57 protein-coding genes, 1 tRNA gene and 1 pseudogene (2 of these 59 cut by a window edge) are annotated in these 57,519 nt (G+C 51.2%); 32 read left to right on the top strand and 27 right to left on the bottom strand.

The features are described from left to right. The 9 genes from rpsI to nanQ all read left to right on the top strand — a co-directional run. Positions 1-343 carry the 3' portion of a 30S ribosomal protein S9 gene (rpsI, locus tag C1192_RS13910; protein ID WP_000829818.1) on the top strand. It extends 50 nt beyond the left edge of the window, so only the last 343 of its 393 coding nucleotides appear in the window; its start codon lies beyond the left edge, outside the window; the stop codon is at positions 341-343. A gap of 394 nt (positions 344-737) precedes the next feature. Next, entirely contained in the window at positions 738-1,376 is a 639-nt protein-coding gene (gene sspA, locus C1192_RS13895; RefSeq protein WP_000257293.1) for a stringent starvation protein SspA, read from the top strand. 5 nt (positions 1,377-1,381) lie between these two features. Then, positions 1,382-1,879, top strand: coding sequence for a ClpXP protease specificity-enhancing factor (gene sspB / locus C1192_RS13890; RefSeq protein WP_000366123.1), 498 nt, complete (start codon positions 1,382-1,384; stop codon positions 1,877-1,879). A 116-nt stretch (positions 1,880-1,995) separates the two neighbouring features. Then, a complete protein-coding gene (gene nanR / locus C1192_RS13885; protein WP_000990909.1) occupies positions 1,996-2,778 on the top strand; it encodes a transcriptional regulator NanR in 783 nt (260 codons plus the stop codon). Positions 2,779-2,901: 123 nt separating this feature from the next. Further along, the gene (gene nanA, locus C1192_RS13880; RefSeq protein WP_038354555.1) at positions 2,902-3,795 is read left to right on the top strand and encodes an N-acetylneuraminate lyase; all 894 of its coding nucleotides are present in this window, start codon (positions 2,902-2,904) and stop codon (positions 3,793-3,795) included. A gap of 108 nt (positions 3,796-3,903) precedes the next feature. Continuing rightward, complete coding sequence (gene nanT, locus C1192_RS13875; RefSeq protein ID WP_038354554.1) at positions 3,904-5,394, top strand: sialic acid transporter NanT; 1,491 nt, start codon at positions 3,904-3,906, stop codon at positions 5,392-5,394. A 46-nt stretch (positions 5,395-5,440) separates the two neighbouring features. Beyond that, a complete protein-coding gene (locus C1192_RS13870; protein ID WP_038354553.1) occupies positions 5,441-6,130 on the top strand; it encodes an N-acetylmannosamine-6-phosphate 2-epimerase in 690 nt (229 codons plus the stop codon). Continuing rightward, positions 6,127-7,002, top strand: a complete 876-nt coding sequence (gene nanK / locus C1192_RS13865) for an N-acetylmannosamine kinase (RefSeq protein WP_038354552.1) — start codon at positions 6,127-6,129, stop codon at positions 7,000-7,002. Before C1192_RS13870 ends, nanK begins: the two co-directional genes overlap by 4 nt. Next, positions 6,999-7,460, top strand: coding sequence for an N-acetylneuraminate anomerase (gene nanQ / locus C1192_RS13860; RefSeq protein ID WP_001517178.1), 462 nt, complete (start codon positions 6,999-7,001; stop codon positions 7,458-7,460). Before nanK ends, nanQ begins: the two co-directional genes overlap by 4 nt. Positions 7,461-7,543: 83 nt before the next feature. On the opposite strand, the gene C1192_RS13855 is transcribed toward nanQ, so the two are convergent. From C1192_RS13855 to gltB, 9 genes are all read right to left on the bottom strand, one after another. Then, the gene (locus C1192_RS13855) at positions 7,544-8,410 is read right to left on the bottom strand and encodes a StfH/YfcO family fimbrial adhesin (RefSeq protein WP_038354561.1); all 867 of its coding nucleotides are present in this window, start codon (positions 8,408-8,410) and stop codon (positions 7,544-7,546) included. A 1-nt stretch (position 8,411) separates the two neighbouring features. After that, positions 8,412-8,927, bottom strand: a complete 516-nt coding sequence (locus C1192_RS13850; RefSeq protein ID WP_038354560.1) for a fimbrial protein — start codon at positions 8,925-8,927, stop codon at positions 8,412-8,414. Between the two features lie 17 nt (positions 8,928-8,944). After that, on the bottom strand, positions 8,945-9,418 hold the full coding sequence (locus tag C1192_RS13845) for a fimbrial protein (RefSeq protein WP_038354551.1): 474 nt from the start codon (positions 9,416-9,418) through the stop codon (positions 8,945-8,947). Then, a complete protein-coding gene (locus C1192_RS13840; protein WP_001517174.1) occupies positions 9,415-9,921 on the bottom strand; it encodes a fimbrial protein in 507 nt (168 codons plus the stop codon). The genes C1192_RS13845 and C1192_RS13840 overlap by 4 nt, the downstream gene beginning before the upstream one ends. Before the next feature lie 12 nt (positions 9,922-9,933). Continuing rightward, the gene (locus C1192_RS13835) at positions 9,934-10,677 is read right to left on the bottom strand and encodes a fimbria/pilus periplasmic chaperone (RefSeq protein WP_029329883.1); all 744 of its coding nucleotides are present in this window, start codon (positions 10,675-10,677) and stop codon (positions 9,934-9,936) included. A 49-nt stretch (positions 10,678-10,726) separates the two neighbouring features. Next, positions 10,727-13,354: an outer membrane usher protein gene (locus C1192_RS13830; RefSeq protein WP_038354550.1), complete on the bottom strand. Its 2,628-nt coding sequence runs from the start codon at positions 13,352-13,354 to the stop codon at positions 10,727-10,729. Between the two features lie 101 nt (positions 13,355-13,455). Beyond that, positions 13,456-14,019, bottom strand: coding sequence for a fimbrial protein (locus C1192_RS13825; RefSeq protein ID WP_000737522.1), 564 nt, complete (start codon positions 14,017-14,019; stop codon positions 13,456-13,458). Positions 14,020-14,729: 710 nt separating this feature from the next. Next, a complete protein-coding gene (gltD, locus tag C1192_RS13820; RefSeq protein ID WP_000081688.1) occupies positions 14,730-16,148 on the bottom strand; it encodes a glutamate synthase subunit GltD in 1,419 nt (472 codons plus the stop codon). Positions 16,149-16,160: 12 nt separating this feature from the next. After that, positions 16,161-20,621 carry a glutamate synthase large subunit gene (gltB, locus tag C1192_RS13815; protein WP_052462995.1) on the bottom strand — a complete coding sequence of 1,487 codons (4,461 nt, stop codon included), beginning with the start codon at positions 20,619-20,621 and terminating at the stop codon, positions 16,161-16,163. Between the two features lie 676 nt (positions 20,622-21,297). On the opposite strand from gltB, the gene mnmL reads away from it, so the two are divergent. From mnmL to mtgA, 4 genes are all read left to right on the top strand, one after another. Beyond that, the gene (gene mnmL, locus C1192_RS13805; RefSeq protein ID WP_038354558.1) at positions 21,298-22,227 is read left to right on the top strand and encodes a tRNA modification radical SAM protein MnmL/YtqA; all 930 of its coding nucleotides are present in this window, start codon (positions 21,298-21,300) and stop codon (positions 22,225-22,227) included. 95 nt (positions 22,228-22,322) lie between these two features. Continuing rightward, positions 22,323-24,659: an aerobic respiration two-component sensor histidine kinase ArcB gene (arcB, locus tag C1192_RS13800; RefSeq protein WP_000809746.1), complete on the top strand. Its 2,337-nt coding sequence runs from the start codon at positions 22,323-22,325 to the stop codon at positions 24,657-24,659. Positions 24,660-24,888: 229 nt separating this feature from the next. Beyond that, positions 24,889-25,542, top strand: a complete 654-nt coding sequence (elbB, locus tag C1192_RS13795) for an isoprenoid biosynthesis glyoxalase ElbB (RefSeq protein ID WP_001517169.1) — start codon at positions 24,889-24,891, stop codon at positions 25,540-25,542. Next, positions 25,539-26,267: a monofunctional biosynthetic peptidoglycan transglycosylase gene (gene mtgA, locus C1192_RS13790; protein WP_016249249.1), complete on the top strand. Its 729-nt coding sequence runs from the start codon at positions 25,539-25,541 to the stop codon at positions 26,265-26,267. Before elbB ends, mtgA begins: the two co-directional genes overlap by 4 nt. On the opposite strand, the gene yrbL is transcribed toward mtgA, so the two are convergent. The 12 genes from yrbL to C1192_RS13730 all read right to left on the bottom strand — a co-directional run bounded on the left by yrbL (position 26,264) and on the right by C1192_RS13730 (position 35,077). Continuing rightward, positions 26,264-26,896: a PhoP regulatory network protein YrbL gene (gene yrbL, locus C1192_RS13785; protein ID WP_001517167.1), complete on the bottom strand. Its 633-nt coding sequence runs from the start codon at positions 26,894-26,896 to the stop codon at positions 26,264-26,266. The two genes, mtgA and yrbL, sit on opposite strands and share 4 nt — an antisense overlap. 217 nt (positions 26,897-27,113) lie before the next feature. Beyond that, a complete protein-coding gene (gene npr, locus C1192_RS13780; protein WP_000216792.1) occupies positions 27,114-27,386 on the bottom strand; it encodes a PTS phosphocarrier protein NPr in 273 nt (90 codons plus the stop codon). Further along, positions 27,383-28,237 (bottom strand): RNase adapter RapZ, encoded by an 855-nt coding sequence (rapZ, locus tag C1192_RS13775; RefSeq protein ID WP_000243741.1) that lies wholly within the window; start codon positions 28,235-28,237, stop codon positions 27,383-27,385. The genes npr and rapZ overlap by 4 nt, the downstream gene beginning before the upstream one ends. A 45-nt stretch (positions 28,238-28,282) precedes the next feature. Next, positions 28,283-28,774 (bottom strand): PTS IIA-like nitrogen regulatory protein PtsN, encoded by a 492-nt coding sequence (ptsN, locus tag C1192_RS13770; protein WP_000609336.1) that lies wholly within the window; start codon positions 28,772-28,774, stop codon positions 28,283-28,285. Positions 28,775-28,891: 117 nt separating this feature from the next. Beyond that, positions 28,892-29,179 carry a ribosome hibernation promoting factor gene (gene hpf, locus C1192_RS13765; protein WP_001176602.1) on the bottom strand — a complete coding sequence of 96 codons (288 nt, stop codon included), beginning with the start codon at positions 29,177-29,179 and terminating at the stop codon, positions 28,892-28,894. A 22-nt stretch (positions 29,180-29,201) separates the two neighbouring features. Continuing rightward, entirely contained in the window at positions 29,202-30,635 is a 1,434-nt protein-coding gene (gene rpoN, locus C1192_RS13760) for an RNA polymerase factor sigma-54 (RefSeq protein WP_000809027.1), read from the bottom strand. A 47-nt stretch (positions 30,636-30,682) separates the two neighbouring features. Beyond that, positions 30,683-31,408, bottom strand: a complete 726-nt coding sequence (gene lptB, locus C1192_RS13755; protein ID WP_000224099.1) for an LPS export ABC transporter ATP-binding protein — start codon at positions 31,406-31,408, stop codon at positions 30,683-30,685. A gap of 6 nt (positions 31,409-31,414) precedes the next feature. Continuing rightward, positions 31,415-31,972, bottom strand: a complete 558-nt coding sequence (gene lptA, locus C1192_RS13750) for a lipopolysaccharide ABC transporter substrate-binding protein LptA (RefSeq protein ID WP_000669775.1) — start codon at positions 31,970-31,972, stop codon at positions 31,415-31,417. Then, a complete protein-coding gene (gene lptC, locus C1192_RS13745; RefSeq protein WP_038354549.1) occupies positions 31,941-32,516 on the bottom strand; it encodes an LPS export ABC transporter periplasmic protein LptC in 576 nt (191 codons plus the stop codon). Before lptC ends, lptA begins: the two co-directional genes overlap by 32 nt. Next, positions 32,513-33,079 (bottom strand): 3-deoxy-manno-octulosonate-8-phosphatase KdsC, encoded by a 567-nt coding sequence (kdsC, locus tag C1192_RS13740; RefSeq protein ID WP_038354548.1) that lies wholly within the window; start codon positions 33,077-33,079, stop codon positions 32,513-32,515. The genes lptC and kdsC overlap by 4 nt, the downstream gene beginning before the upstream one ends. 20 nt (positions 33,080-33,099) lie before the next feature. Beyond that, the gene (gene kdsD / locus C1192_RS13735; protein ID WP_001517166.1) at positions 33,100-34,086 is read right to left on the bottom strand and encodes an arabinose-5-phosphate isomerase KdsD; all 987 of its coding nucleotides are present in this window, start codon (positions 34,084-34,086) and stop codon (positions 33,100-33,102) included. A gap of 13 nt (positions 34,087-34,099) precedes the next feature. Further along, positions 34,100-35,077 (bottom strand): calcium/sodium antiporter, encoded by a 978-nt coding sequence (locus C1192_RS13730; protein ID WP_038354547.1) that lies wholly within the window; start codon positions 35,075-35,077, stop codon positions 34,100-34,102. Positions 35,078-35,288: 211 nt separating this feature from the next. On the opposite strand from C1192_RS13730, the gene mlaF reads away from it, so the two are divergent. The 7 genes from mlaF (at position 35,289) to murA (ending at position 40,119) form a co-directional block, all read left to right on the top strand. Further along, a complete protein-coding gene (gene mlaF / locus C1192_RS13725) occupies positions 35,289-36,098 on the top strand; it encodes a phospholipid ABC transporter ATP-binding protein MlaF (RefSeq protein ID WP_000438247.1) in 810 nt (269 codons plus the stop codon). A gap of 7 nt (positions 36,099-36,105) precedes the next feature. Beyond that, positions 36,106-36,888, top strand: a complete 783-nt coding sequence (gene mlaE / locus C1192_RS13720; protein ID WP_000925792.1) for a lipid asymmetry maintenance ABC transporter permease subunit MlaE — start codon at positions 36,106-36,108, stop codon at positions 36,886-36,888. A gap of 4 nt (positions 36,889-36,892) precedes the next feature. Next, positions 36,893-37,444, top strand: coding sequence for an outer membrane lipid asymmetry maintenance protein MlaD (mlaD, locus tag C1192_RS13715; RefSeq protein WP_001517165.1), 552 nt, complete (start codon positions 36,893-36,895; stop codon positions 37,442-37,444). Positions 37,445-37,462: 18 nt separating this feature from the next. After that, positions 37,463-38,098, top strand: a complete 636-nt coding sequence (mlaC, locus tag C1192_RS13710; RefSeq protein ID WP_000476484.1) for a phospholipid-binding protein MlaC — start codon at positions 37,463-37,465, stop codon at positions 38,096-38,098. After that, complete coding sequence (mlaB, locus tag C1192_RS13705; protein ID WP_000004490.1) at positions 38,098-38,391, top strand: lipid asymmetry maintenance protein MlaB; 294 nt, start codon at positions 38,098-38,100, stop codon at positions 38,389-38,391. Before mlaC ends, mlaB begins: the two co-directional genes overlap by 1 nt. A gap of 159 nt (positions 38,392-38,550) precedes the next feature. Next, the gene (gene ibaG / locus C1192_RS13700; RefSeq protein ID WP_010379217.1) at positions 38,551-38,805 is read left to right on the top strand and encodes a BolA family iron metabolism protein IbaG; all 255 of its coding nucleotides are present in this window, start codon (positions 38,551-38,553) and stop codon (positions 38,803-38,805) included. Positions 38,806-38,859: 54 nt separating this feature from the next. Beyond that, the gene (gene murA, locus C1192_RS13695) at positions 38,860-40,119 is read left to right on the top strand and encodes a UDP-N-acetylglucosamine 1-carboxyvinyltransferase (protein ID WP_038354546.1); all 1,260 of its coding nucleotides are present in this window, start codon (positions 38,860-38,862) and stop codon (positions 40,117-40,119) included. A 47-nt stretch (positions 40,120-40,166) separates the two neighbouring features. Here murA and sfsB read toward each other — a convergent pair whose 3' ends face one another. Together sfsB and ispB are read right to left on the bottom strand one after the other, a co-directional pair. Then, a complete protein-coding gene (sfsB, locus tag C1192_RS13690) occupies positions 40,167-40,445 on the bottom strand; it encodes a DNA-binding transcriptional regulator SfsB (protein ID WP_000429729.1) in 279 nt (92 codons plus the stop codon). Positions 40,446-40,672: 227 nt separating this feature from the next. Beyond that, entirely contained in the window at positions 40,673-41,644 is a 972-nt protein-coding gene (gene ispB, locus C1192_RS13685; protein WP_038354545.1) for an octaprenyl diphosphate synthase, read from the bottom strand. A gap of 258 nt (positions 41,645-41,902) precedes the next feature. Here ispB and rplU point away from each other — a divergent pair, with 258 nt between their 5' ends. The 5 genes from rplU (at position 41,903) to ltrA (ending at position 46,576) form a co-directional block, all read left to right on the top strand. After that, positions 41,903-42,214 (top strand): 50S ribosomal protein L21, encoded by a 312-nt coding sequence (rplU, locus tag C1192_RS13680; RefSeq protein ID WP_000271401.1) that lies wholly within the window; start codon positions 41,903-41,905, stop codon positions 42,212-42,214. A 20-nt stretch (positions 42,215-42,234) separates the two neighbouring features. After that, on the top strand, positions 42,235-42,492 hold the full coding sequence (rpmA, locus tag C1192_RS13675; RefSeq protein ID WP_000940596.1) for a 50S ribosomal protein L27: 258 nt from the start codon (positions 42,235-42,237) through the stop codon (positions 42,490-42,492). Positions 42,493-42,618: 126 nt separating this feature from the next. Beyond that, entirely contained in the window at positions 42,619-43,584 is a 966-nt protein-coding gene (locus C1192_RS13670) for a DMT family transporter (protein WP_038354544.1), read from the top strand. Between the two features lie 15 nt (positions 43,585-43,599). Continuing rightward, positions 43,600-44,772 (top strand): Obg family GTPase CgtA, encoded by a 1,173-nt coding sequence (gene cgtA, locus C1192_RS13665; protein ID WP_000673561.1) that lies wholly within the window; start codon positions 43,600-43,602, stop codon positions 44,770-44,772. 451 nt (positions 44,773-45,223) lie between these two features. Beyond that, positions 45,224-46,576: a group II intron reverse transcriptase/maturase gene (gene ltrA / locus C1192_RS13660; protein ID WP_103194782.1), complete on the top strand. Its 1,353-nt coding sequence runs from the start codon at positions 45,224-45,226 to the stop codon at positions 46,574-46,576. A 99-nt stretch (positions 46,577-46,675) separates the two neighbouring features. On the opposite strand, the gene dacB is transcribed toward ltrA, so the two are convergent. Beyond that, positions 46,676-48,109 (bottom strand): serine-type D-Ala-D-Ala carboxypeptidase, encoded by a 1,434-nt coding sequence (gene dacB / locus C1192_RS13655; protein ID WP_038355867.1) that lies wholly within the window; start codon positions 48,107-48,109, stop codon positions 46,676-46,678. Between the two features lie 247 nt (positions 48,110-48,356). Between dacB and greA the strand changes: the two genes are divergently transcribed. Then, the gene (gene greA / locus C1192_RS13650; RefSeq protein ID WP_001148001.1) at positions 48,357-48,833 is read left to right on the top strand and encodes a transcription elongation factor GreA; all 477 of its coding nucleotides are present in this window, start codon (positions 48,357-48,359) and stop codon (positions 48,831-48,833) included. 155 nt (positions 48,834-48,988) lie between these two features. Here greA and yhbY read toward each other — a convergent pair whose 3' ends face one another. After that, the gene (yhbY, locus tag C1192_RS13645) at positions 48,989-49,282 is read right to left on the bottom strand and encodes a ribosome assembly RNA-binding protein YhbY (RefSeq protein WP_001054420.1); all 294 of its coding nucleotides are present in this window, start codon (positions 49,280-49,282) and stop codon (positions 48,989-48,991) included. A gap of 126 nt (positions 49,283-49,408) precedes the next feature. Here yhbY and rlmE point away from each other — a divergent pair, with 126 nt between their 5' ends. The 6 genes from rlmE (at position 49,409) to C1192_RS13615 (ending at position 55,000) form a co-directional block, all read left to right on the top strand. Beyond that, on the top strand, positions 49,409-50,038 hold the full coding sequence (gene rlmE, locus C1192_RS13640) for a 23S rRNA (uridine(2552)-2'-O)-methyltransferase RlmE (protein WP_000145975.1): 630 nt from the start codon (positions 49,409-49,411) through the stop codon (positions 50,036-50,038). Between the two features lie 99 nt (positions 50,039-50,137). Beyond that, complete coding sequence (ftsH, locus tag C1192_RS13635; protein ID WP_038355868.1) at positions 50,138-52,072, top strand: ATP-dependent zinc metalloprotease FtsH; 1,935 nt, start codon at positions 50,138-50,140, stop codon at positions 52,070-52,072. A gap of 89 nt (positions 52,073-52,161) precedes the next feature. Next, complete coding sequence (gene folP / locus C1192_RS13630) at positions 52,162-53,010, top strand: dihydropteroate synthase (RefSeq protein ID WP_038355869.1); 849 nt, start codon at positions 52,162-52,164, stop codon at positions 53,008-53,010. Next, complete coding sequence (glmM, locus tag C1192_RS13625; RefSeq protein WP_000071146.1) at positions 53,003-54,340, top strand: phosphoglucosamine mutase; 1,338 nt, start codon at positions 53,003-53,005, stop codon at positions 54,338-54,340. The genes folP and glmM overlap by 8 nt, the downstream gene beginning before the upstream one ends. 227 nt (positions 54,341-54,567) lie before the next feature. Then, positions 54,568-54,900: a preprotein translocase subunit SecG gene (gene secG, locus C1192_RS13620; RefSeq protein ID WP_001517162.1), complete on the top strand. Its 333-nt coding sequence runs from the start codon at positions 54,568-54,570 to the stop codon at positions 54,898-54,900. Positions 54,901-54,913: 13 nt separating this feature from the next. Further along, positions 54,914-55,000, top strand: a tRNA-Leu gene (locus C1192_RS13615). Positions 55,001-55,065: 65 nt separating this feature from the next. Here the strand turns inward: C1192_RS13615 and C1192_RS13610 are convergent. Further along, positions 55,066-56,018, bottom strand: a pseudogene (locus C1192_RS13610) (helix-turn-helix domain-containing protein). 182 nt (positions 56,019-56,200) lie between these two features. After that, positions 56,201-57,519, bottom strand: partial view of an argininosuccinate synthase gene (gene argG / locus C1192_RS13600; RefSeq protein ID WP_001517161.1) — the 3' portion only. The gene runs 25 nt beyond the window's last position; the window shows 1,319 of its 1,344 coding nt (coding positions 26-1,344); the start codon falls outside the window, past its right edge; it ends in the stop codon at positions 56,201-56,203.

Genomic DNA, 57,519 nt, shown 5'->3' with positions numbered 1-57,519 from the left:
TCGCGTTTTCATCAAACCGGGCAACGGCAAAATCGTTATCAACCAACGTTCTCTGGAACAGTACTTCGGTCGTGAAACTGCCCGCATGGTAGTTCGTCAGCCGCTGGAACTGGTCGACATGGTTGAGAAACTGGATCTGTACATCACCGTTAAAGGTGGTGGTATCTCTGGTCAGGCTGGTGCGATCCGTCACGGTATCACCCGCGCTCTGATGGAGTACGACGAGTCCCTGCGTTCTGAACTGCGTAAAGCTGGCTTCGTTACTCGTGACGCTCGTCAGGTTGAACGTAAGAAAGTCGGTCTGCGTAAAGCACGTCGTCGTCCGCAGTTCTCCAAACGTTAATTGCTTTCTGCTTCGGCAGAATACAATTTGCGAAAAAACCCGCTCCGGCGGGTTTTTTTATAGCTTAAGTCTGAATCTGTGTAAAAACAGAAAACGTGCTTTTTACTGCCACCCAACAGGTGGTAAAGGCAAAAACAACATCGCTGATAAGGGATTAAGTCAACCATTTCAGACTAAGAAACATCTCTTTTTCCCCATTTCCGGCATCGACTTACCACAAAGGTCGCAAAATCTGGTAAACTATCATCCAATTTTCTGCCCAAATGTCGAGTATTGCTCATTTTTTGTTTGATTTTCGAACAGTGAAGGCAATTCCTCATTGGGTAACATAACTTCTGACCGGCCACTTGGTGGCTGGTAGCAGTAAAAATTCTGACTATACCTGGAGGTTTTCATGGCTGTCGCTGCCAACAAACGTTCGGTAATGACGCTGTTTTCCGGTCCTACTGACATCTATAGCCATCAGGTCCGCATTGTGCTGGCTGAGAAAGGTGTAAGTTTCGAGATCGAACACGTGGAAAAGGACAATCCGCCTCAGGATCTGATTGACCTCAACCCGAATCAGAGCGTTCCGACCCTGGTGGATCGTGAGCTGACCCTGTGGGAATCTCGCATCATTATGGAATACCTGGATGAGCGTTTCCCGCATCCGCCACTGATGCCTGTTTACCCGGTAGCTCGCGGTGAAAGCCGTCTGTACATGCACCGCATCGAAAAAGACTGGTACACGCTGATGAACACCATCATCAACGGTTCAGCCTCTGAAGCGGATGCCGCACGTAAGCAACTGCGCGAAGAACTGCTGGCCATCGCGCCGGTCTTCGGTCAGAAACCGTACTTCCTGAGCGATGAGTTCAGCCTGGTCGATTGCTACCTTGCTCCGCTGCTGTGGCGTCTGCCGCAACTGGGCATCGAGTTCAGCGGCCCGGGTGCGAAAGAGCTGAAAGGCTATATGACTCGTGTCTTTGAGCGTGACTCTTTCCTTGCTTCTTTAACTGAAGCAGAACGTGAAATGCGTCTGGGCCGGAGTTAATCTGTATGGATTTGTCACAGCTAACACCACGTCGTCCCTATCTGCTGCGTGCATTCTATGAGTGGTTGCTGGATAACCAGCTCACGCCGCACTTGGTGGTGGATGTGACGCTCCCTGGCGTGCAGGTTCCTATGGAATATGCGCGTGACGGGCAAATCGTACTCAATATTGCGCCGCGTGCAGTTGGTAATCTGGAACTGGCGAATGATGAAGTGCGCTTTAACGCGCGCTTTGGTGGCATTCCGCGCCAGGTTTCAGTACCGCTGGCTGCCGTGCTGGCTATCTACGCCCGCGAAAATGGCGCAGGAACGATGTTCGAGCCTGAAGCTGCCTACGACGAAGATGCCAGCATTATGAATGATGATGAAGCATCGGCAGATAATGAAACCGTTATGTCGGTTATTGACGGCGATAAGCCAGATCACGATGATGACCATCATCCTGACGATGAACCTCCGCAGCCCCCCCGCGGTGGTCGCCCGGCATTGCGGGTTGTGAAATAAATGATAAACAGGCCCATGTGGCCTGTTTTGCTATCTACCTTCTTTTCGCCTGATTTTAATACTGTGTTACGATAACTTCGCTATTATCCGTCAACATATTTTCCCAGAAGAGCCCTATGAACGCATTTGATCCGCAAGCAGAAGATTCTCCGGCTACTATCGGTCGTAACTTGCGTCGTCGTCCGCTGGCGCGTAAAAAACTCTCCGAAATGGTGGAAGAAGAGCTGGAGCAGATGATCCGCCGTCGCGAATTTGGCGAAGGTGAGCAACTGCCGTCTGAACGCGAACTTATGGCGTTCTTTAACGTTGGGCGTCCTTCGGTGCGTGAAGCGCTGGCGGCGTTAAAGCGCAAAGGTTTGGTACAAATTAATAACGGCGAACGCGCTCGCGTCTCGCGTCCTTCCGCGGATACCATCATTGGTGAGCTATCCGGTATGGCGAAAGATTTCCTTTCCCATCCTGGTGGGATAGCCCATTTCGAACAACTACGTCTATTCTTTGAGTCCAGCCTGGTGCGTTATGCGGCTGAACATGCCACCGATGAACAAATCGATTTGTTGGCAAAAGCACTGGAAATCAACAGTCAATCTCTGGATAACAACGCTGCGTTCATTCGTTCAGACGTTGATTTCCACCGCGTACTGGCGGAGATCCCTGGCAACCCGATCTTTATGGCGATCCACGTTGCTCTGCTTGACTGGCTGATCGCAGCTCGTCCGACAGTAGCTGACCAGGCGCTACACGAACATAACAACGTTAGTTATCAGCAACATATTGCGATCGTTGATGCGATCCGGCGTCACGATCCCGACGAAGCCGATCGCGCATTGCAATCGCATCTCAACAGCGTCTCTGCCACCTGGCACGCCTTCGGGCAGACCGCAAACAAAAAGAAATAATGCCACTTTAGTGAAGCAGATCGCATTATAAGCGTTCTGTATGATGTGTTGCTTATTTGATCTGGTATAACAGGTATAAAGGTATATCGTTTTTAACAGGCAAGCATCACTTCAGAGGTATTTATGGCAACGAATTTACGTGGCGTAATGGCCGCACTCCTGACTCCTTTTGACCAACAACAAGCGCTGGATAAAGCGAGTCTGCGCCGCCTGGTTCAGTTCAATATTCAGCAGGGCATCGACGGCCTGTACGTAGGTGGTTCAACCGGTGAAGCCTTTGTGCAGAGCCTTTCCGAGCGTGAACAGGTACTGGAGATTGTCGCTGAAGAAGCAAAAGGCAAGATTAAACTTATCGCTCACGTAGGTTGCGTCAGCACTGCGGAAAGCCAGCAACTTGCGGCATCTGCTAAACGTTATGACTTTGATGCTGTCTCTGCGGTCACGCCGTTCTACTATCCTTTCAGCTTTGAAGAACACTGCGATCACTACCGGGCAATCATTGATTCGGCGGATGGTTTGCCGATGGTGGTGTACAACATTCCGGCACTGAGCGGTGTAAAACTGAGTCTGGATCAGATCAACACCCTGGTTACGCTGCCAGGCGTAGGGGCGTTGAAACAGACCTCTGGCGATCTCTATCAGATGGAACAGATCCGTCGCGAACATCCGGATCTGGTGCTCTATAACGGTTACGACGAAATCTTCGCCTCCGGCCTGCTGGCGGGCGCAGACGGTGGTATTGGCAGTACTTACAACATTATGGGATGGCGTTATCAGGGTATCGTGAAGGCGCTGAAAGAAGGGGATATCCAGACCGCGCAGAAACTGCAAACCGAATGTAATAAAGTCATTGATTTACTGATTAAAACGGGCGTATTCCGCGGTCTGAAAACCGTTCTGCACTATATGGATGTGGTGTCTGTGCCGCTGTGTCGCAAACCGTTTGGTCCGGTGGATGAAAAATATCTGCCAGAACTGAAGGCGCTGGCCCAGCAGTTGATGCAAGAGCGCGGGTGAGTTCTTTTCCCTCACCCGCCCCTACCGGGTGAGGGGAAATAACCGCATCTGTACCCTACAACTTTCATACCAAAGCGTGTGGGCATCGCCCACCGCGGGAGACTCACAATGAGTACAACGATCCAGAATATCCCGTGGTATCGCCATCTCAACCGTGCACAATGGCGGGCATTTTCCGCTGCCTGGTTGGGATACCTGCTTGATGGTTTTGATTTCGTTTTAATTGCCCTGGTACTTACCGAAGTACAGGGTGAGTTTGGGCTGACGACGGTACAGGCAGCAAGCCTGATCTCCGCAGCCTTCATCTCTCGCTGGTTCGGCGGCCTGATGCTTGGCGCTATGGGCGACCGCTACGGACGTCGACTGGCAATGGTCACCAGTATTGTTCTCTTTTTTGCCGGTACACTGGCTTGCGGCTTTGCGCCTGGCTACATCACTATGTTTATCGCGCGTCTGGTGATCGGTATGGGGATGGCGGGTGAATACGGCTCCAGCGCTACTTATGTGATTGAAAGCTGGCCAAAACACTTGCGCAACAAAGCCAGTGGTTTTCTGATTTCAGGCTTCTCCGTGGGGGCTGTAGTTGCCGCTCAGGTTTACAGTCTGGTGGTTCCGGTCTGGGGCTGGCGTGCGCTGTTCTTTATCGGCATTTTACCCATCATCTTCGCTCTCTGGCTGCGTAAAAACATCCCGGAAGCGGAAGACTGGAAAGAGAAGCACGCAGGTAAAGCGCCGGTACGCACGATGGTGGATATTCTTTATCGCGGTGAACATCGCATCGCCAATATTGTGATGACGCTGGCAGCGGCTACTGCGCTGTGGTTCTGCTTTGCCGGTAACCTGCAAAATGCCGCAATCGTCGCTGTTCTCGGGCTGTTATGTGCTGCGATCTTTATTAGCTTTATGGTTCAGAGTACGGGCAAGCGCTGGCCAACGGGCGTGACGCTGATGGTGGTTGTGTTGTTTGCTTTCCTTTACTCATGGCCGATTCAGGCGCTGCTGCCGACGTATCTGAAAACCGATTTGGCGTATGACCCACATACGGTCGCCAATGTCCTGTTCTTTAGTGGCTTTGGTGCGGCAGTTGGCTGCTGCGTTGGTGGCTTCCTCGGTGACTGGCTGGGAACGCGCAAAGCCTACGTTTGTAGCCTGCTGGCCTCGCAATTGCTGATTATTCCGGTATTTGCGATTGGCGGTGCAAACGTCTGGGTACTCGGTCTGTTACTGTTCTTCCAGCAAATGCTTGGTCAGGGGATCTCCGGGATCTTGCCGAAACTGATCGGCGGTTATTTTGATACCGACCAGCGAGCGGCGGGACTGGGCTTTACCTACAACGTTGGTGCATTGGGTGGTGCACTGGCACCGATCATTGGTGCGCTGATTGCTCAACGCCTGGACCTGGGGACGGCTCTGGGATCGCTCTCGTTCAGCCTGACGTTTGTGGTGATCCTGCTGATTGGTCTGGATATGCCCTCCCGGGTTCAGCGCTGGTTGCGCCCGGAAGCATTGCGTACTCATGACTCCATCGACGGCAAACCATTCAGCGGTGCGGTGCCGTTTGGCAACACCAAAGATGATTTAGTCAAAACCAAAAGTTAATCCTGTAGCCCGGTTCTGAACCGGGCCTTTCGCGAAGGGAAGAAGTATGTCGTTACTTGCACAACTGGATCAAAAAATCGCCGCTAATGGTGGCCTGATTGTCTCCTGCCAGCCGGTTCCTGACAGCCCGCTCGATAAACCCGAAATCATCGCAGCTATGGCATTAGCGGCAGAGCAGGCCGGTGCGGTTGCTATTCGTATAGAAGGAGTGGCAAACCTGAAAGCCACTCGTGCGGTAGTGAGCGTGCCGATTATCGGGATTGTGAAACGCGATCTGGAGGATTCGCCGGTACGTATTACCGCCTACATTGAAGATGTTGATGCGCTGGCACAGGCGGGCGCGGACATTATCGCGATTGATGGCACCGATCGCCCGCGTCCGGTGCCTGTTGAAACACTGTTGGCACGTATTCACCATCACGGATTGCTGGCGATGACCGACTGCTCAACGCCGGAAGACGGCCTGGCTTGCCAAAAACTGGGTGCTGAGATTATTGGCACGACGCTTTCTGGCTATACCACGCCTGAAACCCCGGAAGAGCCTGATCTGGCGCTGGTGAAAACGTTGAGCGATGCCGGATGTCGGGTGATTGCCGAAGGGCGATACAACACGCCAGCGCAGGCGGCAGATGCCATGCGTCATGGCGCATGGGCGGTGACAGTCGGTTCAGCCATTACGCGTCTTGAGCACATTTGCCAGTGGTACAACACAGCGATGAAAAAGGCGGTGCTATGACCATACTGGCGATTGATATCGGCGGTACTAAACTTGCTGCCGCGCTGATTGGTGCTGACAGGCAGATCCGCGATCGCCGTGAACTCCCCACGCCTGCCAGCCAGACACCGGAAGCATTGCGTGAAGCCTTAGCCACATTAGTCGCACCGTTGCAAGCTCATGCGCAGCAGGTGGCCATCGCTTCAACCGGGATAATCCGCAACGGCAGCCTGCTGGCGCTAAATCCACATAATCTCGGCGGATTGCTGCACTTTCCGCTAGTCAAAACGCTGGAACAGCTTACCGACTTGCCGACGATTGCCATTAACGACGCACAGGCCGCAGCGTGGGCAGAGTATCAGGCGCAGGAGAGGGATATTACCGACATGGTGTTTATCACTGTTTCCACTGGTGTTGGCGGTGGGGTAGTCAGCGACGGCAAACTGCTTACTGGCTCAGGCGGCCTGGCGGGGCATATTGGACATACGCTGGCTGATCCTCATGGTCCAGTCTGCGGTTGTGGACGTGTCGGCTGTGTGGAAGCGATTGCTTCCGGTCGTGGCATTGCGGCTGCGGCGCAGGGTGAGCTGGCGGGGGCGAATGCGAAAACCATTTTTACGCGCGCCGGTCAGGGCGACGAACATGCACAGCAACTGATTCACCGCTCCGCACATGCGCTGGCAAGACTGATTGCCGATGTTAAAGCTACGACCGATTGCCAGTGCGTGGTGGTCGGTGGCAGCGTCGGGTTGGCAGAAGGGTATCTGGCGCTGGTGGAAACGTATCTGGCGCAGGAGCCAGCGGCATTTCATGTTGAGTTACTGGCGGCGCACTACCGCCACGATGCAGGCTTACTTGGGGCTGCGTTGTTGGCCCAGGGAGAAAAATTATGATGATGGGTGAAGTACAGTCATTACCATCTGCCGGTTTGCATCCGGTATTGATGGATGCGTTAACGCTGGCGTTAACCGCCTGCCCACAAGAGAAATCGCCAGGTCGTTATGAACTGCGCGGCGATGATATCTTTATGAATGTGATGACATTTTCTACTCAGCCCGCAGAGAGTAAAAAAGCGGAACTACATACGCAATATGTTGATATTCAGCTTTTACTGAGTGGCGAAGAACGGATTAACTTCGGTGTCGCGGATTCCGCCCGTGCGTGCGAAGAGCTGCATGTGGAAGAGGATTATCAGCTTTGTAACGCCATTGAGAATGAACAAACCATTATCATGAAACCGGGGATGTTCGCCGTGTTTATGCCGGGAGAACCGCATAAGCCCGGGTGTATTGTTGAGTCCGTTGCTGAGATTAAGAAGGTGGTGGTGAAGGTGAATCGCCACATTCTTTAGCGCTATACTTTTAGCCCGGCTGAACCGGGCTTATTACTTTCTCAGGTTTGGGCGGAGCGCGATCACACCCCGACATTCCCGACCTACAACTCTTCCATCAGATACTGAAAATAACACTCGGTCGTAAATTGCCCCGTACCCGCCGTATTTACTTCAACCGCAATATTACTTAGCGTCTGGTCGTAAGGCGAACTGTCAGCGACGACCGCCGTGACGTTACTGTTGCCACCCTCGACATTTGTGCATCCCTGGCTCGTTAATTTGGTCATCTCACTGACATAACGACAGTAGCTGCCACGCGCATCATTCAGGTTACCATCACACAATTTGCCGCTTTCCATCAGATAGGTCGGCAGGTTGGCATGAACGACGCCCCCCGTTGAAGCGATTTTGAGTAACATGTCATTCTGGACGCGATCTTTACTCCAGGAAATATCAAATGACGCCACAGGAACGGTGGGGCAGATGGAACCATGGGAGACTGGGCCGTTATAGATACCGTGTATGCCTGCTGATGTTGCCCAGATATTCGCTATCCATGGGCAGCCGTAGGAGTCTGTACCCGTATCAACGTTAATTTTATACCAGGCGCAATTCCACCCATCCGGCATTGGGCCGCAAAGATCTTTATCGACGTTGGTATTATCATAATCAGTTATGGTAATCGTAGGATTCGGCGGAAGAGGGCCCGGCCCGCTGGTGAGGTTCCAGGTGGTCAGGTGATAGGGGATACCTGCCACAAGTGAGGATTGTCTCAGTTCACCGGTAAACAGACCATTTGGTGTCAGGATGGTCATATGGAGTACCAGACCGATGCGACTGCCGTCGTCCATGCCATAATATAACGTCTGGCTGTTGAAGGAGACTTTGAGATTAGGTTTGGCCATGCTGCTGTTAGCAAATCCTATCGCTAATAACAAAAAGAGTAAAAACGAAGATATTTTTTTCATATCAGAAATACTCAAAAGTGGCGGTCATACTGGCGGAGAACTCGCCTGGTACAATCGTGACGCCGGGTTCAACCTGAAGCCAGGCATTGAAATTAAGCGTGGTATTCGGGGCGGTAAGCGGGAATGTCACCCCCGCAGTGCTATTAACCGGTACGGCGGTTCCGTTACTTGTTTCAATCCCAATACCGACCCCGCTGGCGCGTGAGCCCGGGGTGAGCGCGAGGAAACCCGCCGCCAACAGTGGGTCTTCAGTGCCGGAAAATGTCACCTTGACGTTTTGTAGCGAACTTTCACAGTTCGCCAGTTTCAGCGTCACCGGCACGCGCGCCGACTGCCCGCTGGCCTGTAAATCTGCCGCATCCGCAGGCGGAAAGATGATTTCTTCCATCGCGGTTCCGACAATGACCGGCGAACAGGAACCCGCCAGCAGGTTACCCGTGAAGTGGACGTTGTTCGCCGCATGAGCCGACGCCGCTAACATCCCGCACAGCGACAGCATCGATACTATTCGTTTCATCATTTTGCTCCCTGCTGTTATTGGTAATCCACGCGTAGCGTCGCCCAAGCCTCGAAATTCTGTTCGCTGAGGTTTGCGCTGACGCTTTTTACGGGTGCGGCTTCCAGAACGGGCAAATTTGCCTCATCGACAGTAATGGTGCTGCCGGGCTTAAAGGGCTTACTGTTTTCCCAGATTTTGATCCCTAATCCGTCGGTATTGGTTTTGATGGCGGCGTCGTCAAAGTCCACGACATCTCCTGTTAGCGTCAGGGTCATTGCCATCGAATTATCGCGGACGCTTGAGTCGCAGGTAATTTTGTACTCCAGCGGCTGCCTGTAATTGTTGCCATCGATTCGCGTGATGATCACATCACGGAAATTGACGTCTATTCTGGCGTTGTTGCTGATGGTGCAAACAGGCGGCGTCACCAGGTGGCCAATAAAGGTCAGATTATCGGCATGACACAGGCTGCATGCGGCTAAAAGTATCGCGCATCCGATTGTTTTCATTGATAATCCACCACCAGTGTCGCCCCTGCGGTAAAGTCGCCTGAACTGAGCGTTGTCGCTGAATTTTTTACTGGCGTTGCTTCCAGCGCCGGGCCGCTGCCTGAAAAATTAAAATGGAACCAGGATGTGCTCCCTGGCTCGAGGAGGGTATGTTCATTCACCGTACGGACCCGTATTCCCAGCCCATCCACATTCGTTTTCAGTACCGACTCGCCGTTGATGGTGACAACCGTACCCTGCAACTGCATTTTCAGTGCATCCACAATTCGCTTATCACAATTCAGGCTGTAACCCACCGTTTGGGTATAGTTTGTGCCGTCGATTTTGGTGGTGAGCACATCGTTAAAGTTCACCGTTCCGCCGGTGACGGTACAAGGTGGCGGTGCGTCGACGGCGATACGTAACGTCATTTTTACGCTTTTATTCCCTGCACATACCGATGCACTCAGTAGCATCAGAGCGCTCAATGACAGTGAAAGTGGGGCACTGTTTCGCCTTCTCATTAAGCCTCCGAATTATCCTTTACTGCTTCTGGCGTCATCGACATGGCACTCTGCGCCGCTGCACTGGAAATAGAGAGGCAGTCGTCCGCCGTAGTCGTTGACATACGTCAGTACCGGCGCACTTCCCAGATCGGATGCGCGGCCTTTCATCTCCTGACTGGTTGCGGGAGGCATCACCAGCGGTTCAAAGCCTGTGATGGGCTGACCGCCTTTCTGTGTGCTGGCGGAGCTGATAATGACGTAATAACTGGTTGGGTTTTTGACCAGGTAATGATCTCCCTGGCGACTCAGAGTGACCTGATGTTGCCAGGGATGCTCAGGATCGACCTTTTTGGCTAGCGCGGCGGGGCGATAGAACAGTTTGATACGCGTTTGCAGCGCAATTTGCAGCGAATTGGGTTTATCGCTTTTCGGCGGAATTTCTCGCACATTAAAGTAAAACAGCGTCTCTTTATCCTGCGCTAAGGTGCTAATGTCAGGCATCCCCTGCACTTTGACCTGCCCTTCCGTTTTCGCCTCAATGCGCTGCACGGGCGGCAGAACAGCCAGTGGCGAGGTGATTTTCTCGCCTTTTTCGTTTTCAACCCACGTCTGCGCTAAATAGGGCAGGGTTTGGCTGTCATTTTTGAGCGTCACGCTGATCGATTTCTCGCCGCCTTTATAGACCAGACGCGTGCGGTCTGGCGCAATGGCGGCCTGCGCGCAGGAGGTAAAAAAGAGAATTGCGCTCAGACAAGAAATATTCGTCTTCCACATCCCTGGTGCGTAAATGTTGTTATTTACCATGTTCCCTGTTCCTGAATAATTAATAGGCGTTGTCTGATAATGCTTCTGGTTTAGCCGACGGCGTAATGCGCTGTGTCTGCTCCTGGATAATCGGTTTTATCTCCATGGCAGGGCGCGGTTTATCCGGGTTGGCTAACTGACACGGCAATAACAAACCACTAAATAGGTTTTTCGGTAACGGGTCAGGCAATGAGACGTCACACTGTTTTTCGTCTGACCAGTAAACCTGTAAGTTTTCACCCGCTTTTACGCCAGCGAGATAGACATGCCCGTCGTCATCAACCAAGCCGATTTGCTGCTGGTGGCTGTTTTTAACTTCCGCGCCAAAGGGGGGATAGTCGCCATTTTCCATGCGCAGAACGGCCATCGCTTTTTCACCGCTGATCACGCCAAATTCGCGATAGCCAATCGCTCCTTCAGTAAGAGTGGCCTGCACAGTGGATTGCGTTGCCTCGGCATTTTCAGGCAATTGATTGATATCAATGCGAATTTTGTTGCGATAATAGTCACTGACGTCCGTCAGAACGGCCTTACCGAACCTATTGGAATAGACCGGAGAGTTGTAGCCGCCGATGGGGACATCAGCGACGCCGCCGGTATCGACCAGAATACGGCTGCCGCCAGAGAGATTCGTGCGGTGCAATGCCCCACCTTTTGCGGTTAACGTTGCGCCGCCACGCATCGTCAGGCCCGCAGAGGTGTAATCGCCTTCCTGATAGTTTGCGCTGACGTCCACGTCCGCATAACTCCCTTCATGGCTGTAGAACCCTTCAGCCCGGGTGTTATTGCCGGACTGGCCCAGACTTAATTGATAGTTGCTGCGATCGTTCAGGCGCTGGTAATAACTGACCTGGCTGGAATTGTCGTCGTCGCTAAACATGCCGTTGTAGCTGATGGACTTATCGTTGCCCCAGGGGATCATCAGTGAAACATAGACACCATCGTCGGATTCATTGTCATATTCACTGCGATAAGCGGTCAGAGAGAGGCTCATATTCTTCATTGAACCGATATCAAAATAGTGAGAGACCATGAGGTTGTAGTTGTTCTGGTCTCCTCTGTCCCAATATGTCCGGCGGTTCCAGGTCAGGTAAACGTTGAGCGCGGGGTCGCTAAAATTCTGGCTATAGCTGACGGTGTACATCTCTTTATCGTGGCCTGCACGGACGTTGTCATCATGCAGCGCATCGAGATATTCGCTCATCGTCATGTAGTTTTCTTCGGAAAACCGATAACCGGCAAAGGTAAAGCGGCTGTTTAACTGATCAAAATCTTTGGCGTAGCTGATGCGATAGGAGTTCCCCTGGAGAGTACCGTGTCCATATTCGCCCGCTTCCGGGAGTTGAGTTCGTGAATGGGTGACGTCAAGGGCGAGTGCTCCCAGTACCGCCATATCGCGGCCGATACCAATGGCGACGGCCTGATAATGTTCTTCACCCACAGCACCGCCGTACAGCGACCAGTTATTGGCAAAGCCCCATGATGCTTCACCAGCGGCAAACGCGTTACCTTCAGCGTGATGGTTCCAGTCCTGTGGACGCCCCACCGTGCCTTTGTAACGCACCATGCCCTGGCGGGTTAAAAAGGGAATGGAGGCGGTACTGACGTCATATTCCTGAACCTGGCCGCTTTGCTCTTCAATGCGGACATGTAAATCGCCGGATACGGCTTCGTTGATATCCTGAATATGGAATGGGCCAGCAGGAACCTGTGACTCATAAATAACGCGACCTTGCTGCGTTACGGTGACTTTCGCATTGGTACGCGCGACGCCAGAGATGTCCGGTGCATAGCCACGCAGGTTTGGCGGAAGCATTTGATCATCGGTTTGTACGCTGGCACCGAGGTAGTTAAAGGTGTCGAAGATATTCGAGGCAAGAGCGTCTTCACCGAGCGTCAGTTTTGCCCCAAGGCCGGGTAATGCACGCCATGCGTAATAGCGGCTCCATTCCCAGTCACGCAGATCTTGCCCTTCACTGTCGCTGGTATTCAGATAACTGGCCTGCCAGTCAGCACGTAAGCGCCATGCGCCCAGGTTACCGCCAACAGTACCATTCGCCGTGATGTCATGTTCATCGACGCCATCATTCTGCTGATGGCGAACCTGAGCATTCATGTTGTAATCGAATATCAACCCGGGAATACCTTCATCCCAGCGCGAGGGCGGATCCCATTCTGCGTCGGTATATTCCAGCCAGGCCTGGGGGATCGTCACCTCAAGCTGGGACTGACTTAAATTTGCCTGTATTACCATGCCTTCAATCTGGCCCGGTTGCAGGCATTGGCCGTCTTTAATCCATTGTAATGTTTCGACTAATTCTGGTTTTAGTCCCAGCTTTGATATGATATCGGGAGAAAGACAAGGGAAGCTGTTACTCGGGTCATCCTCTTTAGGATACCAATGAATGTCATTCTCCTCGGCCAGAGGATATTTATTTACGACAACCTGCAAGTTGTAATTTCCCGGAAGGACATAACCTTTTCGGGAGAATTTTCCTAAATCAATTTTTGTCCCATTCTTTACGTCAAGAAATTGGGTGTTAAATTCAACAGCCTCTTCTGCATTGCTTTTCCCGGAGAGACCGGTCAGCGTCATCATGATTGCCAGACTTAATATTCGTAAGCGGAAAGGGGCATGGTGTTGCATCAGATAAACCGTCCTGATAATAACAATAATGAGTGTTTTTAATTTTTATTAATGCCCTGACATTCCTTGTTCAGGGCATTGCACTTATTACAGCGGGTAAATTACAGGTAGCTAATCTGGAAATTAACCTGGCTATTGAATTCGCCAATATCAATTGTGCCAGTTGCGTCGCCTTTCACCCATGCGCTGAAATCGACTTCCTGGTTAGGCAGGCCTTTGGCCGGTGTGTTTCCATCCATCTGCAGTTTGGTTTCTGACGCAGTACCCAGTTTGAGTGCTGCACCTTTGCTGGTTCCGATAACAATGCTGGCCCCTTTCATTTCACCGCTGGACCCCATCAGAGCCAGGTTGCCCGGGTTGGCAGTTGATTCGTTACCTGCTGCGCTGAACACCGTGGACATTTTGGTTTCAGTGGTGAATACGCAGTGTTCCATACGGATTTTGAACGGCACAGCCGTGGAGGATTTGCCACCAGTCAGAGAACCTGTACCGATATGGCCGAGGTTAACGGTCTGATGTTCGTCACCCACTACAATGGAGCACGGAGAGTCTTCAATCGTACCGATAAAATTGACTGTGCCGGTATTGCTGCCCACCGCATTTGCATAAGATGAAAATCCCATAACCATCGCCGTTGCCAGTGCAGCTTTTACTAACTTTTTCATTATTTGTCCTTAAATTTAAATGTGAATAAGCACTGTTTTCCGTTAACAGTTAACGTGAGAGCCGTGCTTGCGCTTTAAATTTTTATAGGGGCTATTAATAAATATATTATTTATTTTTGTATTTGGGTCTAAATAAAATATTGTTTGCTGACTTTTTTGTTGAATAACCCACGCATAAATAATTTACCCGAGGTAAATATTAATGCGGAAAGTCTACGGCGTTATTTAATATTATGGTAAATCTTTTTTTGTGGTTGATTATCAGATTAGTACCTGATTAATGATTTAATATATGTTATTCATGTTGTGAATTTAATTTGTCGTAAGGGTATTCTTAATTGTTGGGAGATAGATGCTTTTTTCGCTTAAAAACCGAACGGCTATTTTGCATTTTAATGTAATCTATACTATTTATTTCTACTTTGAATATGTTGGCATTAATATTTTATTAAAAATTAATGAGAATAACATTCACGCTGTGAATTGTTTTATCAATAATGATGTTTTTTAATTAGGTTTAATTAATGATTTTTTACCACTGTATTTATTACGACTCCATTTATTAAGTGAGATATTCAAATTTATTGTCAGGGGGGAAATACTTTCAGACACAGAGTGTAATTTTCAGGAGAGAGATGTTTCGGGGGAGGGCTTCAGCCCTATCACCGGCCAGATAAAACGGATGATGATAGAGCCGTGAGAGGTTTTTGTTATACTTCCAGCCAGTTCATGATCCCGTCAGCAGCTTTGCGGCCTTCGGCAATTGCCGTTACCACCAGGTCTGAACCTCGCACAATGTCACCACCGGCGAAGATTTTCGGGTTGCTGGTCTGGAAGGCGTTGTCGCTTCGCTCTGGAGCGATAATGCGGCCCTGGGGATCCAGTTCGACGCTGTGTTGTGCCAGCCATTCCATGCTGTGTGGACGGAAACCAAACGCCATGATCACCGCATCTGCCGGAATGATATGTTCAGAGCCTGCGACAATCTCCGCGCGGCGACGGCCTTTAGCATCGGGTTCGCCCATTTCGGTACGCACCATTTTCACGCCGCTGACTTTGCCGTTGCCATTTACTTCAATACCCAGCGGCTGGACGTTGAATTTGAACTCCACACCTTCTTCCCGCGCGTTTTTCACTTCGCGACGGGAACCCGGCATGTTCTCTTCATCACGACGATAGGCACAGGTGACGTGCTTCGCTCCCTGGCGCACGGAAGTGCGCACGCAGTCCATCGCGGTGTCGCCGCCGCCAAGTACCACTACGCGTTTGCCTTCCATGCTGACGAACGGTTCTTCATTGGTTTCGCCAAAGCCCATTAACTGTTTGGTGTTGGCGATGAGGAACGGCAGCGCCGCGTACACGCCGTCGGCGTCTTCGTTTTCCAGTCCACCGCGCATTGACTGATAGGTCCCGACACCGAGGAACACTGCATCGTAATCGTTCAGTAGATCGTCCAGTTGTACGTCACGACCCACTTCGGTATTGAGTTGGAACTCAATGCCCATGCCGGTGAAGATTTCACGGCGGCGCGTCATCACCTCTTTTTCCAGCTTGAAGGCCGGAATGCCAAAGGTCAGCAGACCGCCGATTTCCGGATGACGGTCGAAGACGACAGCTTTCACACCGTTGCGCGTTAACACATCCGCACACGCCAGCCCCGCCGGACCTGCGCCGATAATCGCCACTTTTTTACCGGTCTGTTTTACGCCAGACATATCCGGACGCCAGCCCATTTCGAACGCTTTATCATTGATATAGCGTTCAATGTTACCGATGGTCACCGCGCCAAATTCATCATTCAGGGTGCAGGAGCCTTCGCACAGGCGATCCTGTGGGCAGACGCGTCCACACACTTCCGGCAGGGTATTAGTTTGATGCGACAGTTCTGCCGCTTCAAAAATCCGCCCCTCGTTGGCGAGCTTCAGCCAGTTCGGGATGTAGTTGTGTACCGGGCATTTCCATTCGCAGTATGGGTTGCCACACGACAGGCAGCGGTCAGCCTGCGCTTTGGCCTGGCCTTCGGAAAACGGCTCGTAAATTTCGACGAACTCAATTTTGCGGATCTTCAGCGGTTTCTTTGGCGGATCAACGCGCTGCAGGTCGATAAATTGATAAACATTCTGACTCATTGTTGCTACCCCTTACTGCGCCTGCACGCGCAACTCTGCTGCACTACGACTACGGTGACCCAGCAGTGCTTTTACATCACTGGACTTCGGTTTAACCAGCGCGAATTTGCTGGCGAAGGTTGACCAGTTAGCCAGGATCTCTTCACCACGCTGGGAACCGGTGTGTTGCACATGCTCGGTGATAAGACCACGCAGATGCTCTTCATGGATTGCCAGGGAGTCAACGCTTAACACTTCCACCAGTTCCGGGTTAACGCGTTTGCGGAAATCACCACTTTCGTCGAGAACGTAAGCGAAGCCCCCGGTCATGCCTGCGCCAAAGTTAACGCCGGTTTTACCCAGAATACAGACGATACCGCCGGTCATATATTCACAACCGTTGTCGCCAATGCCTTCTACCACAGTGATAGCACCAGAGTTACGCACACCGAAACGTTCTCCTGCACGGCCTGCGGCATACAGACGACCACCGGTCGCGCCATACAGGCAGGTGTTGCCGATAATGCTCGCCTCATGGCTGCGGAAGGCTGAACCCACGGGTGGACGAATGGCGATTAAGCCGCCTGCCATGCCTTTACCAACATAGTCGTTAGCATCGCCAGTCAGATACAGCTCCACGCCGCCTGCGTTCCACACGCCGAAGCTCTGACCCGCGGTGCCGTTGAAGTACGCTTTGATAGGATCGGCTGCCAGCCCCTGATCGCCGTGTGTTTGCGCGATGTAGCCAGAGAGTGATGCGCCCACGGAACGGTCGGTGTTGCGAATATCGAACCAGAAGGTTTTGCTCTGGCGCTCATCGACAAACGGTTTCGCCTGTTGCAGCAACTGCGCGTTGAGTATGCCGTTATCAAACGGTGGGTTTTTCTCAGTGCAATAGAGCGCTTTACCCGGATGTGGCTCGGCGGTCTCCAGCAGGCGAGACAGCTCCAGTTTCTGTTGTTTTGCTGTGTAGCCGTCCAGTTCTTTGAGCAGGTCGGTACGACCAATCAGATCGACCAGACGTGTTACACCCAGTTGCGCCATCAGCTCGCGGGTTTCACGGGCGATAAACTCAAAGTAGTTAGTCACTTTGAACGGTAAGCCGTGATAGTGATTCTTACGCAGTTTTTCGTCCTGAGTTGCTACGCCGGTGGCGCAGTTGTTCAGGTGGCAAATACGCAGGTATTTACAACCCAGCGCCACCATCGGACCGGTGCCAAAGCCAAAGCTTTCCGCGCCGAGAATTGCCGCTTTGATGATATCAACACCTGTTTTCAGGCCGCCATCAACCTGCAAACGAATTTTATGGCGCAGGCCGTTAGCCACCAGTGCCTGCTGAGTTTCCACTAGGCCCAGTTCCCACGGGCAGCCTGCGTATTTCACCGAGGAGAGCGGGCTTGCGCCGGTGCCGCCGTCATAGCCCGCGATGGTGATTAAATCGGCATACGCTTTCGCAACGCCGGTTGCGATAGTCCCGACGCCTGGTTCAGAAACCAGTTTGACGGAGATCATCGCTTTCGGGTTAACCTGTTTCAGGTCGAAAATAAGCTGCGCTAAATCCTCGATAGAGTAGATATCGTGGTGTGGCGGCGGGGAGAGCAGCGTTACGCCCGGCACGGAGTAGCGCAGTTTGGCGATATACGGCGTGACTTTATCGCCAGGTAACTGACCACCTTCGCCCGGTTTCGCGCCCTGAGCGACTTTAATCTGAATCACGTCGGCGTTAACCAGATACGCCGGGGTTACGCCGAAGCGGCCAGAAGCGACTTGTTTGATACGTGAGACTTTATTGGTGCCGTAACGCGCCGGATCTTCACCGCCTTCCCCGGAGTTAGAGTTACCGCCGATGCTGTTCATCGCTTCCGCCAGCGCTTCGTGGGCTTCCGGGCTTAATGCGCCGATAGACATCGCTGCGGTATCGAAGCGTTTAAACAGTTCACTGGCTGGTTCAACATCAGCAATGTTGACCGCATCATCACCCGGAGTAATCGCCAGCAGATCGCGCAGTGTCGTTGCCGGACGCTCGTTAACCAGCTTCGCGTATTCCTGATAGTCGCTGTACTCGCCACTCTGAACTGCCTGTTGTAGTATGCGCACGACGTCCGGGTTGTAGGCGTGGTATTCGCCGCCATGCACGTATTTTAACAAGCCGCCCTGGCTGATGGGTTTACGCGCCAGCCAGGCACGTTTTGAAAGATTCAGCAGATCCTGCTGGAAATCTTCAAAGCTCGCGCCGCCAATGCGGCTGACTGCGCCCTGGAAGCACAGGCTCATCACGTCATCGTGCAGACCGACTGCTTCGAACAGTTTCGAGCAGCGGTAAGAGGCGATGGTGGAGATGCCCATTTTGGACATGATTTTGTACAAGCCTTTGTTGATGCCGTTACGGTAGTTCAGCATCACGGTACGATAGTCTTTGGCAATCGCATGGGTGTCGATTAAGCGTCCCAGCGTTTCATAGGCAAGGTACGGATAAATGGCGGTTGCACCGAAGCCCAGCAGCACAGCGAAGTGGTGCGGATCGCGGGCGCTGGCGGTTTCGACGATGATGTTGGCATCGCAACGCAGGCTTTGATCGACCAGACGGGTCTGGATCGCGCCAACCGCCATCGGAGCCGGAACTGGCAGGCGATCTTTACCGATATTTCGGTCTGAAAGTACCAGTAGCACGGTGCCGCTACGTACCATTTTTTCGGCTTTATCGCACAGCTCTTTAACCGTCGCTTCAAGCGTGGTTTTGCTAACGTCAAAGGTGATATCCAGCGTATCTGCGCGATAGTGCTCCTCTTTCATGGTCGTGAGCTGTTTGAAATCGGAGTAGAGCAGAATTGGCGATTTAAAGCTTAAGCGGTGCGCCTGGCCTTCTGCTTCGCAGAAGACGTTCATTTCACGACCGATGCTGGTGGCGAGCGACATGACATGCGCTTCACGCAGGGGGTCGATTGGCGGGTTAGTCACCTGGGCAAATTGCTGACGGAAGTAGTCGTAAATAATACGCGGCTGGCTGGAGAGCACGGCGAATGGGGTGTCGTCGCCCATCGAACCGACGGCTTCCTGGCCGTTTTCGCCCAGTACGCGGATCACGGAATCCAACTCTTCCGCGCTGTAGTTAAACTGTTTCTGGTAGCTGGCAAGCGTGTCGTCGTCCAGTTCGCGACTCCCCACTTCTTCATCAGGCAAGTCTTCAAACGGCACCAGACGGCGGACGTTTTTCGCCATCCACTCTTTGTACGGATGGCGGCTTTTCAGGTCATCATCGGTTTCCGCCGAGTGCAGAATACGCCCACTGCGAGTGTCGATCACCATCAGCTCACCTGGCCCGACGCGGCCTTTTTCCACCACTTCATCAGGCTGATAATCCCAGATGCCGACTTCAGAGGCGCAGGTGATCAACTTATCTTTGGTGATGACGTAGCGTGCCGGACGCAGACCGTTACGGTCGAGGTTACAGGCGGCGAAACGACCGTCGGACATCACGATGCCCGCCGGGCCATCCCACGGCTCCATATGCATGGAGTTAAAGTCGAAGAACGCGCGCAGTTCCGGGTCCATATCCGGGTTGTTCTGCCAGGCAGGTGGCACTAACAGACGCATGGCGCGGATGATATCCATCCCACCCGCCAGCAGCAGTTCCAGCATGTTATCCATCGAGCTGGAGTCGGAGCCGGTTTCGTTCACAAACGGTGCTGCGTCGTGTAAATCGGGGATTAGCGGCGTCTGGAATTTATAAGTACGGGCACGCGCCCACTGACGGTTACCGGTGATGGTGTTGATTTCACCGTTATGTGCGAGGTAACGGAATGGCTGCGCCAGTGGCCAGCGCGGCACGGTGTTGGTGGAGAAGCGTTGATGGAACAGGCAGATAGCTGATTCCAGACGCAGATCCGCAAGATCCAGGTAAAAGCGCGGCAAATCCGCCGGCATACACAGACCTTTATAGATGTTGACCAGATTCGACAGGCTACAGATGTAGAAGTCTTTATCGGATTCGAGACGTTTCTCAATGCGGCGACGGGCGATAAACAGACGGCGCTCCATATCGCGCGGACGCCAGCCAGCCGGAGCGTTAACGAAAATTTGCTCAATGCGTGGCAGAGAGGAGAGGGCAATTTCACCCAGTACGCCTTCGTTGGTGGGGACATCACGCCAGCCCACAATCGACAATGTTTCGCGTTGCAGCTCTTCTTCAATGATGCGGCGTGCGGCAGCGGCGAGTTCGGGATCTTTATTCAGAAAGATCATCCCGACGGCGTAGTTTTTCGCTAAACGCCAGCCGCGTTCTTGCGCAACGATGCGAAAAAAGCGATCCGGTTTTTGTAACAGCAAGCCGCAACCGTCGCCGGTTTTACCATCAGCGAGAATCGCGCCACGGTGCTGCATGCGGGCCAGTGCGTGTATTGCCGTACGCACTACCTTGTGGCTAGGTTCGCCTTCTATGTGGGCGATCAGGCCGAAACCACAGTTGTCCCTCTCAAGGGATTTATCGTACAACATATCGTGAACCTCCCCCAGGCTCTGCGGGAACCCCACTTCCGAACCGTAACGCACGGGCACAGAAAGAGCGTGGCGACGGGGGTTGCGTTTCATACGCTTACCTCGCATTCGCCCCCTTTTTTTGTCCTTTTCGCATCGGTTAATACGGTGAAGAGGGGATCTCAATTACTGCATAAATATGATGAGCAGGCTGCTCATCCAGAAAGCTTCCAGCGGATTTCCAACTTATCGGTAAAGGCGACACAGGTCAAATGGCAAGCTTATTGGTATAGAAATGTGCTTTAGCGCAAAAATATTCATTAATTTATTGAAATTAAATGAAATATCTTATTTTGAATTAAAGTGGGGTGAAAAAGGAAAACGTTGAGTTCCTGACTACTATAGAGGCGTGTTAACCCTTATCCTGCCTTGAACTGACGCTTAAACCAGCATTTTATACTGCATTGAGAGATAAAGGCGTTTCATACTACTGTTTTTGTTTAAAATCCATTAGCGGATAAAAAAATCCGACGCAAGATAAGGAAAAGTAATTAATACGATATTGCATTAAATTTCAGTAATTGTGATTGAATATGCAGTTGGTAAAGGCAGGCCAGGGCGATTGATCCAGGTCATCGCGGAATTGAGCTAAAAATGGCAGGCTTTGGCCTCTTTTCAAGGCGCGGTCTATCAGATTATGCAGTTACAGAAATTAGTCAATATGTTTGGTGGAGATCTTACCCGTCGTTACGGGCAAAAGGTGCATAAACTGACGCTGCACGGTGGTTTTAGCTGCCCGAATCGTGATGGCACCATCGGACGCGGTGGCTGCACATTCTGTAATGTTGCCTCGTTTGCCGACGAAGAACAGCAACATCGTTCTATTGCCGAACAACTGGCGCATCAGGCAAATTTAGTTAATCGCGCGAAACGCTATCTGGCTTACTTTCAGGCTTATACCAGCACCTTTGCGGAAGTTCAGGTACTGCGCTCTATGTATCAGCAGGCGGTGAGTCAGGCCAATATTGTCGGTTTGTGTGTTGGCACCCGCCCGGACTGCGTACCGGATGCTGTGCTGGATCTGCTTTGCGAATATAAAGATCAGGGTTATGAAGTGTGGCTGGAACTGGGACTGCAAACCGCTCATGACAAAACGCTACACCGTATTAACCGTGGCCATGATTTCGCCTGTTATCAACGCACGACGCAACGGGCACGTGAACGCGGGCTGAAAGTGTGTTCGCACTTAATTGTCGGCCTGCCGGGTGAAGGACGCTCTGAATGTCTGCAAACGCTGGAGCAGGTGGTGGAAACCGGTGTTGACGGCATAAAACTGCATCCGCTGCATATCGTGAAAGGCAGCATTATGGCGAAAGCATGGGAAGCGGGGCGTTTGAACGGTATTGAACTGGACGATTACACGCTGACAGCGGGAGAAATGATCCGCCATACACCACCGGAAGTTATCTATCATCGTATTTCCGCCAGCGTCCGTCGCCCGACGCTACTTGCCCCACTGTGGTGTGAAAATCGCTGGACGGGAATGGTCGAGCTGGATCGCTATCTTACTGAACACGGCGTGCAGGGATCGGCGTTGGGACGCCCGTGGATGCCACCTTCCTCGTAGTTAATCTGGGGAATTCCGCATTTCTCACACAATTTTCAGCGTAACTGTCAGAATTGGGTATTATTGTGGCAGGTTGTCGTGAAGGAATTCCTTAAATGAAGCAAATTCGTTTGTTGGCGCAGTACTATGTTGACCTGATGATGAAGTTAGGTCTGGTGCGCTTCTCAATGCTACTGGCGCTGGCGCTGGTGGTGCTCGCCATTGTGGTTCAAATGGCGGTGACCATGGTGCTGCATGGTGAAGTTGAAAGTATTGATGTTATCCGTTCCATCTTCTTTGGTTTGTTGATTACACCGTGGGCGGTTTACTTTCTTTCGGTAGTGGTGGAGCAACTGGAAGAATCACGGCAACGTCTGTCCCGGCTGGTGCAAAAGCTGGAGGAGATGCGCGAGCGCGATCTGAGCCTCAACGTACAACTGAAAGATAATATTACCCAGCTTAATCAGGAAATTGCCGTTCGTGAAAAAGCAGAAGCTGAATTGCAGGAAACCTTCGGTCAGTTGAAAATTGAAATCAAAGAGCGCGAAGAGACGCAGATTCAGCTCGAACAGCAATCCTCATTCTTACGTTCCTTCCTTGATGCTTCACCCGACCTGGTTTTTTATCGTAACGAAGATAAAGAGTTTTCCGGCTGTAATCGCGCGATGGAGCTGCTGACCGGGAAAAGTGAAAAACAACTGGTGCATCTGAAGCCTGCTGATGTTTACTCGCCGGAAGCCGCAGCAAAAGTCATTGAAACCGATGAGAAAGTGTTCCGTCATAATGTGTCGCTGACCTATGAACAGTGGCTGGATTATCCGGACGGGCGCAAAGCCTGCTTTGAAATCCGTAAAGTGCCGTACTACGACCGTGTAGGTAAACGCCACGGTTTGATGGGCTTTGGTCGCGACATTACCGAGCGTAAGCGTTATCAGGATGCGCTCGAACGCGCCAGCCGCGACAAAACTACTTTTATCTCGACAATCAGCCATGAGTTGCGTACGCCGCTGAACGGTATCGTTGGATTAAGTCGTATCTTGCTGGATACGGAACTCACCGCTGAGCAGGAAAAATATCTCAAAACTATCCATGTTTCCGCCGTCACATTGGGGAATATCTTCAACGATATTATCGACATGGATAAGATGGAGCGGCGTAAAGTTCAACTTGATAACCAGCCGGTTGATTTCACCAGCTTTCTTGCCGATCTGGAAAACCTCTCCGCATTACAGGCACAGCAAAAAGGGCTGCGTTTTATTCTGGAACCGACGCTGCCGTTGCCGCATCAGATCATTACCGACGGCACACGTTTACGCCAGATCCTGTGGAACTTAATCAGTAACGCCGTCAAATTCACTCAGAAGGGGCAAGTGACCGTTCGTGTGCGTTATGACGAAGGGGGCATGTTGCATTTTGAAGTGGAAGATTCTGGCATCGGTATTCCGCAGGATGAGCTGGATAAAATTTTTGCTATGTATTACCAGGTGAAAGACAGCCACGGCGGTAAACCTGCCACCGGCACCGGTATTGGTCTGGCGGTTTCTCGTCGGCTGGCGAAAAATATGGGGGGGGATATCACCGTCACCAGCGAACAAGGGAAAGGTTCAACCTTTACTTTGACGATCCATGCACCGTCGGTGGCGGAAGAAGTGGATGATGCGTTTGACGAAGATGATATGCCTTTACCGGCGCTGAATGTGCTGCTGGTAGAAGATATTGAACTGAACGTTATTGTTGCACGCTCGGTGCTGGAAAAGCTCGGCAATACTGTCGACGTAGCGATGACCGGTAAGGCGGCGCTGGAGATGTTTAAACCTGGCGAATACGACCTGGTGTTGCTGGATATTCAGTTACCGGATATGACCGGACTGGATATCTCTCGTGAACTGACGAAGCGTTATCCGCGCGAAGATTTACCGCCGCTGGTGGCTTTAACTGCCAATGTGCTGAAAGATAAACAAGAGTACCTCAATGCCGGAATGGATGATGTGCTGAGTAAGCCGCTTTCTGTGCCGGCGCTAACTGCGATGATCAAGAAATTCTGGGATACCCAGGATGATGAGGAAAGCACGATGACGACAGAAGAGAGCGGTAAATCGGAAGCATTGCTTGATATTCCTATGCTGGAACAGTATCTCGAACTTGTAGGGCCGAAGCTGATCACTGACGGGTTAGCGGTGTTTGAGAAAATGATGCCGGGTTATGTGAGCGTGTTGGAATCGAATCTGACGGCGCAAGATAAAAAAGGCATCGTCGAGGAAGGCCACAAAATTAAAGGTGCGGCGGGGTCAGTGGGGTTACGCCATCTGCAGCAGCTTGGTCAGCAGATCCAGTCTCCCGATCTTCCTGCGTGGGAAGATAATGTTGGTGAATGGATTGAAGAGATGAAAGAAGAGTGGCGTCACGACGTAGAAGTACTGAAAGCGTGGGTTGCGAAAGCTGCTAAAAAATGACCCCGGCTAGACCGGGGTGCGCGAATACTGCGCCAACACCAGGGAAATCTTGGCTGCGCCGTAAATTATTATGATGAGTTACAAGGGCGCAGCACTGTTTTTCAGGCCGCACGCAGTTAAGATAGCAAATCTTAAATGATTTGTTACATGAATCAGTTAAATGTGTGATGCGTAGCATTCTTATTAAAAAGATTAATGTGTTTCAGTCAGTTGCGAAAGGATGATCACAATGAAGAAAATTGGCGTAGTTCTGAGCGGGTGCGGTGTCTATGACGGTTCTGAAATCCATGAAGCGGTTTTGACGTTATTAGCAATTTCACGCAACGGTGCGCAGGCGGTCTGCTTTGCGCCGGATAAGCAGCAGGTTGATGTTATCAACCATTTAACTGGCGAGCCGATGGCGGAAACGCGCAATGTGTTGATTGAAGCAGCACGTATAACGCGTGGAGAGATCCGTCCTCTGGCTCAGGCCGATGCCGCCGAACTGGATGCGTTGATTGTGCCAGGTGGTTTTGGTGCGGCGAAAAATTTAAGCAATTTTGCCAGCCTTGGCAGTGAATGCACCGTTGACCGTGAATTAAAGGCGCTGGCGCAAGCGATGCATCAGGCAGGTAAACCGCTTGGCTTTATGTGCATTGCCCCGGCGATGCTGCCTAAAATTTTCGATTTCCCGCTGCGTTTGACCATTGGCACAGATATCGATACCGCAGAAGTGCTGGAAGAGATGGGCGCAGAGCATGTGCCGTGCCCGGTCGATGATATCGTTGTTGATGAAGACAATAAGATTGTCACTACACCAGCGTATATGCTGGCGCAGAACATTGCGGAAGCGGCGAGCGGCATTGATAAGCTGGTTTCCCGCGTGCTGGTTCTGGCTGAATGAGTAAAAGCCGCTTAACGGCGTTCGGTTTCGTCCGCCGTTTTCTTCTGCGGTTAGTGGTTGCCCTTGCCGTGTTCTGGGGTGGGGGCATCGCGTTGTTTAGCATAGCGCCAGTTCCGTTCTCGGCGGTAATGGCTGAGCGTCAGGTGAGTGCCTGGTTGCATGGTAACTTTCGTTACGTGGCGCATTCTGATTGGGTTAGTCTGGATCAAATCTCGCCATGGATGGGGCTGGCGGTGATTGCCGCAGAAGATCAGAAATTCCCCGACCATTGGGGCTTTGATGTGGCTTCTATTGAGAAAGCGCTGGCGCACAATGAACGCAATGAAAACCGCGTTCGCGGCGCATCAACAATTTCACAGCAGACAGCCAAAAATCTCTTTTTATGGGATGGGCGTAGTTGGGTACGAAAAGGGCTGGAAGCCGGGTTAACATTGGGGATAGAAACGGTCTGGAGCAAAAAGCGTATCCTGACGGTTTACCTGAATGTAGCCGAATTTGGTGAAGGGGTATTTGGTGTTGAAGCCGCAGCGCAACGTTATTTCCATAAACCTGCCAGCAAACTCACCCAGTCGGAAGCGGCGTTACTGGCTGCAGTACTACCCAACCCACTCCGTTTCAAAGTCTTCGCACCATCAGGCTACGTGCGTAGCCGTCAGGCGTGGATTTTGCGGCAAATGCATCAATTAGGCGGTGAGTCGTTTATGCGACAACACCAACTATATTAAGCTTCGTGCGAAGTGAGTGAGAGTTTCTTGTTCTCACAAGATAGCGTCTCTTTCTGCAGCGCAACAGCTAGCGCGGGTTGCGCGATAAAACGTTGCCACAATCGCTTTTGCTTACGTTGACAACACCACTTCGACCAGGTCGCCAGCGGAATCCACGTGCTTTCACCAATGTTGTCACAGACGACGGGAATAATTTCTGACTCGCTGATACGGTGGCAGAGGATATTCTGCGGCTTCAGCGACATCGTCACGATGCGATTATCCTGCAAATAACGCTTCAGGTGTTTCAGTAACTGGCGCAGTTGCGCGATATCTTCTTCGTAACGGCATTGTTTAGCAAATTCGGTCAATGTAATAGACGGCTTGCCATCAAAATCGGCAATGACATCGTAGACATAACCGGTTCCGCAATCAGTCTCAACTGTACCGTGATAGCGTGGAATACCGCTCCAGTCTTTCAAACGACGACCAAGGTGCGCATAGTACTTTAACTCGCGGCGGATCTCTTTATCGCCACCGTCGCCACGGTGGTAGACAATCTTGATACAGCGTTGGGCATCTTCCGGATGCGCGTAACATTTCCGATGTCTTCCGGTGCCCAGGGGACTTTGTTCAGATAAGCGAATCATGCCATCTCCTGGAAATATTTTCTGACAGTCTCCAGTATGGGGGCTTAACTTAAACGAAACCTAAACAAGGCTTTTTAAGGTTTTCTTAAGGTTTTGTGTGTATGGAAAAGCGCACGAAATGTACAAATGACGTTCATTGATGACGATTTCAGTACGCGCTTTTCTTATTGCCCTGAAGGGCTGAGGAGGGGGAATTTAAATGTCAGAGGGATGAAGATTAATCTTCATCGAAACCGGAATTAAAGAGAGCAATAACCGCAGCCAGCGCTTCGACTTCCTGTGGGCCTGTCGCTTCGACTTCAATCTGTCGTCCTTTGGCAGAGTCCAGCATCAAGAGCGCAATAACGCTGTTGGCTTCAGCCTCGGTGCCTTCGTCATTACGTAACAGCACTTCAGCGTCAAAACCTTGCATTAGTTCAAAGAGTTTCATAGCAGGCCGGGCATGCATGCCCAGCTTGTTAGTGATTTCGACAGTTTGCTTGACGGTCATGGTTTGCGTTTTTCCAGCGTGCGATGGCGTGACTGGACGTTTTTACCGCGTGAGCGGAAGTAGTCTGCCAGTTGTTCTGCAATATACACCGAACGGTGCTTCCCGCCAGTACAACCAATGGCGACCGTCAGGTAGCTACGGTTGTTGGTTTCCAGCATAGGTAACCATAGCTCAAGATAGCTGCGCGTCTGGTAGATGAAATTGTGTACTTCTGTGTGACGGTCGAGGAACGCAGCGACAGGTTTATCAAGGCCGGTCATCGGACGCAGTTTCGGGTCCCAGTGCGGGTTCGGCAGGAAACGCACGTCAAAGACATAATCCGCATCAATAGGAATGCCGTGCTTGAAGCCGAAGGACTCAAAGACCATCGTCAGTTCACGCTCGCGTTTACCCAGCAGACGGGTACGCAGCATTTCCGCCAGCTCGTGAACGGACATTTCTGACGTATCGACAATCAAATCCGCCCGCGAACGCAGTGGCTCCAGCAGATCGCTTTCTTTGTCGATAGCGCTCTCCAGCGACAGATTTTTGCTGGAAAGTGGGTGCAGGCGGCGCGTATCGCTGTAACGGCGTATTAACGTGTTACGGTCGGCATCCAGGAACAGCAGTTGCGGTGAGAAAGCATCAGGCAGGTTGCTCATCGCCTGTTCGAATATTTCTGGCGACTCCGGCATATTACGAACATCAATGCTGACGGCGGCAGAAATCTCGCGATCGGCCAGGGTACGGGCCAGATCGGGTAACAACACCACGGGAAGGTTATCCACGCAGTAAAAACCCATATCTTCCAGCGCACGCAGGGCGACAGATTTACCTGAACCCGAACGTCCACTGACGATCATCAGTACCATGTACTGTTTCTCCTCACAACGTCTAAAAGAGACATTACAGAATAACTACGCTTCATCCGGAGTACCTTCGGTATCCGTAATGATTTGATACAGCTCTTCATCGCTTTGGGCTGCGCGTAAACGGCGGCAGATGGTTTTGTCCGCCAGACGTTTCGCCACCAGCGAAAGAGTATGCAGATGCGTTTTGGTTTGGTCAGCCGGTACTAGCAGGGCAAAAAGCAAGTCAACCGGTTGGTTATCGATGGCATCAAAAGCGATAGGCGTTTCGAGCTGAACGAAAACGCCAACAGCACGCAGAGTATCTTCTTCCAGTTTGCCATGCGGAATTGCAATACCATTACCAATACCGGTACTGCCCATTTTTTCCCGCGTCAGGATAGCTTCAAAAACCACCTGAGGCGGCAGGCTAAGTTGTTTCGCCGCCAGTTCGCTGATGATTTCCAGTGCGCGTTTTTTGCTCTGGCAGTGGACGCGGCTTCGCGTACATTCCCTGTTAAGAACACTGCTAAGCTGTAGAGTTGTATCATTATTTATCATAATTTCACCTAAGAGCCTGTCCACTCAAACAGTGGAACAAGCTCGGAGCATTAACCGTACAAATGGCCCGTTGTGCCACACAACAGGCCACCATGCACTTGCTAATCGCCCGGACAATTAGTGTTGTTTCAATTTATCTTTATGTTTAGTCAGTTGGCGTGCCAACTTATCGATTAAGCCATCAATGGCAGCGTACATGTCCTGACCTTCCGCGCTGGCATGAATTTCGCCACCGTTTACATGCAGTGTTGCATCTGAGGTATGGGTGACTTTCTCCACTTTCAGAACAACATAGACCTGGTTGATTCGGTCAAAATATTGCTCAAGTTTGGCAAATTTTGAGGTAACAAATTCTCGCAGGGCCTCGGTGATCTCGACGTTATTTCCGGTAATGTTGAGCTGCATAGTGTCTTCCTTATCGGTTGGGTCAAACGAGCTGTTTACGCTGGTTTGACGGCGGAATGGATAAAGACTCTCGGTACTTCGCAACAGTGCGGCGTGCCACCATGATACCTTGTTCCGACAGCAAAGAAGTTAACTTGCTGTCGCTCAACGGTTTCGCTGGGTTTTCCGCCGCGATTAATTTTTTCACCAGCGCGCGAATCGCCGTGGACGAGGCTTCGCCGCCGCCCTCGGTATTGACGTGACTGGAGAAAAAATACTTCAGTTCAAAAATGCCTCGTGGACTATGCAGGTACTTTTGCGTGGTCACGCGAGAGATCGTCGATTCATGCATTTCGACAGCCTGAGCGATATCAGCCAGTACCATCGGTTTCATATATTCTTCGCCTTGCTCAAAGAAGGCTTGCTGCTGTTCAACGATACAGCGACTCACGCGCAGTAGCGTATCGTTACGGCTTTCCAGACTCTTAATCAACCATTTGGCATCCTGCAGATTGCTGCGGATAAACTGGCTATCGCCATCATTGCGTGTGTTATTACACATTGAGGCGTAGTGCTGGTTAATTTGTAGCCGTGGAATGCTGTCGCTGTTGAGTTCAACCGTCCACTGACCGTTATGCTTGCGTACCAACACATCTGGAATGACATATTCCGGTTCGCCGGTCTGGATCGATTGACCAGGGCGAGGATCGAGCGACTGGATCAAGTTGACGGCTTCTTTCAGCACATCTTCTTTCAGGCGTGTTACGCGCATCAGTGTGCGGAAGTCGTGATTTGCCAGCAGATCGAGGTGATCGCTAATGATGAGTCTGGCCTCTTCCAGCCACGGCGTAGTTTTGTCGAATTGGGAGAGTTGGATCAGCAGACAGTCACGCAGATCTTTCGCTGCCACGCCAACCGGATCAAAGCGTTGGATTCGTTTGAGGACAGCTTCAACTTCATCGATGTCGATCTCTTCATCGCCCATACTTTCGAGAATATCTTCCAGTGGAACGGTGAGATATCCCGTGTCATCAACGGCATCGACAATCGAGGTGGCGATGGCGCGGTCAGTGTCAGAAAATGGCGTCAGCTCAACCTGCCACATCAGATAATCCTGCAAGGTCTGCGTCGTTTCGCCCTGATAGACCGGTAGCTCGTCGTCGATGTAGTCACCGCTGGTGCCGGATGGCGTACCGGCGGTGTAGATGGTATCCCAACTGGCATCAAGCGGCAGTTCTTCCGGCATCTCTTTTTGTTCGAGCGCGTCAGCAGTGTCTAACGTTTCGCTGTCTGGCGTTTCGTGAGTGTCGATTTCATCATGAGTGTCGATTTGCTCAAGCAGTGGATTACTTTCCAGCGCCTGCTGCAGCTCCTGTTGAAGTTCCAGCGTGGACAACTGCAACAGACGAATTGCCTGTTGTAGCTGAGGCGTCATCGCCAGTTGCTGGCTAAGCCTGAGTTGCAAACCTTGCTTCATGTTCAGAATCGTACTCTCCTGCTAAAACGTCGCGAGCTTCTACCCTATCAGAGTCTGAAGTCTTCCCCAAGGTATACACGCTTAACATGTTCGTCTTGTAAGATTTCTGTCGGCGTGCCGTGGGCGATTAAATGTCCCTGACTGACGATATAAGCACGTTCACAAACAGCCAGCGTTTCACGCACGTTGTGGTCGGTGATAAGTACACCCAGGCCGCTGTCGCGTAAATGCTCAATGATGCGTTTAATGTCGATGACTGAGATCGGGTCAACCCCGGCAAACGGTTCATCGAGCAGGATAAATTTCGGATTTGCAGCCAGCGCGCGGGCAATTTCTACACGACGGCGTTCACCACCGGAGAGCGATTGACCCATGCTGTCGCGCAGATGCTCAATGTGAAACTCTTCCATCAATTCGTTCGCACGATCTTCACGTTGTTCAGCGGATAAATCGTCACGAATTTGCAGTACTGCCATCAGGTTATCGTAAACGCTAAGACGGCGGAAAATTGAAGCTTCCTGCGGCAGATAGCCGATACCGCGACGCGCGCGCGCATGCAGCGGCAGCAGGCTGATATCGTCATCATCAATAATGATGTTGCCCGCATCGCGCGGCACAATACCGACGACCATATAGAAAGTGGTGGTTTTACCGGCACCGTTTGGCCCCAGCAGCCCGACAATTTCCCCGGAGTTAACGGTCAGGCTGACGTCTTCCACCACGCGGCGACCCTTGTAGGCTTTTGCAAGGTTCTTTGCTGTTAATGTTGCCATAACGAATTAATTACCCTTCTTCTGCGCCGGGGTCTGGCCTTTGTTGTTTTTGTCCTGCAACTGCGACGGCACCAGAACGGTGGTTACGCGCTTGCCTTTATCGCTGAAAGCCTGCATTTTCTGCTCTTTCACCAGATAAGTAATTTTATCGCCCGTTATATTGCTATCGACCTGCTGCAGATAAGCATTACCGGTCAGGATGACAAAATCTTTCGCCAGTTCGTAATGCATCTGGGAAGCGTGACCTTCGACTGGTTTACCGTTGTCCTGCATCTGATAGAACGTTGCCGGTTTACCGTAGCCGTCAATCACTTCTTTACCTTGTTCGCCGCCCGGACGAGTAACGACCACTTTATCGGCATTAATTTTGATGGTGCCCTGGGTAACGATGACATTACCGGTAAAGGTGACCACGTTGCCTTGCATATCAAGAGATTGCTGATCCGACTCAATGTGAATCGGCTGGTCAGTGTCTCCGGTAACGGCAAATGCCGGAATACTGGCGGCCAGAAGTGAGCTGGCAAGCACAAGATTAAGGCTGAGTTTGTTTGTTTTGAATTTCATAGGATGTTCTAACCTTTTCAATCAGCTCGGCGTTCTTGCTGCGTAAGTTGCCGCGCATTTTCAGACCGCTGGAGTTAAATGTTGTTCCGTATAACGTGACGAGGTCTTCAGAGGTAACATCCTGCGTCACCAGATTGATCTGCGCGTTATCCGTCGTGATTCTGCGAAGTTGAGAGTCCGGCACGAGTGCGTTGACTTCAACGTGTCCATATAAATAGAGCATCCGATCATTAGTCAGCTTGGCTTTATCCGCTTTTACCGACCATGTCGGGATTTTATCCTTATCAAACGTGGTAAGTACCGGTTGCGTAAACCACGAAACGGCCTGATCGGAATAATATTCAATGTGTTGAGCAATCAATCGATAGCTTAGCGCCCCTTCAGGGTTATAGACGAGTGTGTCCGTATGCTCGCTTTTATAGGTGGGATCATTGTTGTTGACGACCACCTGGGCGGTATCGTCTTTCTCGGTCATGTTAATGCCGATCATCACCAGAACCGCCAGTGATAACACAATGATAACCCAACGTCTGGCTTTACTCATATCGATAGCCCTTTGGCTTCATCCAGTTTGCCCTGCGCCAGGAGTAATAAGTCGCAAACTTCACGAACTGCGCCACGACCACCAGCAGTGCGCGTCACGTAATCAGCGCGCGGAATCAACAGCGGATGTGCATCAGCCACAGCCACGCTTAAGCCTACTTTTTCCATTACTGGCCAGTCGATGAGATCATCCCCAACGTAAGCCACGTTTTCCGGGGCGATCGCCAGTTTTTCCAGCAGATCGCTAAAGGCGATAAGTTTGTTCGACTGCCCCTGATACAAATGGGTAATTCCCAATGTGGCACAACGATCTTCTACCAGTTTAGCCTTTCGCCCGGTAATGATGGCGACTTCAATATCAGAGGTGAGCGCACAACGAATGCCATAACCGTCCCGAACATTGAACGCTTTAAGTTCTTCGCCGTTGTTGCCCATATAAATCAGGCCATCTGACAGCACGCCATCGACGTCGAGAATTAGCAGACGAATGTTCTCCGCTTTTGCCATAACGTCGGCGCTGACAGGGCCGTAACAGGTCTCAAGCGACGTACCTGCTTTGCTCATTGTTGTTTATCCTTGAATCTTTACACTACGCCTGCACGCAGTAAATCATGCATATGTAACACACCGAGTAAATGGTCGCCATCGGCAACCATTACGGAGGTGATATGGCGGGACTGCATTAAGTTCAGTGCCTCAACGGCCAGAATGCCAGGGCGCACGCGGATTCCCCCCGGCGTCATCACATCGGCAATGCTTAATTGACGGACATCCACACCCATATCGAAGACACGGCGTAAATCACCGTCGGTAAAGATGCCTTCAATCATCATATTGTCATCGCAAATGACAGTCATACCAAGATTTTTGCGGGTAATTTCCAGTAATGCATCGCGCAGGCTGGCGGTTTTTTTGACATGCGGGATCTCATCACCCGTATGCATAATATCGCTTACGCGCAGCAGAAGTTTACGACCCAGTGCGCCGCCGGGATGTGAGAGCGCAAAATCTTCGGCGGTAAAGCCGCGCGCTTTTAACAGGGCGACGGCCAGAGCATCGCCCATCACCAGCGTGGCGGTGGTGCTGCTGGTCGGTGCCAGCCCCAACGGACAGGCTTCTTTCGCTACTTTAACACACAGATGCACGTCAGCGGCACGCGCCATGCTACTCTCCGGACGACCGGTAATGCAGATTAACGGCACGTGAAGACGCTTAAGCACCGGAATCAATGCTGCGATTTCACTGGATTCACCCGAATTAGAGATAGCAATCACCACGTCTTGTGGCGTAACCATGCCTAAATCGCCATGCGCGGCTTCGCCAGGATGGACGAAAAATGACGGAGTACCGGTGCTGGCAAAGGTGGCTGCCATTTTGCGCCCGATGTGTCCCGATTTGCCCATCCCCATAACTACGACTTTACCTTTACACCAAAACATCTTTTCACAAGCGAGTGTGAAATTCTGATTGATGTATTGATCAAGCTCCGCCAGGCATTCACGTTCAATCGCCAGGACTTCTTTACCTGCTTGCTGAAAGTCAAAACCCGGTTGCAACTCTACGTGCGACATAATGCGTTTCCAGTTATTCAACGAGTATTGGCGATAACCAGTACAACATCGCCAGCCATACGATAAATCCGCCTGTTAATAATACCCCTACGCCACGGCCAGGTTGAGGGGAGCGCCGCCAGCACAGCAACGCAAAAATAATGCTTACCAACAACATCACGCTGTAGTCACGGCTATACGCCAGTGGGTTAATCTCCCCTGGGGTAATCAGCGCCGGTAGACCCAGCACGATGACGATATTAAAAATATTCGCGCCGATGATATTACCGACGGCGATGTCGTTCTCACCTTTGCGTACACCGGCTATCGCGGTTGCCAGTTCTGGCAGACTCGTGCCGATAGCGATTGCCGTCAGACCAATAGTCAACTCGCTGATGGCAAAGTAATTTGCCAGCACGGTAGCGTTATCAATCACCATCCGCGTTGCTACTGGCATGATGATCAGTACAATGCCGAGCCATAAAAAAGCAACGGGTAAACCACCTTCACGCGGCAGTTCTGCAAGTTGCTCCCTGGTCAGGCTGTCAGTTCCCTGACGTTCAGCCTGATGTGCAAGTTTAACAATGAACAGCAGCCATAGCACAGCCAGAAAGAGGAGAAAGATACCATCGCTGCGGCTAAGTTGTCCGTCATAGAGTACGGAACCGGCTACAACGCTGACCAATAACATTAAGGGGAATTCACGGCGCAGAACATCAGAATGGACGGTAAAAGGGCGTACCAGCGCGGTCAGACCGAGGATCAGCAAGATATTGATAATGTTTGAGCCAAGCGCCGTACCGACAGCTAAATCTCGTTGTTCGTGCAGCGACGCGGCAAGTGAAACAATAATCTCTGGAAGTGACGTACCAATACTGACTACGGTCATACCAATGATCAGCGGTGGAATGCCAAAAGTGCGACAAAGAATGGAAGCGGCAAATACCAGTCGGTCGGCACTGTATACGACCAAAAGTAAACCAACAATTAACAGTGCCGTAGCTAAAAGCATCTAACGTCCTTTCTTCAGGTATACTCGCGCCGGTCCGCTGAAGATTTTCAGAAAGCCGTAATGGATTCTTAATTTTGACTTTATGCGGCTAAAAAGTAAAACAAATGCCAGCTTTCGCTAACCACGGCGGGTAATATTCTGTAAATATGTTGGGTTCAAGGTTAAATTGAGCGTCATGCTTAAAAAATCAACGCAAGACGAAGGGTGAATTATGGAGCAGTCTGTGGCGAATTTAGTCGATATGCGCGATGTCAGTTTTACGCGTGGCAATCGCTGCATCTTCGATAATATTTCCCTGACCGTGCCGCGAGGGAAGATCACGGCAATCATGGGGCCATCGGGCATCGGTAAAACGACGCTACTCCGACTGATTGGTGGGCAAATCGCACCTGATCACGGTGAGATCCTTTTTGATGGTGAGAATATTCCGGCGATGTCTCGTTCGCGCCTGTACACGGTGCGTAAACGCATGAGCATGTTGTTTCAGTCCGGGGCGTTGTTCACCGATATGAACGTATTTGACAACGTTGCCTATCCACTGCGCGAACACACCCAGCTCCCCGCACCATTGTTGCATAGTACGGTAATGATGAAGCTGGAAGCGGTGGGGCTGCGTGGAGCGGCTAAACTTATGCCTTCTGAACTTTCCGGCGGGATGGCTCGTCGCGCCGCACTGGCGCGCGCAATTGCCCTGGAGCCAGATCTCATCATGTTTGATGAACCGTTTGTTGGGCAAGATCCCATCACTATGGGCGTACTGGTGAAGCTGATTTCTGAGCTGAACAGCGCGCTGGGCGTCACCTGTGTGGTGGTTTCTCACGATGTGCCGGAAGTCTTAAGTATTGCGGATCACGCCTGGATTCTGGCGGACAAAAAGATTGTTGCTCACGGTAGCGCTCAGGCGTTGCAGGAGAATCCCGATCCGCGTGTCCGTCAGTTTCTGGACGGGATAGCTGACGGGCCTGTTCCGTTCCGCTATCCTGCCGGCGATTATCACGCTGATCTTTTACCAGGGAGTTAAGCCACTCATGCTGTTAAATGCGCTGGCGTCGCTTGGACATAAAGGGATTAAAACCCTGAGAACGTTCGGGCGGGCCGGGTTAATGTTATTCAATGCGCTGGTCGGCAAACCGGAATTTCGTAAACACGCGCCGCTGCTGGTGCGTCAGCTCTATAATGTCGGCGTCCTGTCGATGCTGATTATTGTGGTTTCTGGCGTATTCATCGGAATGGTGCTGGGTCTACAAGGTTATCTGGTTCTGACCACCTATAGTGCGGAAACCAGTCTGGGGATGCTGGTGGCGTTATCGCTGCTGCGTGAACTGGGGCCGGTGGTTGCCGCGTTGCTGTTTGCCGGACGCGCCGGTTCGGCGTTAACTGCTGAAATTGGTTTGATGCGCGCCACAGAACAACTCTCCAGTATGGAGATGATGGCGGTCGATCCGCTGCGTCGGGTTATTTCTCCACGTTTCTGGGCTGGGGTTATTTCATTGCCGTTGCTGACGATTATTTTCGTCGCCGTGGGGATCTGGGGCGGATCATTGGTCGGCGTTAGCTGGAAAGGTATTGATAGCGGATTCTTCTGGTCGGCAATGCAAAACGCCGTCGACTGGCGTATGGATTTGGTCAACTGTCTGATTAAGAGCGTGGTGTTCGCCATTACGGTGACGTGGATTTCGTTGTTTAACGGTTACGACGCTATCCCGACTTCTGCCGGGATTAGCCGGGCCACCACTCGCACCGTTGTCCACTCGTCTCTGGCTGTTCTGGGGCTGGATTTTGTGCTGACCGCATTGATGTTTGGGAATTGAGTTCATGCAAACGAAAAAAAATGAAATTTGGGTGGGAATCTTTTTATTAGCAGCACTGCTGGCGGCGCTGTTTGTTTGCCTGAAGGCGGCAAACGTGACGTCAATACGTACTGAACCAACCTACACGCTCTATGCGACGTTCGATAACATCGGCGGTCTGAAAGCGCGCTCTCCGGTTAGTATTGGTGGCGTTGTAGTCGGTCGGGTGGCAGATATTACGCTGGATCCAAAAACCTATTTGCCACGCGTGACGCTGGAAATTGAACAACGTTATAACCACATTCCTGACACCAGTTCGCTGAGCATTCGTACTTCCGGTCTGCTTGGGGAGCAATATCTGGCGTTAAACGTCGGTTTTGAAGATCCCGAACTGGGTACTGCTATCCTGAAGGATGGCGATACAATTCAGGACACCAAGTCTGCGATGGTGCTGGAAGATCTCATTGGTCAGTTCCTTTACGGTAGTAAAGGCGATGACAATAAGAATAGTGGCGATGCGCCAGCTACTGCGCCAGGTAATAATGAAACCACTGAACCTGTGGGTACAACGAAATAATTTCAGGAGAACCGACGCATGTTTAAACGTTTAATGATGGTCGCTTTGCTGGTGATTGCACCGTTGAGTGCGGCAACAGCGGCAGACCAGACCAATCCGTATAAGCTGATGGACGAGGCGGCGCAGAAAACGTTCGATCGCCTGAAGAATGAGCAACCGCAAATTCGGGCTAACCCGGATTATCTGCGTACTATTGTTGATCAGGAGCTACTGCCGTATGTGCAGGTGAAATACGCTGGTGCACTGGTGCTGGGTCAGTATTACAAGAGTGCTACCCCGGCCCAACGTGACGCGTACTTTGCCGCTTTCCGTGAGTACCTGAAGCAGGCTTACGGTCAGGCACTGGCGATGTATCACGGTCAGACTTACCAGATTGCGCCAGAACAGCCGCTGGGCGACAAAACCATTGTGCCTATTCGTGTCACCATTATTGACCCGAATGGCCGCCCGCCGGTACGTCTGGATTTCCAGTGGCGCAAAAATTCCCAAACTGGCAACTGGCAGGCTTACGACATGATTGCCGAAGGCGTCAGCATGATCACCACCAAACAAAACGAGTGGGGAACGCTGCTGCGTACCAAAGGTATCGACGGCCTGACTGCGCAACTGAAATCGATTTCTCAACAGAAAATCACTCTGGAAGAGAAAAAATAATGAGTGAGTCACTGAGCTGGGTGCAGACGGGTGACACTCTGGCATTAGCTGGAGAGTTGGATCAAGACGTACTGCTACCGCTTTGGGAAGTGCGTGAAGAAGCGATGAAGGGAATTACCTGCATCGATCTCAGTCGCGTGTCCCGCGTTGATACAGGTGGGTTGGCGTTGCTGCTCCACCTTATCAATCTGGCGAAAAAGCAGGGTCACAGCGTGACGCTTCAGGGGGTAAACGATAAAGTCTATACCCTGGCAAAGTTGTATAATTTGCCGTCTGATGTCCTGCCTCGTTAAATTTTTTCAGGCTGGATAAGGCGTTAACCGCCAGTCCAGCAAATCTGCCTGCAAGTTGAGCCTTGTTTGATACATCAGCAAGGCTTTTTGCTTATTTATGACTGCGCAACTTTGCTCTAAGATGTTTCGCTGGCTTATTAACTGATGAATGAAGATCCCATGGAAAATAATGAAATTCAGAGCGTGCTGATGAACGCTCTCTCCCTCCAGGAAGTCCACGTTTCCGGCGATGGCAGCCACTTTCAGGTTATTGCCGTGGGTGAGATGTTTGACGGCATGAGCCGGGTTAAAAAACAGCAGACGGTTTATGGTCCGCTGATGGAATATATTGCGGATAACCGCATTCATGCTGTGTCGATCAAAGCTTATACCCCTGCGGAGTGGGCGCGCGATCGCAAACTGAACGGCTTTTGAGCTATGGGCGATTTGCCGGTAGCAGATATGAATTGTTAACTGAGAACAAACTAAATGGATAAATTTCGTGTTCAGGGGCCAACAAAGCTCCAGGGCGAAGTCACAATTTCCGGCGCTAAAAATGCTGCTCTGCCTATCCTTTTTGCCGCGCTACTGGCGGAAGAGCCAGTAGAGATCCAGAACGTTCCGAAACTGAAAGACGTCGATACGTCAATGAAATTGCTGAGTCAGCTTGGTGCTAAAGTGGAACGTAATGGCTCTGTGCATATTGATGCCCGCGATGTAAATGTGTTCTGCGCGCCTTACGAGCTGGTGAAAACCATGCGCGCTTCTATTTGGGCGCTGGGGCCGCTGGTAGCGCGTTTCGGTCAGGGACAGGTTTCGCTGCCTGGCGGTTGTACAATTGGTGCGCGCCCGGTTGATTTACATATTTCCGGCCTTGAGCAATTAGGCGCGACCATCAAACTGGAAGAAGGTTACGTTAAGGCTTCCGTCGATGGCCGTCTGAAAGGCGCGCATATCGTGATGGATAAAGTCAGCGTTGGAGCAACAGTCACCATCATGTGTGCCGCAACTCTGGCAGAAGGCACTACCGTTATCGAAAACGCGGCGCGTGAACCGGAAATCGTCGATACCGCCAACTTCCTCATTACGCTGGGCGCGAAAATTAGCGGTCAGGGTACTGATCGAATAGTCATCGAAGGTGTGGAACGTTTAGGCGGTGGCGTCTACCGCGTGCTACCGGATCGTATTGAGACCGGCACGTTCCTGGTCGCTGCGGCGATCTCTCGCGGTAAAATTATCTGCCGTAACGCCCAGCCAGATACCCTCGATGCTGTGCTGGTGAAGTTGCGTGACGCCGGGGCGGATATTGAAGTGGGTGAGGACTGGATTAGCCTGGATATGCATGGCAAACGTCCGAAGGCTGTTAATGTGCGTACCGCGCCGCATCCGGCGTTTCCGACCGATATGCAGGCCCAGTTCACGTTGCTGAACCTGGTGGCAGAAGGGACTGGATTCATCACTGAAACTGTGTTTGAAAACCGCTTTATGCACGTGCCAGAACTGAGCCGTATGGGCGCGCATGCCGAGATTGAAAGCAATACCGTTATTTGTCACGGTGTCGAAAAACTTTCCGGCGCACAGGTTATGGCGACCGATCTGCGTGCTTCAGCAAGTCTGGTGCTGGCTGGTTGTATTGCAGAAGGAACTACGGTTGTTGATCGTATTTATCACATCGATCGCGGCTACGAACGCATTGAAGACAAACTGCGTGCCTTAGGTGCGAACATCGAGCGTGTGAAAGGCGAGTAATCGTCTGAAAGCTGGCAGCCCCGTTCGCGGGGCTACCGCCAGACAACTCATTTTTTCGGTTTGGTGTAGCTGCGCATTAACTGTGTTCTGTCGATAAACGCATGTGTCTGCGGATCGTGATAGCGTGATGGCCAGATTACCCAAGGTTCCGTTCCTAATGCTTTCGCAATAATCATCTCTCCCTTCGGCCAGGGACGTGATAATGCATTTGCCAGCGTCGAAGAACTTAAACCATTTCTGCGAGACTCCGCAGCCATTGATGTTCCTTTTTTCCGCAAACCAGCAATGATGTCGGCAGGATGCCAGTCAATGAAATTATTCTCCATCTTTCCTCACTCCTTAAGTTAGTCGCTTTCATTCAGAACATGCGTTCTGTCGAGCATCACTATACTCCTGATGGCGAATTGCTCTAAAAAGTTCATGTAAATAGCGTGAAGATTCAGAATATATAAAGAAAAATGGCCTGATTATTCAGAGAGTATTGCGCTGAATAAGTATTTTTATGGAGCTTACTGGAATTATCCCGCGCAATGCGCGGGATACAGGGAAGGGATTAGCGATCGCGTTGAACAGCGATGTGCGCGAGGCCGATTAATGCCTCTCGCCACGGAGTGTCCGGGAGTACCTGTAATGCTTCAATAGCTTTATCTGCTTCTTCCTCGGCACGCTGACGCGTCCATTCGAGAGAACCACAAGCGTTCATTGCTTCCAGAACAGGTTCCAGAAGATGACGCCCGTTGCCTTGCTCAATGGCGGTACGGATCATCTGCGCTTGTTCCGGTGTGCCATGATGCATTGCATGCAGCAGCGGTAACGTTGGTTTACCTTCGTTCAGATCGTCCCCGACGTTTTTACCCAACTGTTCACCGTCGGCATTGTAATCGAGCAAATCGTCGATTAGCTGGAAAGCGGTGCCGAGGTAGCGACCATAATCCTGCAGACCTTTTTCTTCTTCTGGCGTACAACCTGCCAGAATTCCGGAACACTGAGCAGCAGCCTCAAACAGGCGCGCGGTTTTGCTGTAAATAACGCGCATGTAGTTTTCTTCGGTGATGTCCGGGTCGTTAACGTTCATCAGTTGCAGCACTTCACCTTCTGCGATGACGTTTACCGCTTCGGACATCACTTCCAGCACTTTGAGCGAGCCGAGGCTGGTCATCATCTGGAAAGCGCGGGTATAAATAAAATCACCAACCAACACGCTGGCAGCATTGCCAAACGCGGCGTTGGCGGTAGCTTTACCCCTGCGCATATCTGATTCATCCACAACGTCGTCGTGTAGCAGGGTCGCCGTGTGGATAAACTCGATCAGGGCGGCGATAGTGACATGCGCATTCCCCTCATAGCCAACAGCTCGTGCAGCCAGTACAGCAATCATCGGGCGAATGCGTTTACCCCCGCCGCTGACGATGTAATAGCCTAACTGATTGATCAGTTGGACTTCGGAATTAAGCTGCTCGAGAATTGCCGCATTAACACTCGCCATATCTTGCGCGGTTAACTCATTGATTTTTTCTAAATTCATCGCAAAAGCCGGGCTTTTCGCCCCGATTACCTTACTGTGAAAAAAGGCAACTTAGGGTTTATGGTTAGGAATATAGGGTGATTGTACTGAAAAAATGGCACAGATAAACGTTACCGTACAAGTTGTGTTTTTTTTCTTCGTGTATTGACTGTAGCACTTGTCAAAGGCGTGCGTTTTGCGTAATATTCGCGCCCTATTGTGAATATTTATAGCGCGCTCTGAATCATTGAAAAGGTGTGCGCGGAAGCGGAGTTTTATATGTACGCGGTTTTCCAAAGTGGTGGTAAACAACACCGAGTAAGCGAAGGTCAGACCGTTCGCCTGGAAAAGCTGGACATCGCAACTGGCGAAACTGTTGAGTTCGCAGAAGTTCTGATGATCGCAAACGGTGAAGAAGTCAAAATCGGCGTTCCTTTCGTTGATGGCGGCGTAATCAAAGCTGAAGTTGTTGCTCACGGTCGTGGCGAGAAAGTTAAAATCGTTAAGTTTCGCCGTCGTAAACACTATCGTAAGCAGCAGGGTCATCGTCAGTGGTTCACTGATGTGAAAATTACTGGCATCAGCGCCTAAGACCTGAGGAGAGATTTCAAATGGCACATAAAAAGGCTGGCGGCTCCACACGTAACGGTCGCGATTCAGAAGCTAAACGCCTGGGCGTTAAGCGTTTCGGTGGCGAATCCGTTCTGGCGGGTAGCATCATCGTTCGTCAACGTGGTACTAAATTCCACGCGGGCACCAACGTAGGTTGCGGTCGTGACCACACTTTGTTTGCTAAAGCAGACGGTAAAGTGAAATTCGAAGTTAAAGGCCCGAAAAACCGTAAGTTTATCAGCATCGAAGCTGAATAAGTTTTTCGCGTCCCGGTAACGGATGAAAGCCCCGCAACGTGTTGCGGGGCTTTTTACATTCGACAACCGGTAAAAATGCGCATCGTGCGGCGTTAATCCGCAAATGCGTTTTGCAGGGAATACGGTATGAAGCAGCAGGCAGGCATTGGCATTCTTTTGGCGCTCACCACAGCAATTTGCTGGGGGGCGTTGCCAATCGCAATGAAGCAGGTGCTGGAGGTGATGGAACCTCCGACAATCGTGTTTTACCGTTTCTTGATGGCGAGTATTGGCCTTGGTGCCATTCTTGCAGTGAAGAAAAAGCTGCCGCCATTACGCGTGTTTCGTAAGCCACGTTGGTTGATATTACTGGCGGTGGCGACTGCCGGACTGTTTGGGAATTTCATCCTGTTCAGCTCATCCTTGCAATACTTGAGTCCTACCGCCTCGCAGGTGATAGGGCAACTCTCGCCGGTTGGCATGATGGTTGCCAGCGTATTTATCCTGAAAGAGAAAATGCGTAGCACTCAGGTAGTGGGAGCATTGATGCTTCTGAGTGGGCTGGTGATGTTCTTTAACACCAGTCTGGTTGAGATTTTTACAAAGCTCACCGATTACACCTGGGGTGTTATCTTTGGTGTCGGTGCTGCAACGGTCTGGGTGAGTTATGGCGTGGCGCAAAAGGTTTTATTGCGTCGGTTGGCATCACCGCAGATCCTGTTTTTGCTGTACACTTTATGTACAGTGGCGCTCTTCCCACTGGCGAAACCAGGGGTAATAGCGCAGCTTAGCAACTGGCAACTCGCATGTTTAATTTTTTGCGGGCTGAATACGTTGGTAGGATATGGCGCCCTGGCGGAAGCGATGGCACGCTGGCAGGCAGCGCAGGTGAGCGCGATCATCACGCTTACTCCACTGTTTACGCTGTTTTTTTCAGATCTTTTATCACTGGCCTGGCCCGATTTCTTCGCCAGACCGATGTTAAACCTTTTAGGTTATCTCGGTGCGTTTGTCGTGGTTGCGGGCGCGATGTATTCCGCCATTGGTCATCGTATTTGGGGCGGATTACGTAAGCATACAACGGTGGTATCGCAACCCCGCGCAGGCGAATGATTTACGGAGAATAAAATGAAGTTTGTTGATGAAGCATCGATTCTGGTCGTTGCAGGTGATGGCGGCAATGGTTGTGTGAGCTTCCGCCGCGAAAAATATATTCCGAAAGGCGGCCCGGATGGCGGCGATGGTGGTGACGGCGGCGACGTATGGATGGAAGCCGACGAGAACCTGAACACGCTTATCGATTACCGTTTTGAAAAATCTTTCCGTGCAGAGCGTGGCCAGAACGGTGCAAGCCGCGACTGTACCGGTAAGCGTGGTAAAGACGTGACGATTAAAGTGCCAGTAGGTACGCGTGTTATCGATCAGGGCACTGGTGAAACCATGGGCGATATGACCAAACACGGTCAGCGTCTGCTGGTTGCTAAGGGCGGCTGGCACGGCCTGGGCAACACCCGCTTCAAATCATCGGTTAACCGTACTCCCCGGCAGAAAACCAACGGTACGCCAGGTGATAAGCGTGAGCTGCTGCTGGAGCTGATGCTGCTGGCTGATGTCGGGATGCTGGGGATGCCAAACGCTGGTAAATCGACCTTTATCCGCGCAGTATCTGCGGCTAAACCGAAAGTGGCGGACTATCCGTTTACCACTCTGGTGCCAAGCCTTGGCGTGGTTCGTATGGACAATGAGAAGAGCTTCGTTGTTGCTGATATTCCGGGGCTGATTGAAGGTGCTGCTGAAGGTGCAGGTCTGGGGATCCGCTTCCTGAAGCATCTGGAACGTTGCCGCGTATTGCTGCACCTTATCGATATCGATCCGATTGACGGCACCGATCCGGTTGAGAACGCGCGTATTATTATTAGCGAGCTGGAAAAATACAGCCAGGATCTGGCGGCGAAACCACGCTGGTTAGTCTTCAACAAGATTGACCTGCTGGATAAAGCGGAAGCCGAAGAGAAAGCGAAAGCCATCGCTGAGGCGCTGGGTTGGGAAGATAAATATTATCTGATCTCTGCAGCGAGCGGGCTGGGCGTGAAAGACCTCTGCTGGGATGTGATGACCTTTATCATCGAAAACCCAGTGGTGCAGGCCGAAGAAGCGAAACAGCCAGAGAAAGTCGAATTCATGTGGGATGATTATCACCGTCAGCAGCTTGAAGAGATTGCTGAAGAGGATGATGAAGACTGGGATGACGACTGGGACGAAGACGACGAAGAGGGCGTTGAGTTCATTTACAAGCGTTAATCAGCAAAACCCCGGCACTGCGCCGGGGTTTCTTTTGTGTGCCGGGCATGTTCAGCAGCTCGGGGGTGAAAGTCCCCTGTCCAGCCTGATGGTGGCGAAGGACTAGCGAAGCGCAAGGGCGTCGTCGTGAGGCGGGGTCTGAAGGAAGCGTGAAGCAAATCCATGACCTGACGAACAGAAATCCGATACGAGGCCTACCCGGTTGGCGGAGCAAGCAAAGAATTGCGAAGGCCATAACCATCAAGAACCGGGGTGGTAAATCGGACAGGTGTGTGGTGAAGGCGGCTGAACTTACCCCGGGAGGCCTGTCCGTCGTTCTGTATCCAGAACTGAGCGTACCGTAAGGGGCGCTGACCGGCGGACAGGAGTCAGCAGAGGGCATAGTAGGGCATGACACCCGAAGGCCCGAACGGTAATGAGTGACGAGTATCAACGGAGGTTCTGAACGGTCATGCAGCAGAAAACGCATCGCGACCCTGAGGCCGGGGAACGGGGTGAAGCCCCGAACGCCGCCCTTCCGGGGGCTGAAACCGTGCAGGCACCGACGAACAGAGAAAGTCCGTCGTCAACAGTGTGGCTGATGGAAGCCATTTGTGAACCAGTCAATCTCAGGCAAGCCCTGAAAAGAGTTAAAGCCAACAAAGGTGCAGCGGGAGTCGATGGTATGCGCGTAAGCGAACTGCCGGACTACCTGAGGCACCACTGGCCAGAGCTGAAAGCGCAACTGCTGTCCGGCAGATACCGCCCATCTCCTGTGAGAAGAGTGTCCATACCGAAGCCCGGCGGCGGCGAACGTCTGCTGGGCATCCCGACGGTGGTGGATCGCTTCATCCAGCAGGCGATGATGCAGGTATTGCAGGCACAGTGGGATAGCTCGTTCAGCGACAACAGCTACGGGTTCCGTCCCGGTCGTTCGGCCCACCAGGCAGTGATACAAGCCCGGGAACATATCGGGGCCGGGTATCACTGGGTGGTCGACCTCGATCTGGAGAAGTTCTTCGACCGGGTAAATCACGATGTGCTGATGAGCCGGATAGAGAAACGAGTATCGGATAAACGGGTGTTGTCACTTATCCGCAGGTTCCTGAATGCAGGGGTGATGGACGCAGGTCTGGTAAGGCCGGTGACAGAAGGAACGCCGCAGGGCGGCCCACTGTCGCCGCTGCTATCGAACCTGCTGCTTGACGACCTCGACAAGGAACTGGAGAAACGTGGTCTGAAGTTCGTGCGGTACGCAGACGACTGTAATGTCTACGTGAAAAGCGAACGGGCAGGCAACCGGATCATGGCGGGGTTGACGCACTGGCTGAGCCATAAACTGAAGCTGAAGGTCAACGCGAAGAAGAGTGCTGTAGCACGCCCTGAAACGCGCAAGTTCCTTGGATACAGCTTCATAAGGGGGCGGAAGGTATGGTGCGTGGTATCGCCGGAGTCGATAAAACGGTTCAAAATGCGGATAAGAGCACTGACCGGACGCAACACAGGGAGAAGCCTTGAACAGCTAACTCAGCCGCTAAGACGATATCTGACGGGCTGGAAAAGTTACTACGGGCTGAACCAGAGGCCATCGCTGATGCGAGAGCTGAACGGATGGATAAGGCGCAGGCTGCGAAGCATACTCTGGAAACAGTGGAAAACGGGCCGCAACCGCTTCAGGGAGTTGCGCAGTCGAGGCGTAAGCAAGGACCTTGCGGCGCAAACAGCAGGAAGCTGCCATAAAGAGTGGCGGATAAGCTGTAGTCCGGCACTGAATATAGCACTCCCCAATAAGCTGTTCTCCAGACTGGGCCTGCCAGAAGTATAGGCAGGCGACGATCAACATAACCGAACCGCCGTATACGGCCCCGTACGTACGGTGGTGTGGGAGGAAGCTGATCGTGAGATCAGCTCCTATCCCGATTAACTAATTGTTCTGATAAATATCTTTGTACAAGCGGCTTTCAAAGCGCACCAACGGAATGCGGCGATTACGTTGATCCGCCGGTTCTACCGCATAGCCAGAAAGATATTGTACAAATGCCATCCGTTGCCCACTTGCCGTGGTAATGAATCCCGCCAGGTTATACACGCCTTGTAACGATCCTGTTTTTGCCGAAACTTTGCCATCTACCCCCGCCTGATGCAGACCGGCACGGTACTGTAACGAGCCGTCATAGCCTGCCAGCGGCAGCATGGAGATAAAGTTAAGCTCGTTATCATGCTGGGCAATGTATTGTAGCACTTGCATCATGGTGGCTGGCGCAATCAGGTTATGTCGTGAAAGCCCTGAACCATCGGCAATAATGGTGTTGCCAATATCGACACCGGCTTGCTGACGCAGGATCTGGCGCACGGCATCGGAGCCGGCTCGCCATGTACCAGGCACATTAAAGCGCGCATGACCAATCATTCGAAAGACGGTATCTGCGATCATGTTGTCCGATTTTTTCAGCATAATCTTAAGCAGATCATGCAAAGGGGCCGACTGTTTGCTGGCGACCACCGTTCCCGGCTCATTAACCTGTGTCTGGCGCAGCAGTGTGCCGGTATAGGTGATGCCTGCCTGTTTAAGCTCATCTTTCAGAATCGCCCCAGCATAGCTGGCACCATCCTGTACGGCAAAGGCCAATGGAAGAGGCTCAGAACGTTGTGGCAGGCATCCAGTTAGCGTAAAGCGGTTAAGGTCACCAGGCACGACATCCAGCTCGCAATATTGCGCTTCGGCAGAACCACGGGGGAGGGTGCGTACCTGACTGAACATCGTAACGGGGTAATAAGATGCCACGCGAATAAAAGCCATATCACCGGGCTTTTGTGCGCTGTAGAGCGAGACAGAGAAGCAATTGCGGTCAACGATAGCGGCGGCTGGCGGAGCGCTAAAGCATTGTGTCATGTCGTTCCAAGGCCAGCCGGGAGCCTTATCGTGACTGGCAAAAATGGAGGTATCTATAAGCACGTTGCCATTGATTTGCGTGATGCCAGATTTTTTCAGGGTTGCTACCATATTGCGAATATCCTGACGTTTTAGCGTCGGATCGGCACCAAATCGCGCCACTAAGTCGCCTTTAAGCACACCATTTTCCACATTACCTTTGGTTTCCAACGTGGTGGTAAAACGAAAGTCGGGGCCGAGTTGAATCAATGCCGCCAGCGCAGTGATGACTTTTTGCGTACTGGCGGGTAGCGCCATCTGCTGACTGTGGTAATCAATAGTGGGGGCAGACGCGCCGACTTTTTGCACCATCAGGGCAAGGTTGGCACCTGCGGGGAGTTGAGTAATGTACTCATCAACATTCGCGGCCTGAACACTGAACGCTATACCGCTGGTCAATCCGATGATAAATCTGGAAAATCGCATAATCTCGCGCTAACAACCTGGAATCGAGCCGTCATACTACGGCGCAACACCCTATAAAGTAAACGATGACCCTTCGGGAACTTCAGGGTAAAATGACCATCAAAATGTGAATTGTAGCTGACCTGGGACCTGTTTCCGGGTCGGTATTTTTTTGCTTCTGGCCCTGGTGAGGAGTTATGCCGGGCTGACCGAACAGCCGGGGTGGGTGGAGACTCGCCCCATCAGGAATATTCAAGAGGTATAACAAATGCAAGCTATTCCGATGACCTTACGCGGCGCTGAAAAATTACGCGAAGAGCTGGATTTTCTGAAATCTGTGCGCCGTCCTGAAATCATTGCTGCTATTGCTGAAGCGCGTGAACATGGCGATCTGAAAGAGAACGCCGAATACCACGCAGCTCGTGAGCAGCAGGGCTTCTGCGAAGGCCGTATTAAAGATATCGAAGCCAAGCTGTCGAACGCTCAGGTAATCGATGTCACCAAAATGCCGAACAATGGTCGCGTTATTTTTGGTGCTACCGTAACGGTGTTGAATCTGGATTCTGATGAAGAGCAGACTTATCGCATCGTAGGTGATGACGAAGCTGACTTTAAACAAAACCTGATTTCTGTAAACTCGCCTATCGCTCGTGGCTTGATCGGCAAAGAAGAAGATGATGTTGTGGTCATCAAAACGCCGGGCGGTGAAGTAGAATTTGAAGTAATTAAGGTGGAATACCTGTAAGAATTACCCAATACTCAAAATGTTGATGTATTGTAAAGAAAGGAAAAAGGCCGCTATGCGGCCTTTTATCAACGAACAGAGCGTGGCATTTTGCTCTCCTGCCTGCGGAAAATCCCTCGTTTTACACAGAAAATGTGTGTAACTTTAGGATAATCTTAGCGTGGCAGCGAGATTTTACGTTCTTTAGTTGGGCGATAAAGCACCAGCGTTTTACCGATGACCTGTACATTACAGGCGCCGGTTTCGCGCACGATAGCTTCCACGATCAAGGTTTTAGTTTCGCGATCTTCTGTTGCGATTTTCACCTTGATGAGTTCATGGTGCTCTAGCGCTTGTTCAATCTCGGCCAGCACCCCTTCGGTCAAACCATTACTGCCAAGCAGAACAACTGGCTTGAGCGGATGTGCCAGACCTTTCAGGTGCTGTTTTTGTTTAGTACTCAGATTCATCGTATTTTTTTGCTTACGTTGGGATTGAAAACGGGTCATTCTACCGCCATCTCCCATATATCACCAAATAGGCGCGTAAAAATTTACGCAATTGGTTACGATGAGTTATCCCAATGGGAAAGTTAAATGACAGGTAAGAAGCGTTCTGCCAGTTCCAGCCGCTGGCTTCAGGAACACTTTAGCGATAAATATGTTCAACAGGCACAGAAAAAGGGGTTACGTTCCCGTGCCTGGTTTAAACTTGATGAAATACAGCAAAGTGACAAACTCTTTAAACCGGGAATGACGGTAGTCGACCTTGGCGCCGCGCCGGGTGGTTGGTCACAATATGTAGTCACCCAAATTGGCGGCAAAGGCCGTATCATCGCTTGCGATCTTTTACCTATGGATCCTATCGTTGGTGTGGACTTTCTTCAGGGCGATTTTCGTGATGAACTGGTCATGAAGGCTCTGCTGGAGCGTGTAGGCGACAGCAAAGTCCAGGTTGTCATGTCAGATATGGCACCAAACATGAGCGGAACACCGGCGGTGGATATCCCCCGTGCCATGTATCTGGTGGAACTGGCGCTAGAAATGTGTCGTGATGTGTTAGCGCCGGGTGGCAGTTTTGTAGTGAAGGTGTTCCAGGGCGAAGGTTTCGATGAGTATCTAAGGGAAATTCGCTCCCTGTTTACGAAGGTTAAAGTTCGTAAGCCGGACTCTTCTCGTGCACGTTCGCGGGAAGTGTATATTGTAGCGACCGGGCGTAAACCCTAACCGGGAGATTTCAGACGAAAGTTTGAAAGATGCTGGATATAGAGTATCCTGACGCTGTTTTTAACACAGTTGTAATAAGAGGTTAATCCCTTGAGTGACATGGCGAAAAACCTAATACTCTGGCTGGTCATTGCCGTTGTGCTGATGTCAGTATTCCAGAGCTTTGGGCCCAGCGAGTCTAATGGCCGTAAGGTGGATTACTCTACCTTCCTACAAGAGGTCAATAACGACCAGGTTCGTGAAGCGCGTATCAACGGACGTGAAATCAACGTTACCAAGAAAGATAGTAACCGTTATACCACTTACATTCCGGTTCAGGATCCAAAACTACTGGATAACCTGTTGACCAAGAACGTCAAGGTTGTCGGTGAACCGCCTGAAGAGCCAAGCCTGCTGGCTTCTATCTTCATCTCCTGGTTCCCGATGCTGTTGCTGATTGGTGTCTGGATCTTCTTCATGCGTCAAATGCAGAGCGGCGGTGGCAAAGGTGCTATGTCGTTCGGTAAGAGCAAAGCACGTATGTTGACGGAAGATCAGATCAAAACGACCTTTGCTGACGTTGCTGGTTGCGACGAAGCAAAAGAAGAAGTTGCTGAGCTGGTTGAGTATCTGCGTGAGCCGAGCCGCTTCCAGAAACTGGGCGGTAAGATCCCGAAAGGGGTTCTGATGGTTGGTCCTCCGGGTACTGGTAAAACGTTGCTGGCGAAAGCCATTGCAGGCGAAGCGAAAGTTCCGTTCTTTACCATTTCTGGTTCTGACTTCGTTGAAATGTTCGTTGGTGTTGGTGCATCTCGTGTACGTGACATGTTCGAACAGGCGAAGAAAGCGGCTCCGTGTATCATCTTTATTGATGAAATCGATGCCGTAGGCCGCCAGCGTGGCGCGGGGCTGGGTGGTGGTCACGATGAACGTGAACAGACACTTAACCAGATGCTGGTTGAGATGGACGGCTTCGAAGGTAACGAAGGTATCATCGTGATCGCTGCGACTAACCGCCCGGACGTTCTCGACCCGGCGCTGCTGCGTCCTGGTCGTTTCGACCGTCAGGTTGTGGTTGGTTTGCCAGATGTTCGTGGTCGTGAGCAGATCCTGAAAGTTCACATGCGTCGCGTACCGCTGGCACCAGATGTTGATGCGGCAATTATCGCCCGTGGTACACCGGGCTTCTCTGGCGCAGATCTGGCTAACCTGGTGAACGAAGCAGCACTGTTCGCTGCACGTGGCAATAAACGTGTTGTTTCGATGGTTGAGTTCGAGAAAGCGAAAGACAAAATCATGATGGGCGCGGAACGTCGCTCCATGGTGATGACGGAAGCGCAGAAAGAGTCCACCGCGTATCACGAAGCAGGCCATGCGATTATCGGTCGCTTGGTGCCGGAACACGATCCGGTACACAAAGTAACGATTATCCCGCGCGGTCGTGCGTTGGGTGTGACCTTCTTCCTGCCTGAAGGCGATGCTATCAGTGCCAGCCGTCAGAAACTGGAAAGCCAGATCAGTACCCTGTACGGCGGTCGTCTGGCAGAAGAGATCATCTACGGACCGGAACATGTTTCTACCGGGGCGTCCAACGACATTAAAGTTGCGACCAACCTGGCGCGTAACATGGTGACCCAGTGGGGCTTCTCTGAGAAACTCGGTCCGCTACTGTATGCGGAAGAAGAAGGTGAAGTTTTCCTCGGTCGTAGCGTGGCCAAAGCTAAACATATGTCCGATGAAACTGCGCGTATCATCGACCAGGAAGTGAAGTCACTGATTGAACGTAACTACAATCGTGCGCGTCAGTTGTTGAACGACAACCTGGATATCCTGCATGCGATGAAAGATGCACTCATGAAATATGAGACCATCGACGCACCGCAGATTGATGACCTGATGGCGCGTCGCGATGTACGTCCGCCTGCAGGTTGGGAAGAGTCGGGAGCATCTAACAATTCTGACAATAATGGCACTCCAAAGGCACCGCGTCCGGTTGATGAACCACGCACGCCAAATCCGGGTAATACCATGTCAGAGCAGTTAGGCGACAAGTAAGTTCCCGCATCAGATGACTGTATTTGTACCGAAAACCCCGGGGCGTGCTCCGGGGTTTTTTCTTATCAATTTATACCAGGGATAACACCATGAAACTCTTTGCCCAGGGCTCTTCACTGGATCTTAGCCATCCTCACGTAATGGGGATCCTCAACGTTACGCCAGATTCTTTCTCTGATGGCGGTACGCATAACTCACTGACTGATGCAGTGAAACATGCGAACCTGATGATCAACGCTGGCGCGACGATCATTGACGTTGGTGGAGAGTCCACGCGTCCAGGGGCAGCGGAAGTGAGTGTTGAAGAAGAGTTGCAGCGTGTTATTCCGGTGGTTGAGGCAATTGCGCAACGATTCGAAGTTTGGATCTCGGTCGATACTTCTAAACCGGAAGTCATCCGGGAATCGGCAAGAGTGGGCGCTCACATCATTAACGATATCCGATCCCTTTCCGAGCCAGGTGCTCTGGAAGCGGCTGCGGAAACCGGTTTACCCGTATGTCTGATGCATATGCAGGGAAATCCAAAGACCATGCAGGAAGCACCGAAATATGATGATGTCTTTGCTGAAGTGAATCGCTACTTTATTGAGCAAATAGCACGTTGTGAACAGGCGGGTATCGCAAAAGAGAAATTGTTGCTCGACCCCGGATTCGGTTTCGGTAAAAATCTCTCCCATAACTATTCATTACTGGCGCGTCTGGCTGAATTTCATCATTTCAATCTGCCGCTGTTGGTGGGTATGTCACGAAAATCGATGATTGGACAGCTACTGAATGTTGGGCCGTCTGAGCGTCTGAGCGGCAGTCTGGCTTGTGCGGTAATTGCCGCAATGCAGGGCGCGCACATTATTCGTGTTCATGACGTCAAAGAAACCGTAGAAGTGATGCGGGTGGTGGAAGCCACTCTGTCTGCAAAGGAAAATAAACGCTATGAGTAATCGTAAATATTTCGGGACCGATGGGATTCGTGGTCGTGTTGGGGATGCGCCGATCACACCTGATTTTGTGCTTAAACTGGGCTGGGCTGCGGGTAAAGTACTGGCGCGGCACGGCTCCCGGAAGATCATTATCGGCAAAGATACCCGTATTTCTGGCTATATGTTGGAGTCGGCGCTGGAAGCCGGCCTAGCGGCAGCGGGCCTTTCCGCGCTCTTCACCGGCCCGATGCCAACACCGGCGGTGGCTTATCTGACACGCACCTTTCGTGCAGAGGCCGGGATTGTGATTTCTGCATCGCATAACCCGTTCTACGATAATGGTATTAAATTCTTTTCCATCGACGGCACTAAACTGCCAGATGCAGTCGAAGAAGCCATCGAAGCTGAAATGGAAAAAGAGATTAGCTGCGTTGATTCGGCAGAACTGGGTAAAGCCAGCCGTATTGTTGATGCTGCGGGTCGCTATATCGAATTTTGCAAAGCCACGTTCCCGAACGAACTTAGCCTCAGTGAACTGAAGATTGTGGTGGATTGCGCAAATGGTGCAACCTATCACATCGCTCCAAATGTACTGCGCGAGCTGGGAGCGAACGTAATCGCCATCGGTTGTGAGCCGAATGGTGTAAACATCAATGCCGAAGTGGGGGCAACTGATGTTCGTGCATTACAGGCGCGTGTACTGGCTGAAAAAGCGGATCTCGGCATTGCCTTTGACGGCGACGGCGACCGCGTCATCATGGTTGACCATGAAGGCAATAAAGTCGATGGCGATCAGATCATGTATATCATCGCGCGTGAAGGTCTTCGTCAGGGGCAGTTGCGTGGTGGCGTAGTGGGCACATTAATGAGCAATATGGGGCTGGAATTGGCGCTGAAACAGCTAGGTATTCCATTTGCTCGCGCAAAAGTGGGCGACCGCTATGTACTGGAAAAAATGCAGGAGAAAGGCTGGCGCATCGGCGCGGAGAACTCCGGTCATGTGATTCTGCTGGATAAAACCACCACCGGTGACGGCATCGTTGCCGGTTTGCAGGTACTGGCGGCGATGGCGCGCAACCACATGAGTCTGCACGACCTTTGCAGTGGCATGAAAATGTTCCCGCAGATTCTGGTTAACGTGCGTTATACCGCAGGCAGCGGCGATCCGCTTGAGCATGAATCAGTTAAAGCCGTGACAGCGGAAGTTGAAGCGGCGCTGGGTAGCCGTGGACGCGTGCTGCTGCGTAAATCTGGCACCGAGCCGTTGATTCGCGTGATGGTCGAAGGTGAAGACGAAGCACAGGTGACTGAATTTGCCCACCGTATCGCTGATGCGGTAAAAGCGGTTTAATGCGATTGCTAACTGGCTAAAAAGGCGGCGATTGTCGCCTTTGTTCTACTTATGTACATCGGTTTTGCTGTTTTTTTCCGCAGTTGATACAATGCAATAAAATTGCCCTTGCGAAGGTCATTCGCTTTGGTTAGTATTCACACCCGCTTCAGTGGGAAAGATTAAATTATCCCGCTTTATTGGTTGAAGCATTGGTACGCGGCAACTCCGCAAGGAACAGGTTGATTATGTACGAAGCTCTTTTAGTAGTTTTCCTTATTGTAGCAATTGGCCTTGTTGGTCTGATCATGCTGCAGCAAGGTAAAGGCGCTGATATGGGAGCCTCCTTCGGAGCAGGCGCTTCCGCTACGCTGTTTGGTTCAAGTGGTTCTGGTAACTTCATGACCCGTATGACGGCTGTGCTGGCAACGTTGTTCTTCATCATCAGTCTGGTGTTGGGTAACATCAACAGTAATAAAACCAATAAAGGTAGCGAATGGGAAAATCTGAGTGCTCCGGCGAAAACCGAACAGACTCAGCCCGCTGCTCCGGCTAAGCCGACCAGCGATATCCCGAACTAAGAGTAGTATCTGTGCTGAGGTGGTGGAATTGGTAGACACGCTACCTTGAGGTGGTAGTGCCCTAACGGGCTTGTGGGTTCGAGTCCCATCCTCAGTACCAATATTCCGAAAGAAAGACGCTGAAAAGCGTCTTTTTTCGTTTTTATAAGTTAAACATTCTGGTAGCTATTTCCCCACCCGTAAGTCTGTTTCATCCAGTTTGAAATCTGTAATTTCTAACTTTTGCATTATTAACGGAAGCACCTGGTGAATTATTCTCATACCAGTAAGGATCTCGTTCATGTATATATCAGGATGAATGCGAGATTTATTGAAATCGAAACTTTCGGCTTCTGCTGCAACGCTAAGTTGGTCAGCAGTGTTATAAACCATATCCAGAAGTTCGGCTCTTAACGGGATTCCCGCCCTGAATGCCATCATCTTGAGTTGATTCAACCAATTTTCGTAGTCTTTTTGAACTTTATAACGAAACTGTTTAATGTTTGACGCAATCGGAGTATCAATTTCAATTTTGCATGCGGCAAGTGATATCAATGAACTCTGAATATTGATGGCTTCGCTGGAATAGACATCTAAATCATCATCCTGAACTAACTCATCAACATATGCTATGTAGAATCCATAAACGTCATTCAGAGCATGGTAAATGTCATTGATTACGGAACAATGAGCGTTGTTCTCTATGACCTCCCAAAAAGCCTCTTTATGATCAGCATTTTTGCCGTCAATATTAAGTTCTTTGGGAAAGGAAAGAGGTGAAGGAAAACCTATGCGGTTCAATACATCTATTGTTTCTTCAACCAAAAAGCCATCTTCGTCAGTAATAGGTCGTGTTATATAACCCGTTTCAGAGCCTTCCATAGCTTGTTGAGCAAGAAAATGGATAAGTCGATCCCATTTCTCAGCATTCTCGACTGAGCCCGCCCATTCAACTAGTTGAGGAGAGTAATGCCCTATTTGTGTAATATCTCTGAATTTTTTTCCATGTCAGTAGACATATGTTCCCCTTTTTTCCACTTGCTAATTTGTGTTGAGGAAACACCTAACTGGTTTGCTAAATCTTTTTGGGTACATTTCAGAGTATGTACTGCGAGGCGTACAAAATATTCACCATTCATTGGTCATTCCTTTTACTGAGCATGAAAGAATAAAGTAAAAATAGAATGGACTGATATTTACTTTATTTAATTTGAATTTTACTTTAACTCCGAAACCGGACATGTGAATCCCAAGCGTGGCCACATTCTCTTAGCCGTAAAAAAAGGCCGCAATGGCGGCCTTTAGCACGAACTCTCTGAAATTACTGACCTTTGTTTTCCAGATTCTCAACCTGCGGCACGCCAGAAGCGGCAGAAGAGGAGAGCAGGCCAGTTTTGGCATAACCGAAAAGTTTCTCGCGGGTGTCAGTGATATCCAGGTTACGCATGGTCAGTTGACCAATACGATCGTCTGGTGAGAACACTGAGTCACCTTTTTCCATTGTCAGACGCTCTGGCTTATAAGTCAGGTTGTCAGAGACAGTATTGAGGATGGAGTAGTCGTTACCGCGACGCAGTTCCAGGGTAACTTCACCTGTAATCTGGCTGGCAACCCAGCGTTGCAGGGAGTCTCGTAGCATCAGCGCCTGAGAGTCGAACCAACGTCCCTGATACAGCAGACGTCCCAACTGGCGACCATGCGCGTGATATTGCTCAATGGTATCTTCGTTGTGAATACCGGTCAGCAGACGTTCATAAGCGATATGCAGCAGAGCCATCCCCGGAGCTTCGTAGATACCACGGCTTTTCGCTTCGATGATACGGTTTTCGATCTGGTCGCTCATGCCCAGGCCGTGACGGCCACCAATGCGGTTGGCTTCAAGCATCATTTCTACATCGTCGCTAAAGGTTTTACCGTTTAGCGCTACCGGATGCCCCAGCTCAAAACGTACCGTGACTTCTTCTGCCGGGATCTTCACGCTCTCGTCCCAGAATTTCACACCCATAATCGGGTTGACGATTTTGACGCTGGAGTTGAGGTATTCCAGATCTTTCGCTTCGTGCGTCGCGCCGAGCATGTTGGAGTCTGTGGAGTAGGCTTTTTCAACCGACATTTTGTAGTCGAAACCGCAGGCAATCATAAATTCAGACATTTCATGACGACCGCCTAACTCATCAATAAAGTCAGTATCAAGCCACGGTTTGTAAATCTGCAATTCGGCGTTGGTAAGCAGGCCGTAACGATAGAAACGTTCGATATCGTTTCCTTTATAGGTGCTGCCATCACCCCAGATGTTAACGCCATCTTCTTTCATCGCAGCAACCAGCATGGTGCCGGTTACGGCGCGGCCCAGTGGCGTGGTGTTAAAATAGGTCAGACCGCCGGTGGTGTTATGGAAAGCACCACACTGAATAGCGGCAATACCTTCAGCCACCAGTTGTTTGCGGCAGTCGATCAGACGAGCATTCTCCGCGCCGTATTCCATGGCTCGACGAGGGATCGCATCATAATCCTCTTCGTCTGGCTGGCCCAAATTTGCAGTATATGCATAAGGGACAGCTCCCTTTTGTCGCATCCACAGCAGTGCGGCACTGGTGTCCAGACCGCCAGAAAAAGCGATACCAATACGTTGACCTACCG

Source organism: Escherichia marmotae, from assembly GCF_002900365.1.
GTDB classification, from domain to species: domain Bacteria; phylum Pseudomonadota; class Gammaproteobacteria; order Enterobacterales; family Enterobacteriaceae; genus Escherichia; species Escherichia marmotae.
Note: the sequence above shows the minus strand (reverse complement) of the source record. Positions and strands in the feature narration are given on the sequence as shown.

Coding starts and splice junctions, on each gene's coding strand:
- C1192_RS13830 (WP_038354550.1), bottom strand. CDS start 13,354: ATGCAACACCATGCCCCTTTCCGCTTACGAATATTAAGTCTGGCAATC.
- ptsN (WP_000609336.1), bottom strand. CDS start 28,774: ATGATAAATAATGATACAACTCTACAGCTTAGCAGTGTTCTTAACAGG.
- C1192_RS13825 (WP_000737522.1), bottom strand. CDS start 14,019: ATGAAAAAGTTAGTAAAAGCTGCACTGGCAACGGCGATGGTTATGGGA.
- dacB (WP_038355867.1), bottom strand. CDS start 48,109: ATGCGATTTTCCAGATTTATCATCGGATTGACCAGCGGTATAGCGTTC.
- yhbY (WP_001054420.1), bottom strand. CDS start 49,282: ATGAATCTGAGTACTAAACAAAAACAGCACCTGAAAGGTCTGGCACAT.
- mlaC (WP_000476484.1), top strand. CDS start 37,463: ATGTTTAAACGTTTAATGATGGTCGCTTTGCTGGTGATTGCACCGTTG.
- mlaB (WP_000004490.1), top strand. CDS start 38,098: ATGAGTGAGTCACTGAGCTGGGTGCAGACGGGTGACACTCTGGCATTA.
- C1192_RS13870 (WP_038354553.1), top strand. CDS start 5,441: ATGTCGTTACTTGCACAACTGGATCAAAAAATCGCCGCTAATGGTGGC.
- C1192_RS13835 (WP_029329883.1), bottom strand. CDS start 10,677: ATGTGGAAGACGAATATTTCTTGTCTGAGCGCAATTCTCTTTTTTACC.
- sspA (WP_000257293.1), top strand. CDS start 738: ATGGCTGTCGCTGCCAACAAACGTTCGGTAATGACGCTGTTTTCCGGT.
- C1192_RS13670 (WP_038354544.1), top strand. CDS start 42,619: ATGAAGCAGCAGGCAGGCATTGGCATTCTTTTGGCGCTCACCACAGCA.
- cgtA (WP_000673561.1), top strand. CDS start 43,600: ATGAAGTTTGTTGATGAAGCATCGATTCTGGTCGTTGCAGGTGATGGC.
- secG (WP_001517162.1), top strand. CDS start 54,568: ATGTACGAAGCTCTTTTAGTAGTTTTCCTTATTGTAGCAATTGGCCTT.
- C1192_RS13855 (WP_038354561.1), bottom strand. CDS start 8,410: ATGAAAAAAATATCTTCGTTTTTACTCTTTTTGTTATTAGCGATAGGA.
- rpoN (WP_000809027.1), bottom strand. CDS start 30,635: ATGAAGCAAGGTTTGCAACTCAGGCTTAGCCAGCAACTGGCGATGACG.
- folP (WP_038355869.1), top strand. CDS start 52,162: ATGAAACTCTTTGCCCAGGGCTCTTCACTGGATCTTAGCCATCCTCAC.
- C1192_RS13730 (WP_038354547.1), bottom strand. CDS start 35,077: ATGCTTTTAGCTACGGCACTGTTAATTGTTGGTTTACTTTTGGTCGTA.
- lptB (WP_000224099.1), bottom strand. CDS start 31,408: ATGGCAACATTAACAGCAAAGAACCTTGCAAAAGCCTACAAGGGTCGC.
- greA (WP_001148001.1), top strand. CDS start 48,357: ATGCAAGCTATTCCGATGACCTTACGCGGCGCTGAAAAATTACGCGAA.
- C1192_RS13840 (WP_001517174.1), bottom strand. CDS start 9,921: ATGAGAAGGCGAAACAGTGCCCCACTTTCACTGTCATTGAGCGCTCTG.
- mlaF (WP_000438247.1), top strand. CDS start 35,289: ATGGAGCAGTCTGTGGCGAATTTAGTCGATATGCGCGATGTCAGTTTT.
- nanK (WP_038354552.1), top strand. CDS start 6,127: ATGACCATACTGGCGATTGATATCGGCGGTACTAAACTTGCTGCCGCG.
- mtgA (WP_016249249.1), top strand. CDS start 25,539: ATGAGTAAAAGCCGCTTAACGGCGTTCGGTTTCGTCCGCCGTTTTCTT.
- mlaD (WP_001517165.1), top strand. CDS start 36,893: ATGCAAACGAAAAAAAATGAAATTTGGGTGGGAATCTTTTTATTAGCA.
- C1192_RS13850 (WP_038354560.1), bottom strand. CDS start 8,927: ATGAAACGAATAGTATCGATGCTGTCGCTGTGCGGGATGTTAGCGGCG.
- gltB (WP_052462995.1), bottom strand. CDS start 20,621: ATGTTGTACGATAAATCCCTTGAGAGGGACAACTGTGGTTTCGGCCTG.
- ispB (WP_038354545.1), bottom strand. CDS start 41,644: ATGAATTTAGAAAAAATCAATGAGTTAACCGCGCAAGATATGGCGAGT.
- nanA (WP_038354555.1), top strand. CDS start 2,902: ATGGCAACGAATTTACGTGGCGTAATGGCCGCACTCCTGACTCCTTTT.
- sspB (WP_000366123.1), top strand. CDS start 1,382: ATGGATTTGTCACAGCTAACACCACGTCGTCCCTATCTGCTGCGTGCA.
- rlmE (WP_000145975.1), top strand. CDS start 49,409: ATGACAGGTAAGAAGCGTTCTGCCAGTTCCAGCCGCTGGCTTCAGGAA.
- ftsH (WP_038355868.1), top strand. CDS start 50,138: ATGGCGAAAAACCTAATACTCTGGCTGGTCATTGCCGTTGTGCTGATG.
- glmM (WP_000071146.1), top strand. CDS start 53,003: ATGAGTAATCGTAAATATTTCGGGACCGATGGGATTCGTGGTCGTGTT.
- ibaG (WP_010379217.1), top strand. CDS start 38,551: ATGGAAAATAATGAAATTCAGAGCGTGCTGATGAACGCTCTCTCCCTC.
- npr (WP_000216792.1), bottom strand. CDS start 27,386: ATGACCGTCAAGCAAACTGTCGAAATCACTAACAAGCTGGGCATGCAT.
- nanR (WP_000990909.1), top strand. CDS start 1,996: ATGAACGCATTTGATCCGCAAGCAGAAGATTCTCCGGCTACTATCGGT.
- yrbL (WP_001517167.1), bottom strand. CDS start 26,896: ATGATTCGCTTATCTGAACAAAGTCCCCTGGGCACCGGAAGACATCGG.
- lptA (WP_000669775.1), bottom strand. CDS start 31,972: ATGAAATTCAAAACAAACAAACTCAGCCTTAATCTTGTGCTTGCCAGC.
- ltrA (WP_103194782.1), top strand. CDS start 45,224: ATGCAGCAGAAAACGCATCGCGACCCTGAGGCCGGGGAACGGGGTGAA.
- rapZ (WP_000243741.1), bottom strand. CDS start 28,237: ATGGTACTGATGATCGTCAGTGGACGTTCGGGTTCAGGTAAATCTGTC.
- murA (WP_038354546.1), top strand. CDS start 38,860: ATGGATAAATTTCGTGTTCAGGGGCCAACAAAGCTCCAGGGCGAAGTC.
- arcB (WP_000809746.1), top strand. CDS start 22,323: ATGAAGCAAATTCGTTTGTTGGCGCAGTACTATGTTGACCTGATGATG.
- nanT (WP_038354554.1), top strand. CDS start 3,904: ATGAGTACAACGATCCAGAATATCCCGTGGTATCGCCATCTCAACCGT.
- sfsB (WP_000429729.1), bottom strand. CDS start 40,445: ATGGAGAATAATTTCATTGACTGGCATCCTGCCGACATCATTGCTGGT.
- rpmA (WP_000940596.1), top strand. CDS start 42,235: ATGGCACATAAAAAGGCTGGCGGCTCCACACGTAACGGTCGCGATTCA.
- lptC (WP_038354549.1), bottom strand. CDS start 32,516: ATGAGTAAAGCCAGACGTTGGGTTATCATTGTGTTATCACTGGCGGTT.
- rplU (WP_000271401.1), top strand. CDS start 41,903: ATGTACGCGGTTTTCCAAAGTGGTGGTAAACAACACCGAGTAAGCGAA.
- hpf (WP_001176602.1), bottom strand. CDS start 29,179: ATGCAGCTCAACATTACCGGAAATAACGTCGAGATCACCGAGGCCCTG.
- elbB (WP_001517169.1), top strand. CDS start 24,889: ATGAAGAAAATTGGCGTAGTTCTGAGCGGGTGCGGTGTCTATGACGGT.
- mnmL (WP_038354558.1), top strand. CDS start 21,298: ATGCAGTTACAGAAATTAGTCAATATGTTTGGTGGAGATCTTACCCGT.
- mlaE (WP_000925792.1), top strand. CDS start 36,106: ATGCTGTTAAATGCGCTGGCGTCGCTTGGACATAAAGGGATTAAAACC.
- nanQ (WP_001517178.1), top strand. CDS start 6,999: ATGATGATGGGTGAAGTACAGTCATTACCATCTGCCGGTTTGCATCCG.
- kdsC (WP_038354548.1), bottom strand. CDS start 33,079: ATGAGCAAAGCAGGTACGTCGCTTGAGACCTGTTACGGCCCTGTCAGC.
- gltD (WP_000081688.1), bottom strand. CDS start 16,148: ATGAGTCAGAATGTTTATCAATTTATCGACCTGCAGCGCGTTGATCCG.
- kdsD (WP_001517166.1), bottom strand. CDS start 34,086: ATGTCGCACGTAGAGTTGCAACCGGGTTTTGACTTTCAGCAAGCAGGT.
- C1192_RS13845 (WP_038354551.1), bottom strand. CDS start 9,418: ATGAAAACAATCGGATGCGCGATACTTTTAGCCGCATGCAGCCTGTGT.